50 protein-coding genes, 2 tRNA genes and 1 pseudogene are annotated in these 54,255 nt (G+C 42.8%); 10 read left to right on the top strand and 43 right to left on the bottom strand.

The features are described 5' to 3' along the window. Positions 1 to 368: 368 nt before the first annotated feature. Entirely contained in the window at positions 369 to 2,189 is a 1,821-nt protein-coding gene (gene typA / locus KQI32_RS07020) for a translational GTPase TypA (protein ID WP_374197061.1), read from the bottom strand. Positions 2,190 to 2,620: 431 nt separating this feature from the next. Between typA and KQI32_RS07015 the strand changes: the two genes are divergently transcribed. From KQI32_RS07015 to KQI32_RS07005, 3 genes are all read left to right on the top strand, one after another. Next, entirely contained in the window at positions 2,621 to 3,037 is a 417-nt protein-coding gene (locus KQI32_RS07015; protein ID WP_216424462.1) for an Hsp20/alpha crystallin family protein, read from the top strand. Positions 3,038 to 3,163: 126 nt separating this feature from the next. Then, positions 3,164 to 3,832, top strand: coding sequence for a manganese catalase family protein (locus KQI32_RS07010; RefSeq protein ID WP_216424461.1), 669 nt, complete (start codon positions 3,164 to 3,166; stop codon positions 3,830 to 3,832). Between the two features lie 10 nt (positions 3,833 to 3,842). Continuing rightward, positions 3,843 to 4,040 carry a hypothetical protein gene (locus KQI32_RS07005; protein ID WP_177691526.1) on the top strand — a complete coding sequence of 66 codons (198 nt, stop codon included), beginning with the start codon at positions 3,843 to 3,845 and terminating at the stop codon, positions 4,038 to 4,040. Between the two features lie 146 nt (positions 4,041 to 4,186). Here the strand turns inward: KQI32_RS07005 and KQI32_RS07000 are convergent, their stop codons facing one another. The 14 genes from KQI32_RS07000 to KQI32_RS06935 all read right to left on the bottom strand — a co-directional run bounded on the left by KQI32_RS07000 (position 4,187) and on the right by KQI32_RS06935 (position 17,312). Next, on the bottom strand, positions 4,187 to 5,428 hold the full coding sequence (locus tag KQI32_RS07000) for a S1C family serine protease (protein ID WP_216424460.1): 1,242 nt from the start codon (positions 5,426 to 5,428) through the stop codon (positions 4,187 to 4,189). Positions 5,429 to 5,532: 104 nt separating this feature from the next. Next, a complete protein-coding gene (locus KQI32_RS06995) occupies positions 5,533 to 6,969 on the bottom strand; it encodes a cell wall metabolism sensor histidine kinase WalK (protein WP_177691528.1) in 1,437 nt (478 codons plus the stop codon). Next, positions 6,962 to 7,663, bottom strand: coding sequence for a response regulator transcription factor (locus KQI32_RS06990; RefSeq protein WP_177691529.1), 702 nt, complete (start codon positions 7,661 to 7,663; stop codon positions 6,962 to 6,964). The genes KQI32_RS06995 and KQI32_RS06990 overlap by 8 nt, the downstream gene beginning before the upstream one ends. 401 nt (positions 7,664 to 8,064) lie before the next feature. Beyond that, complete coding sequence (locus KQI32_RS06985; RefSeq protein ID WP_216424459.1) at positions 8,065 to 9,144, bottom strand: hypothetical protein; 1,080 nt, start codon at positions 9,142 to 9,144, stop codon at positions 8,065 to 8,067. Between the two features lie 12 nt (positions 9,145 to 9,156). After that, positions 9,157 to 10,896, bottom strand: coding sequence for an NADH-dependent [FeFe] hydrogenase, group A6 (locus KQI32_RS06980; protein ID WP_216424458.1), 1,740 nt, complete (start codon positions 10,894 to 10,896; stop codon positions 9,157 to 9,159). A 17-nt stretch (positions 10,897 to 10,913) separates the two neighbouring features. Then, on the bottom strand, positions 10,914 to 12,704 hold the full coding sequence (gene nuoF / locus KQI32_RS06975) for an NADH-quinone oxidoreductase subunit NuoF (protein WP_374197062.1): 1,791 nt from the start codon (positions 12,702 to 12,704) through the stop codon (positions 10,914 to 10,916). 22 nt (positions 12,705 to 12,726) lie between these two features. After that, positions 12,727 to 13,098, bottom strand: coding sequence for a ferredoxin (locus KQI32_RS06970; RefSeq protein ID WP_177691533.1), 372 nt, complete (start codon positions 13,096 to 13,098; stop codon positions 12,727 to 12,729). A 28-nt stretch (positions 13,099 to 13,126) separates the two neighbouring features. Beyond that, positions 13,127 to 13,672, bottom strand: coding sequence for an ATP-binding protein (locus KQI32_RS06965; protein ID WP_216424457.1), 546 nt, complete (start codon positions 13,670 to 13,672; stop codon positions 13,127 to 13,129). Then, on the bottom strand, positions 13,669 to 14,373 hold the full coding sequence (locus tag KQI32_RS06960; protein WP_216424466.1) for a PHP domain-containing protein: 705 nt from the start codon (positions 14,371 to 14,373) through the stop codon (positions 13,669 to 13,671). Before KQI32_RS06960 ends, KQI32_RS06965 begins: the two co-directional genes overlap by 4 nt. 1 nt (position 14,374) lies before the next feature. Next, a complete protein-coding gene (locus tag KQI32_RS06955) occupies positions 14,375 to 14,710 on the bottom strand; it encodes a DRTGG domain-containing protein (RefSeq protein WP_177691535.1) in 336 nt (111 codons plus the stop codon). 15 nt (positions 14,711 to 14,725) lie between these two features. Beyond that, positions 14,726 to 16,030, bottom strand: a complete 1,305-nt coding sequence (locus KQI32_RS06950) for a [Fe-Fe] hydrogenase large subunit C-terminal domain-containing protein (RefSeq protein WP_177691536.1) — start codon at positions 16,028 to 16,030, stop codon at positions 14,726 to 14,728. A gap of 9 nt (positions 16,031 to 16,039) precedes the next feature. Then, positions 16,040 to 16,450: an ATP-binding protein gene (locus KQI32_RS06945; RefSeq protein ID WP_374197060.1), complete on the bottom strand. Its 411-nt coding sequence runs from the start codon at positions 16,448 to 16,450 to the stop codon at positions 16,040 to 16,042. Next, positions 16,419 to 16,802, bottom strand: coding sequence for a hypothetical protein (locus KQI32_RS06940; protein ID WP_177691538.1), 384 nt, complete (start codon positions 16,800 to 16,802; stop codon positions 16,419 to 16,421). Before KQI32_RS06940 ends, KQI32_RS06945 begins: the two co-directional genes overlap by 32 nt. Before the next feature lie 18 nt (positions 16,803 to 16,820). Beyond that, the gene (locus tag KQI32_RS06935; RefSeq protein WP_177691539.1) at positions 16,821 to 17,312 is read right to left on the bottom strand and encodes an NAD(P)H-dependent oxidoreductase subunit E; all 492 of its coding nucleotides are present in this window, start codon (positions 17,310 to 17,312) and stop codon (positions 16,821 to 16,823) included. Positions 17,313 to 17,703: 391 nt separating this feature from the next. Here KQI32_RS06935 and KQI32_RS06930 point away from each other — a divergent pair, with 391 nt between their 5' ends. After that, positions 17,704 to 18,834 carry an FAD-binding oxidoreductase gene (locus KQI32_RS06930; protein WP_216424456.1) on the top strand — a complete coding sequence of 377 codons (1,131 nt, stop codon included), beginning with the start codon at positions 17,704 to 17,706 and terminating at the stop codon, positions 18,832 to 18,834. Positions 18,835 to 18,858: 24 nt separating this feature from the next. Beyond that, the gene (gene uvsE, locus KQI32_RS06925; protein ID WP_177691541.1) at positions 18,859 to 19,800 is read left to right on the top strand and encodes a UV DNA damage repair endonuclease UvsE; all 942 of its coding nucleotides are present in this window, start codon (positions 18,859 to 18,861) and stop codon (positions 19,798 to 19,800) included. A gap of 57 nt (positions 19,801 to 19,857) precedes the next feature. On the opposite strand, the gene KQI32_RS06920 is transcribed toward uvsE, so the two are convergent. From KQI32_RS06920 to ruvC, 9 genes are all read right to left on the bottom strand, one after another. Then, entirely contained in the window at positions 19,858 to 20,526 is a 669-nt protein-coding gene (locus KQI32_RS06920) for a RadC family protein (protein WP_216424455.1), read from the bottom strand. A 9-nt stretch (positions 20,527 to 20,535) separates the two neighbouring features. Continuing rightward, positions 20,536 to 21,087 carry a Fe-S-containing hydro-lyase gene (locus KQI32_RS06915; RefSeq protein WP_216424453.1) on the bottom strand — a complete coding sequence of 184 codons (552 nt, stop codon included), beginning with the start codon at positions 21,085 to 21,087 and terminating at the stop codon, positions 20,536 to 20,538. Positions 21,088 to 21,103: 16 nt separating this feature from the next. Continuing rightward, positions 21,104 to 22,144: an HAD family hydrolase gene (locus tag KQI32_RS06910; RefSeq protein WP_216424452.1), complete on the bottom strand. Its 1,041-nt coding sequence runs from the start codon at positions 22,142 to 22,144 to the stop codon at positions 21,104 to 21,106. Positions 22,145 to 22,245: 101 nt separating this feature from the next. Beyond that, a complete protein-coding gene (locus tag KQI32_RS06905; RefSeq protein ID WP_216424450.1) occupies positions 22,246 to 22,878 on the bottom strand; it encodes an imidazoleglycerol-phosphate dehydratase in 633 nt (210 codons plus the stop codon). Positions 22,879 to 22,890: 12 nt separating this feature from the next. Beyond that, the gene (gene hisD / locus KQI32_RS06900; protein ID WP_216424449.1) at positions 22,891 to 24,186 is read right to left on the bottom strand and encodes a histidinol dehydrogenase; all 1,296 of its coding nucleotides are present in this window, start codon (positions 24,184 to 24,186) and stop codon (positions 22,891 to 22,893) included. Positions 24,187 to 24,204: 18 nt separating this feature from the next. Then, on the bottom strand, positions 24,205 to 24,786 hold the full coding sequence (gene pyrE, locus KQI32_RS06895; RefSeq protein WP_216424447.1) for an orotate phosphoribosyltransferase: 582 nt from the start codon (positions 24,784 to 24,786) through the stop codon (positions 24,205 to 24,207). Positions 24,787 to 25,096: 310 nt separating this feature from the next. Continuing rightward, positions 25,097 to 26,119, bottom strand: coding sequence for a Holliday junction branch migration DNA helicase RuvB (gene ruvB / locus KQI32_RS06890; protein WP_177691186.1), 1,023 nt, complete (start codon positions 26,117 to 26,119; stop codon positions 25,097 to 25,099). A gap of 73 nt (positions 26,120 to 26,192) precedes the next feature. Beyond that, positions 26,193 to 26,789, bottom strand: coding sequence for a Holliday junction branch migration protein RuvA (gene ruvA / locus KQI32_RS06885; RefSeq protein WP_177691185.1), 597 nt, complete (start codon positions 26,787 to 26,789; stop codon positions 26,193 to 26,195). A gap of 14 nt (positions 26,790 to 26,803) precedes the next feature. Then, entirely contained in the window at positions 26,804 to 27,298 is a 495-nt protein-coding gene (gene ruvC, locus KQI32_RS06880; protein WP_216424445.1) for a crossover junction endodeoxyribonuclease RuvC, read from the bottom strand. A 190-nt stretch (positions 27,299 to 27,488) separates the two neighbouring features. Here ruvC and KQI32_RS06875 point away from each other — a divergent pair, with 190 nt between their 5' ends. After that, entirely contained in the window at positions 27,489 to 28,703 is a 1,215-nt protein-coding gene (locus KQI32_RS06875) for an argininosuccinate synthase (RefSeq protein ID WP_177691183.1), read from the top strand. A gap of 58 nt (positions 28,704 to 28,761) precedes the next feature. Continuing rightward, the gene (gene argH / locus KQI32_RS06870; RefSeq protein ID WP_216424444.1) at positions 28,762 to 30,150 is read left to right on the top strand and encodes an argininosuccinate lyase; all 1,389 of its coding nucleotides are present in this window, start codon (positions 28,762 to 28,764) and stop codon (positions 30,148 to 30,150) included. Positions 30,151 to 30,255: 105 nt separating this feature from the next. Here argH and KQI32_RS06865 read toward each other — a convergent pair whose 3' ends face one another. The 3 genes from KQI32_RS06865 to htpG form a co-directional block, all read right to left on the bottom strand. Next, positions 30,256 to 30,711 carry an 8-oxo-dGTP diphosphatase gene (locus KQI32_RS06865; RefSeq protein WP_177691181.1) on the bottom strand — a complete coding sequence of 152 codons (456 nt, stop codon included), beginning with the start codon at positions 30,709 to 30,711 and terminating at the stop codon, positions 30,256 to 30,258. Between the two features lie 172 nt (positions 30,712 to 30,883). Next, positions 30,884 to 30,959: transfer RNA gene (locus tag KQI32_RS06860), tRNA-Thr, on the bottom strand. A gap of 111 nt (positions 30,960 to 31,070) precedes the next feature. Next, the gene (gene htpG / locus KQI32_RS06855) at positions 31,071 to 32,963 is read right to left on the bottom strand and encodes a molecular chaperone HtpG (RefSeq protein WP_216424442.1); all 1,893 of its coding nucleotides are present in this window, start codon (positions 32,961 to 32,963) and stop codon (positions 31,071 to 31,073) included. 498 nt (positions 32,964 to 33,461) lie between these two features. Here htpG and KQI32_RS06850 point away from each other — a divergent pair, with 498 nt between their 5' ends. Then, positions 33,462 to 33,986, top strand: a complete 525-nt coding sequence (locus KQI32_RS06850) for a GNAT family N-acetyltransferase (RefSeq protein WP_216424440.1) — start codon at positions 33,462 to 33,464, stop codon at positions 33,984 to 33,986. A 132-nt stretch (positions 33,987 to 34,118) separates the two neighbouring features. On the opposite strand, the gene KQI32_RS06845 is transcribed toward KQI32_RS06850, so the two are convergent. Both KQI32_RS06845 and cysK read right to left on the bottom strand, forming a co-directional pair. After that, the gene (locus KQI32_RS06845; protein WP_216424438.1) at positions 34,119 to 35,084 is read right to left on the bottom strand and encodes a hypothetical protein; all 966 of its coding nucleotides are present in this window, start codon (positions 35,082 to 35,084) and stop codon (positions 34,119 to 34,121) included. A 515-nt stretch (positions 35,085 to 35,599) separates the two neighbouring features. Further along, entirely contained in the window at positions 35,600 to 36,532 is a 933-nt protein-coding gene (gene cysK / locus KQI32_RS06840) for a cysteine synthase A (protein ID WP_216424437.1), read from the bottom strand. Positions 36,533 to 36,874: 342 nt separating this feature from the next. Between cysK and KQI32_RS06835 the strand changes: the two genes are divergently transcribed. Beyond that, positions 36,875 to 37,321 carry an Rrf2 family transcriptional regulator gene (locus KQI32_RS06835; protein WP_177691826.1) on the top strand — a complete coding sequence of 149 codons (447 nt, stop codon included), beginning with the start codon at positions 36,875 to 36,877 and terminating at the stop codon, positions 37,319 to 37,321. Positions 37,322 to 37,389: 68 nt separating this feature from the next. Here KQI32_RS06835 and KQI32_RS06830 read toward each other — a convergent pair whose 3' ends face one another. The 6 genes from KQI32_RS06830 to KQI32_RS13635 all read right to left on the bottom strand — a co-directional run bounded on the left by KQI32_RS06830 (position 37,390) and on the right by KQI32_RS13635 (position 45,066). Beyond that, entirely contained in the window at positions 37,390 to 37,743 is a 354-nt protein-coding gene (locus KQI32_RS06830) for a helix-turn-helix transcriptional regulator (protein ID WP_177691827.1), read from the bottom strand. Beyond that, positions 37,740 to 38,006, bottom strand: coding sequence for a cytidylate kinase family protein (locus KQI32_RS13405; protein ID WP_308167044.1), 267 nt, complete (start codon positions 38,004 to 38,006; stop codon positions 37,740 to 37,742). Before KQI32_RS13405 ends, KQI32_RS06830 begins: the two co-directional genes overlap by 4 nt. A 35-nt stretch (positions 38,007 to 38,041) precedes the next feature. Beyond that, the gene (locus tag KQI32_RS13400) at positions 38,042 to 38,353 is read right to left on the bottom strand and encodes a cytidylate kinase-like family protein (RefSeq protein ID WP_253291098.1); all 312 of its coding nucleotides are present in this window, start codon (positions 38,351 to 38,353) and stop codon (positions 38,042 to 38,044) included. A gap of 14 nt (positions 38,354 to 38,367) precedes the next feature. Then, positions 38,368 to 41,868, bottom strand: a complete 3,501-nt coding sequence (locus KQI32_RS06820) for a hypothetical protein (protein ID WP_216424434.1) — start codon at positions 41,866 to 41,868, stop codon at positions 38,368 to 38,370. A gap of 1 nt (position 41,869) precedes the next feature. After that, entirely contained in the window at positions 41,870 to 44,335 is a 2,466-nt protein-coding gene (locus tag KQI32_RS06815; protein ID WP_177691830.1) for an RND family transporter, read from the bottom strand. 479 nt (positions 44,336 to 44,814) lie between these two features. Beyond that, the gene (locus KQI32_RS13635) at positions 44,815 to 45,066 is read right to left on the bottom strand and encodes a Lar family restriction alleviation protein (protein ID WP_216424432.1); all 252 of its coding nucleotides are present in this window, start codon (positions 45,064 to 45,066) and stop codon (positions 44,815 to 44,817) included. A gap of 312 nt (positions 45,067 to 45,378) precedes the next feature. On the opposite strand from KQI32_RS13635, the gene KQI32_RS06805 reads away from it, so the two are divergent. Next, positions 45,379 to 45,750 (top strand): helix-turn-helix domain-containing protein, encoded by a 372-nt coding sequence (locus tag KQI32_RS06805; RefSeq protein WP_216424430.1) that lies wholly within the window; start codon positions 45,379 to 45,381, stop codon positions 45,748 to 45,750. 1 nt (position 45,751) lies between these two features. Here KQI32_RS06805 and KQI32_RS13395 read toward each other — a convergent pair whose 3' ends face one another. The 8 genes and pseudogenes from KQI32_RS13395 to KQI32_RS06770 all read right to left on the bottom strand — a co-directional run bounded on the left by KQI32_RS13395 (position 45,752) and on the right by KQI32_RS06770 (position 54,024). After that, positions 45,752 to 45,913, bottom strand: coding sequence for a hypothetical protein (locus KQI32_RS13395; RefSeq protein ID WP_253291097.1), 162 nt, complete (start codon positions 45,911 to 45,913; stop codon positions 45,752 to 45,754). A gap of 24 nt (positions 45,914 to 45,937) precedes the next feature. Continuing rightward, a pseudogene (locus KQI32_RS13630) lies at positions 45,938 to 46,126 on the bottom strand (helix-turn-helix domain-containing protein); the annotation flags it as partial. A gap of 977 nt (positions 46,127 to 47,103) precedes the next feature. Further along, positions 47,104 to 47,179: transfer RNA gene (locus tag KQI32_RS06795), tRNA-Ala, on the bottom strand. 36 nt (positions 47,180 to 47,215) lie between these two features. Then, positions 47,216 to 47,611 (bottom strand): DUF2752 domain-containing protein, encoded by a 396-nt coding sequence (locus KQI32_RS13625; protein ID WP_177691834.1) that lies wholly within the window; start codon positions 47,609 to 47,611, stop codon positions 47,216 to 47,218. Continuing rightward, positions 47,608 to 47,952 (bottom strand): DUF4234 domain-containing protein, encoded by a 345-nt coding sequence (locus KQI32_RS06785; RefSeq protein WP_177691835.1) that lies wholly within the window; start codon positions 47,950 to 47,952, stop codon positions 47,608 to 47,610. Before KQI32_RS06785 ends, KQI32_RS13625 begins: the two co-directional genes overlap by 4 nt. Positions 47,953 to 48,279: 327 nt before the next feature. Next, on the bottom strand, positions 48,280 to 50,967 hold the full coding sequence (locus KQI32_RS06780; RefSeq protein ID WP_216424427.1) for a trehalase family glycosidase: 2,688 nt from the start codon (positions 50,965 to 50,967) through the stop codon (positions 48,280 to 48,282). Positions 50,968 to 51,194: 227 nt separating this feature from the next. Next, complete coding sequence (locus tag KQI32_RS06775) at positions 51,195 to 53,819, bottom strand: valine--tRNA ligase (RefSeq protein ID WP_216424426.1); 2,625 nt, start codon at positions 53,817 to 53,819, stop codon at positions 51,195 to 51,197. A 19-nt stretch (positions 53,820 to 53,838) separates the two neighbouring features. Further along, positions 53,839 to 54,024, bottom strand: a complete 186-nt coding sequence (locus KQI32_RS06770) for a hypothetical protein (protein WP_216424420.1) — start codon at positions 54,022 to 54,024, stop codon at positions 53,839 to 53,841. Positions 54,025 to 54,255 lie beyond the last annotated feature (231 nt).

Genomic DNA, 54,255 nt, shown 5'->3' with positions numbered 1-54,255 from the left:
CCCCTTTAAACAAACTTTGTTTGTCGTTTCCTTTTTACTCGTTTCTACTTGAGTTGTACTTGTTTTTAAACTCTAAGTTATTGCTAGGACCGTCATGTTGTTCAATTTTCAAGGACCGGTTGGCATGTTAAGTTAGTATAAAGAAATTGTTATATTTTGTCGTCTCACTTAACAGTGCCTGATTATTATATCAAGATAGAAAACAAATGTCAATACTTTTTTCATTATTTTTTAATATTTTTTGAAACATACAATTGCGCGTAATTCCGTGCAATTTCCTATATTATAAAAAAGAAAGACATTTTCTTTCAACGATGTTTATAATACTATATCCTAAAGAAAATGTCAATACTTTTTATATATATTTTTTATTTATTTCTAGCTTTTGCTCTCAAATCTTTATTGAGTATTTTTTTGCGAAGCCGAATATTTTTAGGAGTAATCTCCACCAATTCATCGTCTTCAATAAATTCGAGACATTGCTCTAAACTCAGCTGTGCAGGAGGTGTCAGCCGAAGCGCATCATCCGAGCCAGATGCTCGTGTGTTTGTAATATGCTTTTTCTTACAAACATTGATCGTTAAATCCTCATTCTTTGCGTTTTCCCCAACAATCATGCCTTCATAAACGGGAACACCGGCACCGATGAACAAGCGTCCGCGCCCCTGAGCGTTATACAGTCCATAAGTAACAGAGTCGCCTGTTTCCCACGCTACCATCGCACCTCTTTGCCGACCCTGGATTTCTCCTTTATACTCTTCAAATCCGTCCAGCATGGAGTTCATGATTCCGTTTCCTTTGGTATCGGTTAAAAATTCACTTCTATATCCAATTAATCCACGGGATGGTATACGGAATTCTATTCTGGTATAGCTCCCATTGTTGATAGGTTGCATATTCACCATTTCTGCTTTCCGGTTTCCAAGCTTTTCAATGACATTTCCAACATATTCTTCCGGCACATCAATGACCAAAAGTTCAACCGGTTCCATTCTCTTTCCATCGACTTCTTTCATGATAACCTGAGGCTTGGAAACTTGAAATTCATAGCCTTCTCTTCTCATTGTTTCAATTAGTATAGAAAGATGCAACTCTCCCCGCCCTGACACCTTAAAGCAATCAGCACTATCTGTCTCCTCCACCTTCAGGCTAACATTGGTTTCAATTTCTTTGAACAAACGATCTCTCAAATGCCTTGAGGTCACATAGGTCCCTTCTTTGCCAGCAAACGGGCTGTTATTAACAAGAAAATTCATAGAAAGTGTTGGTTCATCTACCTCTATTACAGGGAGGGGTTCAATACGATCTGTTGCACAAAGAGTTTCCCCAATATTGATATCCCCCAAACCAGAGATACAGACGATATCTCCTACGCTCACTTTCTGAGTCTCAGTGCGCTTCAATCCTTCATATATATAAATTTTCCCCACTTTGCTGTTGACGGTTGTACCATCTTTTTTACAGACAGCAACCGTCTGACCGTATTCCAGTGTGCCCCGATTAATTTTCCCGACAGCGATCCTTCCCACATACTCATCATAGTCGATATTGGAGATAAGCATCTGCAGACCATCTTCCGGATCACCTTCAGGTGCAGGAACTTCACTGATAATTGTCTTAAACAGCTTTTCCAAATTCTCTGCAGTGTCATCAATCTCCAGCATAGCATAACCCTCTTTTGAGGAAGCATATACTACCGGAAATTCCAACTGTTCTTCCGTTGCATCCAGATCAATAAACAGATCAATTGTCTCATCCACTACCTCCAGCGGTCTTGCCTCCGGACGATCGATTTTATTTACTACAACAATAGGTTTTAAATCTAATTCCAATGCCTTTTTCAAGACAAAACGTGTCTGTGGCATTGCCCCTTCAAAGGCATCGACCAACAGAAGTACTCCTTCTACCATGCCGAGCACCCGTTCTACCTCGCCGCCAAAATCCGCATGTCCTGGCGTATCAACAATATTAATCCGGACCCCGTCATGCATGACAGCTGTATTTTTAGAAAGGATTGTAATACCTCTTTCTCTCTCCAGATCATTAGAATCCATGACTCTTTCTTCAACCTGTTCATTTGAGCGAAACACTTTGCTCTGCCGCAGCATTGCATCGACAAGCGTTGTCTTACCATGATCAACATGGGCAATAATCGCAATATTGCGAATATTTTCAATCTTTTTCTTCACAAAGATTTCTCCTTTTATCCATAATATCATTATTTTATTGCTTTTTATTTTCTATGTCAATTTGAAAAATAGACACAAATATATTTTTTCTGCCTTTACAACTGGGTAAATACAACAAAATAACATATTAAATTTTGTTTTACTCTTCATTATATCAGATTATTTAGCAAATATCCAGTATTTTTGAAATTTTAGCACTCTCAATAACAGAGTGCTAAAATTAACATTTTGTTCATAGGAAACCGCATCTTTTTTAACAAAATAAGGGTACACTGTAAGTGTAAATAAAAAAGAGAAAAGAAGGCGTCTGCAATGTTTCAAAAAGAATGAAAGTTCTGTCTTACGACAGATAACAAAACACAAAATCTTTCCGGCAGACATTTCACCGGAACACGAATAAAATAAGAAAGCTTATGACTGGAGGTTTTTATATGTTCGACTTAATACCCTTTGACAGAAGAGAAAGAAATATGATGAGAATGTTTGATGACATGGAAAAAAACTTTTTTGATGGTTTCACAACATCCTGCAAAACCGACATTGCAGACAAAGGAGATCATTATCTTTTGGAAGCTGAGATGCCAGGCTTTGACAAAGAAAATATTCATATCGACATTGATGGAAATTATTTGACCATTCATGCACAGCAGGATGTGCGAAAAGAAAAAAAGGATCGCAAATTCATACGCCAGGAACGTAGTTACAATTCCATATCCAGAAGTTTCAATATTTCGGATGTCGATACAGAACAGATTAAAGCAAAATATAAAAATGGTGTATTGGAACTGACCATGCCAAAACTTCACACATCAGAAACAGAAAAAATCAAAAAAATTAATATTGAATAAAATATTTCCAGCCTGCGAATCGCAGGCCTTTTTTCTGCCCGGAAATACATAGAAACATATTTCTTTTGCTGTGAACAATAATATGAATGAAATCTCTTAAAATTATTTCATCAAAAGGAGAAAAAAATGTTTAAACACGAAAAACAATTATTAGAAAATGTAAAAGTTGAGAAGGCAAATCCCCAGTATGCCGCTCTATTGCAGGAACAGCTCGGCGGAGGGAATGGAGAACTAAAAGCGGCCATGCAGTACATCTCCCAAAGCTTTCGCATAAAAGATCCTGCAATCAAAGATCTTTTCATGGATATCGGAGCGGAAGAACTCTCCCATATGGAAATGGTTGCAACGACTATAAATCTTTTGAACGGACATGATGTAGATGCCAGCCAGATTCAGGCCGGAGAAATACAAAGCCATGTCATTATGGGGCTAAATCCGGGGCTGATTAATGCGTCGGGTTATTCCTGGACATCGGACTATGTTACCGTAACCGGAGATCTTTGCGCAGATTTGCTGTCTAACATTGCATCTGAACAAAGGGCAAAAGTCGTCTATGAATACCTTTACCGGCAGATAGAAGACAGCTATGTACGTCAAACGATTGATTTTCTTTTGAACCGTGAGGAAGCGCATAACGCCCTCTTCCGTGAAGCGTTCAACAAAGTGCAGGATACTGGTTCAAACCATGACTTTGGCGTGACCGAGGATTCAAAGCTATACTTCAACTTATCAACACCATCGCCTTCCAATCATTTCGATGCTCCCAGAACAACTCCCCCTAGTTTTACACATTAAGGAGGTAACTATGCACTCAAATTTAAAATCAGAAATCATACAGGAAATTGATCACAGAATTGAAATTCTCAGAGAACATCAAGATGAGGAAATCATCATCACAGGGAATCAATATGAGGAATTGAACCAGGCATTGTCTAAAGTCATCGGTACTCCTCTAATCGGCGAATTGGAAAGTTTAAAAAGTTATATTGAAAAACTGTCATAAATTCTATCGATTCGCTTGCCTTTCTATCCCTCTTCACCAGGAATACAATCCCCCCTCTTATGAAACAAAAATGCACAGCTGCCTATCCCAGACAGCTGTGCATTTTTCTTTATCTAAAACTACAATATATAATATTTCAGAACTGCTTATTCTTTTGTTTCTTCGGAAAGCTGTAATTCCAGCTTTATAATCTCTCCCGAACGATCGAGCTCAATGGAAACCGTGTCGCCGGCTTTCAATTTATTTTTCTTTGCATTCAATTCTTCCATGCTCTTTATCCGCTCGTTATTGAAATGGGTGATAATATCGCCTCTGCGAATACCAGCTTTTTGTGCTGCCCCACCTTCTGTGACAGCTTCCACAAAAATCCCCTCTGGATAACCATAGTATTTCGCTGCCTCGCTGGTAATATTTCTTCCTGTCAGTCCTATCACGGGTCTGCCTTTTACATATCCATAGTTCGCCAGATCATTGATAATGGGCTTTGCTTCATCCATCGGAATGGCAAAGCTTAATCCTTCGACGCCTGTAGCCGCCATCTTCAACGTATTGATACCAATGATTTCTCCCTGCAGGTTTACCAAGGGCCCGCCTGAGTTTCCTTCATTGATAGCCGCGTCCGTCTGAATCAGATTCATTGTTTTATTACCCGTTGTAACGGTACGGTTCAGTGCACTGACATACCCCACCGTCACACTGCCTGCAAATTCTTGCCCCAGCGGATTTCCAATGGCCACAACTCTGTCGCCCACCCGAAGGTCTCCGGAACTTCCAAGGGAAGAAGAATAATATTTTCCGCTTTCCATTTTGATAACAGCCAGATCGGAGGTGGCATCCGCTCCTACAACAGTTGCTTTTTTGGATTCACCGTTGCTTAGCATAACAGTGATATCTTTCGCGCCTTCAATCACATGGTTGTTGGTTGCGATCAAGCCATCTTCGCTAATGATAAAACCAGATCCGCTTGCTGTTGCATAATTAGTGCCAAAGATAGAACTCTGGGGAACTTTAGATACTATGCCGACAACTGCTGGTCCAACCTTAGCCGCGACATCCGCAACCGACATGCTATCCGTGTTTCCCTTCGTCGTAGGAGTGAAATTTTCATTTCCGTTTAAATTGTCATATTGTCCTGACTTGGCAATCTGCTTATCCACATAATAAGGAATGGCAAAGGAAAATCCAATCGCAGTTACCCCAGAACCGATAACCGCAGAAAGCACAATGATCGCAATTGCACGCATATGTTTTTTAAAGAAACCTTTTTTCTTTTTCTTAGGCATTGGATACTGCTCGGTATAAGAAAAATATTTTTCTTCTTTCTGCTTTTCGCGATTCATTTCAAAATCATCTTTATTCCATTGATTGAAATTTTGATTGTCATCCATGTGAGTTACCTCTTTCTGTTTTTATATTTGATAATGATACTTTATCATATAAATATGAATATTCTATAAACACAAATTAAATAAAATATTTTTCAGAATCAGCTTTAAGCGCCGCTCTTTGACGAAACCGCTTTTTGCAAGGTAAATGTAAATTCGGCATACTCGTTTTCCACGCTGTCCACCGAAATGATTTCCCCATGTTTCTTTATGATGCTTTTCACCAGATACAGGCCCAGACCGACACCCGACTTGTTTACGCTTCTGGATTTGTCCTGTTTAAAGAAACGTTCAAAAATCGATTTTCGGTTTTCCTCACTGATGCCAACTCCCGTATTTCGAACCGAGACAGAAACCTTATTGCCCGTAACCTTTGTACTGATATCAATCTGACCTTTTTCATAGCTAAATTTAATGGCGTTGTCAAGCAAATTGGTCACTACCCTCTTGATGCTGTCCTTTTCTGCCGTAACCATTTCGTTTTCGTGTTCAAAGAAGGCATTTACTTCCAATTTCTTTTCATTAAATCTGCTTTCAAAGCCGATCACGGAAAGCCGTATCAATTCATTGATATCAAAATGAGAGAGTTCAAGCGGCTTCTGGTCAGAAGAAATTCTTGAAATATCCAACAGATCATTGACAAGCTTTGAGAGCCTCTTGGATTCATCCAGAACGATTTTTAGATAAAACTTCTGTTTTTCAGGAGGAATTGTTTCATCCAAAACCCCCTCCACAAAGCCTGTGATGGTCGTCATTGGCGTTCTCAGTTCATGAGATACATCCGAAATGAAATTTCTGCGCATATCCTCGAGCTTTTCCAGCGAATCCGCCATCTCATTAAATGTATCCGCCAGCTGCCCGATTTCATCCTCAGAAATTAGCCTCACCCGCTCAGTAAAATCACCGGAAGCCAATTTTTTAGCCGCCTTGCTGATTTCCTTAATGGGATCCGTAATCCGTTTTGACAATAGAAGAATAATCATAAAAGACGCGAAAAACGCCAGCATAACCGAAATTAAATAAATCCGCAGCACATCTTTTCTAAGCTTCGAAAGTTCCGGAATATCGGCTATCAGATAAACACCGGCTATCACGGTATCCTCTATTTTAATCGGAGTACCTACAACAAGAACATCCACCTCAAAAACACCGTCAAAATCATTTATGCTCTTTGATATTTTATTTTCGTTCACAGTTTTTAAAATATCCTTTGGAACGGAAAATCGTTTGTTATACAGTCTCGTATCTGACGATGAGGACTTGATGCTGCCGCTGGTATCCGCCAAAAGGATGGTAACATCCAGATTCTTACTCATAATATCCAGAGTAGCGTCATAAAAATCCTCTAATTGTTCGGAATTGCTTTTGAGGATAGAAGCAGTCATATCACTTAGTTTTTTCCCAGCCAATACAAGATTATACTGTTTCTCCTCCACTGCATAATTTCCAAGGAAAGAATACAGCATAAGCCCTAGAAGGGAAAAAGAAATCAAAGTTACAACAAGATAATTGACAAAAAACTTTGAAAAAATACTCTTATTCATTCTCCCGAACCTCGAACTTATAGCCTACACCCCAGACAGTCTTTAAGCTCCAGATCGTTCCTTTATCCTCTATTTTTTCGCGGATCCGCTTAATATGGACATCGACGGTTCGGGAGTCGCCGAAATAGTCATACCCCCATACGCTGGAGAGAAGCTGATCACGCGTGAATACTTTATTGGGATTAGACGCCAGAAAAAACAAAAGCTCCAATTCTTTCGGGGGAATTTCATATACCTGTCCGTCTATGATCAACTGATAGTTTGACAGATTGATGGTAATATTATCATAGGTTACTTCATCTGTCTTCTCCGGTTCCTTTTCCGATTCAAAGCGCCGCAGAACAGCTTTTATTCTTGCAATCAGTTCCTTTACATCGAAGGGTTTTACCATATAATCATCCGCTCCGAGTTCCAAGCCCAGCACCTTATCAAACACTTCCCCTTTTGCAGTCAGAAAGATAATCGGAACCTGGGAATCCTTTCGGATTTCTTTGCATACCTGGTATCCATCATAATAAGGCATCATGATATCTAGAATGACCAGGTTTGGTTTTTCACGGGAAAAAGCGTGCAGCGCCTGTTTTCCATCATTGACCAGAACAACCTGAAATCCCTCTTTTTCCAAATAAAGCCTTGCCAGTTCACAGATATTCGTGTCATCGTCGGCAAACAAAATTTTTATCTTACTGTTCATTGTCAAACACCCCTTTTATCATACGGTTTCCAAAATCCGAAACAGCTCCATCCGCTTTGCCCCCCTGCTAAGCAGCCAGCGGAGGACGATCTGCTTTTATTATACTTGATTATAAAAGTATTATATCAGAGAAATATGACGAATGTCAAAATTATTTATGAATAAAGCTTGAACAAATTGTAATATTTTTCCTAGTATATGCAAAAAAAATCGACAAAGAATTATAACGGAATTCTTGTCGATTATCTATAATAAAATAAAAGGAGGGAAGGAAAAAAATCGTGTGGTTCGTTTATTATAATACCAAATCTCTCAGAAAAAATCTATTCTCTGATTACACGAAGAATGCATTTTTTCCTCTCTTTTTTTGTGCGATATATACAAATCAACACATCATTTTTCTACACTGAAAGAAAAAACTCCATTTCATTACATATGATGGATTTATAATCCACCTCTTTTTCCTTCTCCGAAAATCTGTTTTTATCCATCAGAGGGAACCGGATCATATATCGCATTCCGATTCCCTTGTTCTTTGAAAGATGAATGCTTCCATTGTTTTTCTCGATCAATGAATTGAGCATTTGCAGGCTGAGCACTTCCCTGTCAGACGGTATAGAAAGCGGAAAGGTATCCGCATAAGCAAGCTTCTCAAGAATGCTGGACGGCTCTTTTGCATTGTCTTCTATAATCACTTTTCCAAAATTTTGTTCTGCATAGGCTTTGACATTAATGCGGCCCTTTTCCTCATGGTCCGTTAAATAGCGGACAGAACCGGCAATCAAACCGGTTACCGCCTTGATAACCTGCTGTTTATCCGCAAGAATCAGACAAGCTGGATCCCGGCTTGAAAAACGAAGGTTTACAGGCAGTTTTTCCAGGATAAGATACTCCTCTATCCGCCGGCAAGATTTCCCAACAGCCTCCTTTAAATCAAAGCAGGACACCAAGGGTTCCTGATTCAGGCTGAGCGTCTCATATTCCTCCAGCATTTTCTTTGTTTTACGGTAGACATCCCCTGCATTTTTTGATATTTCCTGCAGTTCTTCCCGCATTTTCAGCTGAATATGCTCTTCACGCAAAAGATGATCGGCTGATTCTATAATATTCTGAATGGAATCGGTGATACTTTGTGCCATTACCGCCGCTTTTCCAATCATAAGCGGATCATACATCGCTTTCGGTGTCGTAAGACGTATCTCCCCTTCTTGCTCATTTTCAGCAGTCTGATGAATCAAAAGAAATTCCATTCCATCCTGCACAAAACGTTTGCACTCGCAGGTTAAACTGCCGCCGCTGCACAGAGAAAGTGTTTCTGTGCCTTCCGACAAACTGTTCTGAAAGAAGAATGCAATTGGTTTCCCCTCAATCGTATGAAAATAACAATGAAAAAAGTGTAAGGCAGACTCATTTGCAAAAATGAGCCTGCCATTTTGAAAAATTAAGGTAATCTCCTTCACATGATTGTAAAATTCAAACATGGAATAAACCTCTTAGATTTTTTCTCTCTTATGATAATGAGTGTGCAGCAATTCATGGGATTTGTGACTGCACGGTTTTTCAAAATATTCATCGTAAAGCATTGTGATAACAGGGTTTTCGTGGGATTTGCGCATCGACGCATTTGCATCTTCCTGATACAAAGCCTTTGCACGCAGTGCGCGCACATCGTGATCCATATGGAATTTTGCGCTGCGGATCGGCTGACCGCCGCCGTTGACACATCCGCCGGGACATGCCATGATCTCGATAAAGTCATAGTGTGCTTTGCCGCTCTTCACGCTCTCCAGTACTTTTCTTGCATTCTTCAGGCCGTGGGCAACAGCTACCTTCACCTCTTTGCCGGCAATGGTCAACGCCGCTTCCTTCACGCCTTCTACCCCTCTGACAGCCTCGAAATCCAGTTTTTCCAGCGGTTTGTTTTCCAGCACTTCACTGACCGTGCGCAGTGCCGCTTCCATAACGCCGCCGGTTGCGCCGAAGATAACGCCGGCGCCTGTCGCTTCGCCAAAGGGCTGGTCAAACGCTTCCTCCTCCAGATTCTTAAAATCAATGCCGCAGGATTTGATCATTCTCGCCAGTTCCCTGGTGGTGATGGATACATCAATATCTTTTCCGCCGGTGGTATTCATCTCTTCTCTGGCGGCCTCGAACTTCTTGGAGGTGCACGGCATCACTGCAACAACATACACATCCTCCGGTTTGAGCCCCATCTTCTTCGCATAGAAATTTTTCAGAACCGCCCCAAACATCTCCATAGGAGATTTTGCGGTGGAAAGATTGTCTAAAAACTCGGGATAATTATGTTCACAGAATTTTACCCATCCGGGGCTGCAGGAAGTAATCAGAGGAAGATTCTCCCCTTTAGTGAACCGCTCAATAAACTCGGTTCCTTCCTCCATGATTGTCAGGTCAGCACCTGTATCCGTGTCGAATACGCGATCCGCGCCCAGAATTCGGATTGCACTTACCATTTTACCAGTTACCGGTGTGCCGATTTCTATGCCGAACTCTTCTCCCAATGCCGCTCTGACTGCCGGGGCAGTCTGAAATACAACATGTTTTTCAGGATCTTTGATGGCATTCCAAACTTTTTTGGTGTCGTCCCGCTCGGTAAGCGCACCGGTAGGACAGGAAACGATACACTGTCCGCAAAAGATGCAGTCAACATCGCTGATCGGTTTGTCAAAGGCTGCTCCGATATTGGTGTTAAACCCTCTCTCCTTGGCTGTAATGACATCTACCGTCTGGTTGCGGCAGGCTGCAATACAACGACGGCATAGAATACATTTATTGTTGTCTCTGACCAGTGAAGTGGAGGTATTGTCAATCGGAAGAACCGGATTTTCCCCTTCAAAGCGCAGTTCCGTGATTCCCAGTTCCTCAGAAAGCTTCTGCAGTTCGCAATTCTGATTCCGGATACAGGTCAGACATTTCTTTTCATGGTTGGATAAAATCAATTCCAGATTTCCGCGGCGGGCTTCCATCACTTTCGGGCTGTTCGTGATAACCTCCATTCCCTCAGATACTGGATAAACACAGGAGGCCTGCAAGTTTCTTACTCCCTTGACCTCCACCAGGCACATCCGACAGGCGCCGATTTCATTTAAATCCTTCAGATAACAAAGGGTTGGAATATCGATATTCGCTTTTCTGGCAGCTTCCAGAACCGTATAGTCAGAAGGCACTTGGACTTCTTTATTGTTAATTTTGATATTTACGAATTCAGACATGGTCATTCTCCTCCTCACTATTTCTTTTCTATCGCCTTAAAGGGACATTTTTCTGCACAGACACCGCACTTGATACATTTTGTCTTATCGATGTGGTAAGGCGTCTGCTTATCACCGGAAATTGCAGAAACAGGACATTGCTTTGCACAGATACTGCAGCGCCTGCACTTATCTGGATCAATCTCAAAAGCAGTCAGCGCTTTGCAAACGCCGGCAGGACATTTTTTGTCTACCACATGAGCAATATATTCATCCCGGAAATAGTGAAGTGTACTCAAAACTGGATTCGGAGCTGTCTGTCCCAGACCGCACAGCGCCGAATTTTTGATGGTAGTCGCCAATTCCTGCAGTTTGTCCAGATCTTCCATTGTCCCCTGTCCATGGGTGATTTTTTCCAGAATTTCAAGCATCCGTTTCGTACCAATACGGCATGGCGCACATTTTCCGCAGGATTCGTCCACGGTAAATTCCAAAAAGAACTTTGCGATATCCACCATACAGGTATCCTCATCCATAACAATCAAACCGCCGGATCCCATCATGGATCCGATTTGTATCAAAGAATCATAATCGATGGGAGTATCAATCAGTGAAGCGGGAATACAGCCGCCGGAGGGTCCTCCGGTCTGTGCCGCTTTGAATTTTTTGCCGTTTGGAATGCCTCCTCCGATCTCCTCCACAATCTCACGCAGGGTAGTCCCCATAGGGATTTCCACCAAACCGGTATTATTGATCTTTCCGCCCAATGCAAATACTTTGGTCCCCTTACTCTTCTCCGTTCCGATTTTTCCGAACCATTCCGCACCGTTGCGGATGATCAGGGGAATGTTTGCATAGGTTTCCACATTATTCAGCAAAGTCGGCTTTCCGAAAAGTCCCTTTACAGCCGGGAACGGAGGACGGGGACGCGGCTCGCCGCGCATTCCTTCAATAGAGTTCATCAAAGCAGTTTCCTCACCGCACACAAACGCACCGGCTCCCAAACGGATCTCTAAGTCAAAAGAAAAATCACTGTCAAAAATATGATCGCCGAGCAGACCATATTCCTTCGCCTGATCGATTGCTATCTGAAGACGTTTTACCGCTATAGGGTATTCCGCGCGGATGTATACGAAACCTTTGTCAGCCCCCACAGCATAAGCCGCGATTGCCATTGCTTCAATCACAGCATGGGGATCGCCCTCCAAAATAGACCTGTCCATGAATGCACCGGGATCGCCTTCGTCCGCATTACAGCAGACATACTTCTGATCGCCCTGGGCCTGAGCTGTAAACTGCCATTTCAGGCCTGTAGGGAAACCCGCGCCGCCTCTTCCGCGGAGCCCGCTGTCCTTCACGACCGCAATGACTTCCTCCGGCTTCATCTCAGTCACCGCTTTGCCAAGAGCCTGATACCCGTCCAGCGCTATGTATTCTTCAATATTTTCCGGATTGATCACACCGCAGTTCCGAAGTGCAAGCCGCATCTGTTTTTTATAGAAATCCACTTCATTCAAAGACTTAATCTCGTCATCCTGATGTATGGTTTCCTCATACAGCAAACGCTGTACAATTCTTCCCTTCAGAAGATGCTCTTCCACAATCTCCGCTACGTCTTCCGGTTTCACCATGCTATAGAAAGCCCCCTCCGGATAGACAATGACAATCGGTCCCAGCGCACAAAGACCGAAACAGCCTGTCTGTACTACCTTCACCTCATTTTCGAGACCTTTCTTCTGAATCTCCTTTGTAAATTCCTCCTGGATTTTCGCAGAACCCGAAGAAGTACAGCCAGTTCCGCCGCATACCAATACATGTGCTCTGTACATGTTCATCTGTTTATACCCCCACTTAATCTTTTACTGCGCCGATGGTATATTCCACAACCGGCTGTTTGTTGACAATATGTTCCGCAACCACTCTGGCAACCTTGTCTTCTGTCATTTTTACATAGGTTACCTTTTCCTCGCCCGGCATATAGATCTCAACAATCGGTTCCAGACGGCACATACCAATACATCCGGTTTGGGTCACCATCACATCTTTTAATTCCCTTTTGCCGATCTCGCTTAAAAAGGCGTTCAAAACCGGCCTTGCCCCGGCCGCGATTCCACAGGTCGCCATTCCGACAACAACGCGGATGCCATCCTCACGCTCCTTGCGCAAGTTCACCTGTCCCAGAACTTTGTTCCGGATTTCCTGCAATTCTGCTAAACTCTTCATACTTTCCTCCTAAAATATATCATAGAAATCATTTTACCTGAATTTCCGCAAGTCCTTCCCGGACTGCCTCCTCAATCCATCCGATAATCTCCGGCGTATCAAGAGGAACCCCCTGAAGGACCCGCCTTAAATCCTCTGTTTGAAACACAAAAGATTGACCGTTTTTGATATGTGTATATAAAAAGTCGATTTCCGGACTGCCGGAAATAACCGTTACCATCGTCTGAGCCATGTCTCCTAAAGGAGCGCGGTCAATATGGGAGTTCTGAAAAACGGCCGTTACAGCAGTCCCTTTTCCAGGCTCTGATACAATATCCAGTCTGCCGCCGCACTGAACCGCAGCAGCTTCCAGAAGCGGAATTCCAAGTCCGGTCTTTCTCGTTGTCCGGGTTGTTGTAAAAGGATCCTTTACCTTCCTCAAAAAATCCGCGCTCATTCCGCAGCCATTGTCCTTGACGGAAAATCGGAAAATATCTTCTTTTTCTTCTTCCTCTATCTCAATTTCAATGATGCTTGCCCCGGCGTTCACGGAATTCTGAATAATATCCAAAATGTGAAGTGACAGCTCTTTCATCTCTTCCTCCGGAAATCAAAGATATCTTCCACACTGCTCGAAAGGGAGGCCTCCCGCTCCGAAATATCCATCAGATAATGCGCGTCCGAATTTCTAAGAACGCGATACCCCCGAAGTTCGGGCCTGCTGTTGAAATACGCATCCAAATCCGTCACCCGTTTGGATATCTCAATCCATGCAATCGGCAAGTCATCGGGTATAAATCCCAAGTTGGTCAGGACACTGTAAGAATGCCGATCCACATGCGCTGGGATAAAAAGTCCGCCGCTTTCCTTTACCAAATCAAAAAGCATGTTAACAGAAAGTGAGGTGGACGAAATCAAAAGCTTCTCTTCCCTCCCGATGACCTCATCATTTTCATCCATCAAAAGCTGCTCCCCGAAGATATCAGAACGGTTTTTTATTTCAGGCAGATGTTTATACACCTCATTGCCCGCATATTCAGCGCTTTCCAGGCTGGGATAAAGCGTCAAGACATGTATCTCTTCCGCTGTTTCTACTTCCATTGCCGGAATCACGGTGACTCCTGCCTTTTCTCCCGCTTTCACTACCGCTCCTACATTTCCGACTGTATTGTGATCGGAAACAGCTATGGCGTCAAGGCCGATCAAAGCCGCCATATTGACAATATTATTGGGCGTCATATCAATGTCTCCGCAAGGGGAAAGCGCGGAATGAATATGAAAATCGTAGTATACCATACTACTTTTCAACAGCCTGAAACACTTCCGCCGCAAGTATGTAGCTTGGTTTGGAAGAGCGAAGGATAACCACATCCTGTTCATCGGCCTTTTCAATGATTTCCCTCTCCAGGTTCATATTTTCCGAAAGCAGGATACACGCTGCATCTGTCAGCGAAGCAACTGCAACAATATTGACATTGCTCATTATGGTGATCCAGACATTTCCGGGTTTTGCTTTGCCCATCACCCAGCTTAATAAGTCGCCGCAATATCCGCCGGTGATTTCTCTGTCTTCGAAATCAGATTTTGTCAAAAGTTTCAAATCCAAACGTTTTATCAATTCTGATAATTTCAAAACAGCGCTTCCTTTCTATCTATCATTCTCATTCCCGTAACTGCCGTAGGGATGGGCTTCCAGGTCAAACAGTTCCTTAGCCAGTTCCCTGACCCGTTCCCTCATTTTGAAAATGCAGTCATTTTCATTGCCGAATCCACGGACAATATCCTCCGCCAATGCTCTGCAGGATGGTGCTCCGCAGGAACCGCAGTCCAAATCCGGCATGCTTTGATAGATGCGTTCCATCTCTTCCATCTTGCGGATTGCCTCATTGAAGTCATCATCCAGCTTCATAACCTGGGCAGCTTCCACTCTTCTCTTCCAGGATATTTCCGGAATATTTATTTTCGCCACTGGAGTGGATTCCGGTTTGTCCACCGCCATATTTTTGATTCTTGTTGAGGATACAAATGAATTCTCCACATTCAGCGCACCACCGACACACCCTCCGGTACAAGCAGACAATTCAATGAATTCAATATCCTCCAGTTTGTCATCCTCTATCTCTTCCAGAATTTTCATCACATGGTTAATGCCGTCAACCGCTATGTATTTCAAAGACTTTGTGCCTTCGCTCTCCCCTCCGCTCCGCGCCCAGGAGATCCCTTCAAAGCCGGAACATGAAAGCGTTTCCGGTTTCTGCATGTTTTTGATGACCGGAAGCAGCTTCACATAAATGTCATTGACGGAAAGTGCTCCGCTGACATAGGATTTTTCAATTGCAAGCGGCGCTTTGATGCTGGTGACTTTTGCCGGACAGGGTGTGATAAAAAACACACCGATTTTGTCAGCCTCCAAGCCTGTGCGCAATCGTGCCTCTTCCCGCGCCTGCTTTGCAGCCACTTCCATAGGGGAAAGCAATTGAATTACATTGCCGAGAAGATCAGGAAAACGGACGCGTATCAGCCGCACCACAGCGGGGCAAGCCGATGAAATCACCGGAAGCTGCAGATTTCCCTGTTCCATCAGTTCCCTTGTCGCGGCACTGACATATTCAGCGCCTCTTGCCACCTCAAAAACATGATCGAATCCAATCTTTAACAGTCCGGTTAACACTTTATTAATATTGGCATTATGCTTAAATTGCCCATACAGCGAAGGCGCCGGCAAAGCAATGTTATACTCATACTCCTCCAGCATCTCCAGCGGATCCGTCACCGCTAATTTTGCATGATACGGACAAACCCGGATGCATTCCCCGCAGTCAATACAACGCTCTTTGATAATTTTTGCTTTTCCGCCTCTCACACGAATTGCTTCGGTTGGGCAGCGCTTGATACAGTTCGTACACCCATGACATTTTTCCCTGTCAAGCGTAACAGAATGAAAATACGACATAGCCTCACCTCACAAATTCACAGTCAGAACCAATGTAGTACCCTTTCCTATCTCTGTATCTATCTGTAAATCATCCGCATATTTCTGAATGTTAGGAAGACCCATTCCAGCTCCGAATCCCAATTCCCGGATTTTTTCAGAAGCAGTGGAATACCCCGCCTGCATGGCAAGATTTACATCCTGAATTCCCGGTCCATGGTCACAGAAGGTTATCCGGATCCGGTCTCCGTTCACTTCCGCTTTGCATTCACCGCCGCCGCCATGTATGACCGTATTGATTTCAGCCTCATACATCGCAATCGCTACTCTGCGGATCGTCTGAGACGGAAGTCCCAGCTTTTTCAGCACTGTTTTAAAATTGCTGGAAGCCTCGCCTGCTGATGAGAAATCATTGCCGGGAATCTGATACTGAAGAACCACCGGAACGACCTCCCAACCCCTTTTCATACAGCATGCCGCACGCCGCATATAAAGGATATTCGGTAGCCAGCAAAACGATGTTCTTTTCTCTTGCCAGCCCAATCACATCCGCAGGCGGAACCTTTCCGCGCACGAAACAAACCGCCGCAATGTCCATCATCTCAGCCGTCCGGATTACCTGGGAGTTGATAAGGCCGGTTAATAGCAACGTCTGATCCTTGACGAAGGCCAGAACATCACTCATCAGGTCACATCCGCAGGCCGTATGAATTTCAGTTTCACAAAGTTCCTTTTCGCTTTCGCCGGTCAAAACCTGAGCTGTCAAAGTGGACTTAATATCGGATAACAGCATATTGTTTGCCCCTCTATTTTATTTATATTTACTTAAAATTTCATCAACCTGATCCTCTGTCAATTTGCCATAAACATCTTCATTTATGGTGATAACGGGAGCTAAACCGCAAGCGCCTATACAGCGCGTGGCATCAATCGAAAATCTGCCATCCTCACTGCAGGTGCCGACCTCCATATTTAAATTCCGCTTAATTTTCTCCAGAATCTCGCCGGAGCCTTTTACATAGCACGCTGTCCCCAAACACACGCCTATTTTATATTCTCCCTTCGGATACAGGGAAAACTGGGTGTAGAAAGTAACAACTCCATAGATTTCCGCCATAGAAATGTTTAATTCCTCGGAAATAATTTTCTGTACCTCCAGCGGAAGATATCCATATATTTCCTGCGCCTCATGCAGAATCGGAATCAAAGCCCCATTGGTATCACGATATTTGTCGATCACCGTTTTTAACTCCGCTTCCTGCTCCTTTGTCCCCTTAAAGGGGGCAACCTTCACCTCATTCATGTATGATTCCCTCCATGCTTATAATGATTGTTAAATTTTTGCCAAATAAACATATATATTATATCAAATTTTGTGAAAAAGATCTAGAGCTTTTCATAAAATATTGTACAATTTTCTTTTATTTTTCAGTAAATTTTAAGGGCTTATCTCCCATTTTCACTATTTTCCGGGAAACAATTTAGGAAACTGGCACAAAGAGTTTGGATTATTTTTCAAAGTTGTTCCATATATTTTGTTTCCTGAGTTGTATTTTGCACCTTCCTTTGATAAAATAAAAATAGATTTATCAATAGCAAACTGTTTTAAAGCAATCAAATTGACACATCTTTACGGCATTTGGACTGTTATTAAAAAGAAATCAGGGTATGATATGAATAAAGGAGTGCTTCAAATGAATTCTCAAACAACAAAGACATTTCCCTATTTAAATGAAGATATAAAAACAGATGTTCTGATTGTCGGGGGCGGACTGACCGGTGCATGCCTTGCCTACTTTTTCACCGAGGCGGGAATCGACACGGTTTTAATCGAAGCCGAAAAACTGGGCTATCAAGGAACCTCATCGGATACCGGAATCCTACAGTTGGTTCCCGAAAACACTGTGAACCGCAGAAAAACGCTGTCAGAATTCCCAAATTTTCCATACTCTTTTTATCGTGATATGCTGCAGAATTTCAAAGAACTTCCAGATGTTCTGGTGAATCGCTGCGGTTATAACGAGAAGGATTATCTGCTCTATTCCGATACCATAACCGGAACAAATGAGCTAACCCTGGAATACATTTGCCGGAAAGAAAAAAACATCCCCTGCAGTCTGCTTAATTCATTCCCGGGTTTACCGATGAAAACGGGAATTTTTCAGGAAAATGCGGCAGGAACCATTCATCCGTTTTCATTCATGCATTATTTGATTGACTGTGCAGTGGAAAACGGTTTGAAAGTATTTGAAAATACCAAAGCGGTTCAGTTTCAGAATACCGCAGAGCGCTATCTTTGCAAAACCAATTATCACAACATCATAACAAGCAAAATTATCATTTGCGCTGCTGGATCGGAAACAGACCTTTTCACAGAACGGAAATTTGGCCAGAAGTCCTGCCGATGCCAGCTTCTTTCCGAACCATTGGAAAACCTTGACTCGCAATGGAAAAATACCATTTTTCAAAACATACGGACAAATACCCGCTTTTATGTTACAGAAGAACAGCAAATTTTATTGGAAACCATCGGAAATAGCCGTAATATTCTGTCGAAGTCGAACCAGTTAGAACACTTTTTGTATGAACTGACAGGCAAACGGCAAAAAATTATCCGTCGAACCGTTTCAAAAACAATTGAAACGAGAGATTTTCTTCCAATTGTAGGTGCAGAGCCAGTTAATCCTTCTCTGCTGTATGCTCTGCCCTATGGAACAAGCAGCGTATTATCCTCTATCTATGCTGGAAAAGCGCTTTGCTCCCTCTATCTTGGGAATTATCCGAAGGATTTTTCTTTTATAAGTCCGGGCAGAAGCAGTCTGTAAAAAACAGAGAAAAGAGAGAAAAATATGCCGCGTATACGCCTTGGATATGTCGCAATGAGTTTGAATCTGCATGACGCCTCCCCCTCCGGAACCGTCACTTTAAAAACGTTGAGCAAGCTGGATACAAAGCAGGCAAAAGCGAGAAAACTGAAAAACACTGTCGTCAAAAACCTAGTGAATACCAAGCGCATTTTGACCCATAATATTGCCCACCATATTGATGTCTACCGCTTTTCCTCAAAATTGGTTCCGCTCGCAACCTATTTTGAGGAGCCGCCTTTTTCCTACTCCCAATGCAGAACACAGTTTCAGGAAATTGGGAATTTGGTATTACAGCATCACCTGCGCGTTTCTTTTCATCCCGATCACTTTACGGTTCTTTCAACCCCCAGCGATGAAATTCTGGAAAAAACCATAAAAGATTTGAATCATCATCACAACATGTTGAACCTGATGGGGCTTACGGACAAAAAATATGCACTGGTATTGCATCTGGGCGGCAAGTATGACAGCAAGGAAAAAGCAAAGCAGCGGTTCTGCGATCATTTTAAACGTCTGCCTCCTGCTGTCTCCGAACGCATTATCCTGGAAAACGATGATAAAGTTTATCATGCGGAAGATGTCCTTGAAGTATGCCGACATCTACAAGTTCCTTTTGTATTCGATGCCCATCATCATTTCTGCAATGGATGCAGCATATCCTTTCCCAAATTGCTTGACGATATCTTTCAGACTTGGGACAAGACAGGCTTTCCTCCAAAAATTCATTTTTCTACTCCGAAGGATGGAAAAAACCTGAGAGCTCACAGCAATTATATTCATACGCAATCTTTTCTCGATTTTCTCGATATTCTAAAGGAACTTGGACAAGATGCTGATATCATGCTGGAGGCAAAGGCAAAGGACAGTGCTTTGTTCCGGCTATTGGAAAACATAGGACAGAAAAAACCATCCTTTGACATCTGAAAACAAACGCTTCCCTTATAGCACAAAAAGGCGCTGCATGTACAGAATGCAGCGCCTTTAATTTAACAGCTTCATTTCCCGGAAACTCAAGCAATTTTCATTTGTCACAATGATATGATCTTTCAAACCGATATCAATTGTTTTAAGCGCTTTTGCAATATGGCGTGTGGCCTCCACATCTACCTTGGAAGGCATGACTGAACCACCAGGGTGATTGTGTGCAATAATTACCGAGTAGGCCTTGTGCCGCAGTGCGGCCTCTACCACCAATCTTGGATAAACAGCAATCTCATCGATTGTCCCTTCCATAATGATTTCAGAATGGAGGGCACGGTTCTGCGCATCCAAAGAGATCAGAAAAAACGTTTCATAAAGCCGGCCGTGATATAAAGACCGTACATATGCGAAGATGTCCTCCAAATGATTAAGCACTGTCTTTTTTTTCATTTTGTCTTGGGAATACACACGAAAAACACCCGCAAACAGGGAAAGCAGGCATGCTGCATTTTCCCCAACATCCGGAATCTGCATCAGATCTTTCGGCTCCGCCTCCAGCACTCTGGAGAATGTTCCAAACTTTTCCAGAAGCCGGTGTGCAATTTCATTGGTATCCTTCCTCGGAATTGCATAAAAAAGAATCAATTCCAGAATCTGATGCTGCTCAAAGGAATCAATTCCTTCTTTTATAAAACGTTTGCGAACTCGTTCACGATGTCCTTCATGCATAACAATCCCTCATTTTACCGCATATTTTTCAATTGCTTGGCGATAAAGATTATTCCCTTTGGAATCAATCACGACAACCGCCGGCAAATCTTTCACCTCGAGACGCCGGACAGCTTCACAGCCCAAATCCTCGAAGGCGATAATATCTACACGCTTGACGCATTTTGATATCAAGGCTCCCAGACCGCCGATTGCCGCAAAGTAAACACATTTATTTTTGATCATGCTTTCCACGACCTCAGAGGAACGCTCACCTTTCCCTATCATTCCCCGCAGGCCGCATTCCAGCATTACCGGTGTATACCGGTCTACCCGTCCTGCGGTCGTAGGCCCGCAGGAACCAATAATCTGCCCCGGTTTGCTGGGAGTCGGTCCGGCATAGTAAATCATTGCATCTTTCACGTTCATCGGAAGCGGCGTACCAGCTTTCAATCCATCCGTCATTCGTTTATGAGCGGCATCTCTTGCCGTGTATATCACACCGGAAATCAAAACATTGTCACCGGCTTTCAGTTTCACTGCCTGCTCTTTGTCAAAAGGCACTGTAACACGTATTGCCATAACCGCAGTCTCCCTTCTACAAAACTTTATCTAATTCCAGAACGTCGTCCAGTATATAATCCGCATCTAGTTCTTTAAAATAGTCATAGGAATCCTTTCCAGCGACACCGGTCAGCACTGCCGCAAAATCCATTCCAGCTGCCTTAGCCGCAAGGATATCCGCACCTGCATCTCCAACAACCAATATCGTTTTCCGTAACGATGCTTCATACTCTCCGCTGACAATCTTCTGATCGGGATAGTCGCAACCCAAAGCGCCTTTTAAAAATACATAGGGATGCGGCTTTGCCAACTGAAGGCCGACACAGTTTTTCTGAGCCCGTTCCACGGTATCATAGGTTACAACGGATTTTTCATCGAACAGCTCCCGAATGCCCCACATTTCCAAAGGTTCTCTGATTTCCAGAGTACTTCTGCCCGTTCCGATTCCAAGACAATACCCTTTTTTCCTCAAATTCTTCAACAACTGTTTTATCTCCGCAACAGGGAACAGCGGCTGTTCCCCGCTGATAAGCCCCTTTTTTCCCCGCTGTGGATGCCGTCCGTAAACGCATTCATAGAATTCATCACCCATATACCACTGCTGAAATACATCCTGAACATTGTGCCATAGCTTGCCCATACGTTTCACCGTGTCAAACTCAAAATTATAGAGTTCGCAGACAGATTCTGCTGCAAAATCATACAACTCCGGTGCATTTATCCCATTGTCATAGAAAAATTCAGTTACCGATTCCCAAATCGATTCATCCGGTTCGCCCTCTGCCTTTTTCACGCTGGCGGCAAGAAGCGTCAGATATGCCAAATCCCAATTGGTATTGACACCCAATGCTTTTAAGACTTTGATGGTCTCATCATTGTTAAAAATACGGTGAGATACTGCAGCTGCATTTTCTTCACACCAAGCAATGTTCAATTCCTCATCTTCATAATAAAGTTCAAATACAGTGAGTGCTGCCGTTGTCCAATATTGTCGTTCTGAGGTGATAACGCCGTCCATGTCAAAAAGAATTTTTTGATACTTTTTTTGCTCCCATCGTCGCGAATGCTCGTCCATAGATTGCTGTTACTCCAATCTGCCGCTTTCCTGCGGCGTTTCTTTCATATTCAACGTATTACACACGAAAAGCCTGGCCGAAACACAGGCTTCTCTCCGTTTTATTCTTCTGCTTCAATTTTATAATGAATGGGACCGCAAACGCCGGATGTCAAACCGCGCCTGCTTTCTTCCGGTGTCAGTGCCCTGCGGAGGGCTACGCCGAACGCACGGTAAGCCGCCTCCCAGATGTGGTGACCATTTTTTCCTTTATTGATATCCAAATGCAAAGAACACATTGCTCCCTGTACAAAGCCTTCAAAAAAGGTTTCCAAATCTTCGCTCAAGGTTCCTTCCGTCTGGGCAGGAACTTCAATCTGTTCTGACAAATAAAAAGATGCGCGGTTTTCAAAGCTCAGCGCACAGGATGCATGCGCCTCATCAATGATCCCAATTGCGTCTGAAAAACCAGGAATTCCCTCATCTCTATTCTCCTCGAGGTATGTTTTGACTGCCTTGCCCAATGCCATACCAATATCCTCAAAAACAATATGGGTGAGATCAAATCGATCCATCTCAAAGATTACGGAGAGGTTCATTCCGGAACGGTACGCAATATGCTCCAACATATGGTTAAAAAAAGGAATTGGTGTCTTAATGTCCTCCTTATAATCTTCATGCAATCCATTGAAATCCAGTGCGACTTCAATGAAGGATTCCTTTGTTCTTCGTTTTACCGAAATTTGTTTTTTCATAGCAATTGCTCCTTATTCTCGATCCAAAACGGCAAGTGCATGGGTTTCAAATCCCTCTGTTTTCGCGATAACCGCTGCGTTATGCTTCACCTTACGGAATCCTTCATGCGTTACATAACCAATTGAGGATCTCTTTAAGAAATCATTGACCGAAACGCTGGAATAGGTTTTGGCAAATTGTCCGGTCGGAAGGATGGCATTGGGACCCATCAAGAAATTGCAAAGGGTGATGGGGGTCCATTCTCCAAGCAAAATTTCCCCTGCGTTTTCGATTTTGGGCAGGATATCAAATGGTTTCTCTGTCAGGATTTCCATGTGCTCCGGCGCATATTCATTGACAAAATCAATGGATTCCTCCAATGAATCTGTCAGGATGATACCTCCGTAAGTCGAAAAATTGGTATTGATAAATTCTCTTCTCTTATCAGAAAGCTTGGTAAGCTGTTTTTCCACAATCGGCAAAACCTGTTCCGCCAATTCTTTGGAATGGGTGACAAGCAACGCTGCGCTGTCGGGTCCATGCTCCGCCTCAATCATCCAGTCCAAGGCCGCCTTGTGTGGAGCGGTATGCTCATCGCACAGGATGATAGACTCGGAAGGTCCGGCCGGAAGCCCCGCGTCAATATAGCTGGCCAGCACCCGCTTTGCCGCAGTGGCATAGGCATTTCCAGGTCCGATGATCTTATGGCATTTTGGAATCGTCTCCGTTCCAAATGCGACAGACGCTACTGCCTGAATTCCGCCGACCTTATAGATTTCTGTGATTCCAATCAATTTCGCGGCAACCAGAATGGCATCGTCCACTTCCCCTTTTTCGTTCGGGGGCGTTACCACGACAATCTTTTTTACTCCCGCTACTGCCGCCGGCACACCCAGCATCAACAATACGGACGGGAAACTGCCTTTTCCCCGCGGGACATAGAGACACACGTCCACGATTGGCGTAACCTTTTCACCCGCCATAATGCCTTCGTCCACATCGGTAAACCACATCTTTTCCGGCATCTGCTCGCTGTGAAACTTTTTGATGTTGCCGTAGGCATAAGTGATTGCATCCAAAGTCTCTTTGGGCAATCGCTGATACGCTGCCTCAACTTCCTCTGGTGTTACTTTCATCCGGTCTTTTGTCAGTTTGATGCGGTCAAATTTTTCTGTGTACTTGAGAACTGCGTTATCACCGTTCTCTTTAACATCGAAAGCGACTTCCGTCGCAGTTTTCATATATTCGGTGATATCAATTTCCGCTCGTTTTAACACAAAGCTTTTCTTTTCGTCGGAAAGTTCATTCCATTTAAGTATATTAACCAAAGCAAAGATTCCTTTCTACTAAGATTTCAACGCACGGCTGCCGGGTTTCACGACCGGTTCACCGTTTTTGCACATGGGACATTCATCCTTTTCATAAGCTGTCACTTTCATAGAGATAACCGACGCATAGGGAACACCGAAATCAATTTTGCCCCCGGTTCTGTCCACGATAGAACCGACGCCGACCACTTCGCCGCCGGCATTCCTCACCACGTCAATAACCTCCCGCACGGAACCGCCGGTGGTCACAACATCCTCCACGATCAGGACTTTCTGTCCCTTTTCAATCTGAAAGCCTCTTCTCAGGGTCATTTCCCCGTTTTCCCGTTCTGTGAAGAAATTGGGCACGTTCAAATGGCGTGAAACCTCATACGCCATGATGACCGCTCCCATAGCTGGTCCAACAACCACATCAATTTCCTTATCCGCATATTTTTCCGCCAGAGCCCCGCAAAGCTCTTCGCTGTATTTCGCGTTCTTGAAAATTTTTGCACACTGCAGATATTTGTTGCTGTGTTTGCCGGATGTCAGCTGAAAATGACCTTGCAGCAACACACCCGCTTCTTTCAGTATCTCAATAATTCTCTCTTCAGACAACATAAAAAGTTCCTCCATCTTGTCTCTCAATTTATTTTGCAATATTATATCACAATTTGTGGACCATTTCCACAAGTTTCTTGCTGTTTTTTGATTTTATAAAAAAGTTTTTCATTCTGAAAAACGCAGTCGCGCTCCGCACACTGTTTTTTGAAACATGCAATTGCGGACGATTCCCCGCAATTTCCTATGTTATAAAAAAGTTTTTCATTCCGAAAAGCAACAAGCCCGCTTCGCATACTATTTTTTGAAACACATAATTGCACACGATTCCGCTCAATGTCCTATATGTTCCAAAAATGTTCCGAACGCTCTAAGAAAATGTTTGCTGCTGCTCATCCTTCAGGAACTGCATTCCGAAATGTTCATAGGCCAGCTTTGTCGCCATTCTTCCCCTGGGGGTACGGTTCAAAAAACCGATTTGCAGCAGATAAGGTTCATAGACATCCTCAATGGTTCCCGCTTCCTCCCCGATCGTTGCAGCCAGCGTTTCCAAGCCTACGGGGCCGCCGTTAAAGGCGTTGATGATAGAGAGAATCATGCGCTTGTCTACCTTGTCCAAGCCGATCTTATCCACCTCCAGCATTTTCAAAGACTGATCGGCCATCTCTTTTGTGATGACGCCGTTCCCTTTTACCTGCGCATAGTCCCTCACCCGTTTCAGGAGCCGATTGGCAATACGCGGGGTTCCACGGGAACGGGAGGCAATCTCCAGGGCACCCGCTTCGTCAATCTCCACATTGAGAATTCCCGCGGAACGCTTAACAATCCTTTTCAGCTCCTCATGGGTATATAATTCCAGACGAAGCATAACGCCAAACCGATCCCGCAGAGGCGATGTCAGACTTCCCGCCTTTGTAGTAGCGCCAATCAACGTAAATTTGGGTAAATCCAGACGGATGCTTCTGGCAGACGGTCCTTTCCCGATAATAATATCCAGCGCATAGTCTTCCATAGCGGGATAAAGAATCTCCTCCACGCTCTTGGACAGGCGATGAATCTCATCAATAAAAAGAACTTCATTTTCCGTCAGATTGGTTAAAATCGCCGCCAAATCTCCTGGCTTTTCGATAGCTGGACCGGATGTGATGCGGATATTAACCCCCAATTCATTGGCAATGATATTGGAAAGTGTGGTTTTTCCCAATCCGGGCGGGCCGTACAGCAAAACATGGTCAAGCGCTTCCCCTCTCTGCTTTGCCGCCTCAATATAGATAGCAAGATTTTCCTTCGCCTTTTCCTGCCCTACATAATCACCAAAATTTTTCGGCCGCAGTGTCACATCGGGATCATCGCTTACGAATTCACTTGTGATAATACGTTCCTCTGCTTCCATAGAAACTCCTTTTTTCCATTTTTGAATTTTTCGATAAGGGATATTGAAATATTCCCATTACAACACCTGATTGTTATTTCATCAGCTGTTTTAAAGACGCTTTGATAATCTCTTCCACATTCGTGCAGGATTTATCGACATTGGAAACAGCGCCTTTGGATTCCAACGCGGAATATCCAAGCACCATCAAAGCGTTTACCGCTTCTTCAAAGACGGAGGATTGACCGGCCCCCTGATATGCCATTTCACTGCTTCCGGAATCCTTTAGATCCTTGTTGATTTTGTCCTTCAATTCCAATATAATGCGCTCTGCAATCTTTTTGCCGATGCCGGGGGCTCCGGTGATCTTTTTGACATCGCCTTTGATCACAGCCAGGGCAAAATCCTGTGACGGCATAAAGGAAAGAATGGCCAGCGCCGCCTTGGGACCTACTCCGGACACGGAGATCAGCATCTGGAAGGTATGGAGTTCTTCCTCCTTTGAAAAACCATAGATATCAAAGATATCCTCCCGGATATGCGTATAGGTATATACCTTTAATTCTTTTTCCGGTTCCGCTTGAGAAAGAGTATTCATAGAAGTATAAATTTTATATCCGACTCCTCCCACATCGATTACCAGAAAATTCAGTTCTTTATGTGTTACTCTCCCTTTAATATAATAAAACATGAATTTTCCTCCATTCAGCGTATATTCAATCGGTTGTTCACATGATGGGAATGCGCGTGGCAGACAGCTACCGCCAGGGCATCCGCAACATCGTCCGGCTTTGGGATTCTCTCCAAATTCAAAAGAACCTTTACCATCTGCTGAACCTGCTCCTTCTGCGCCCTTCCATATCCGACCACCGCCTGTTTCACCTGCAGGGGCGTATATTCATACAATGGCTTGCCGCTTTGGGAGGACGCCAGCAGAACGACTCCCCTCGCCTGTGCCACTGCGATTGCCGTTGTGACATTATTGTTGAAAAACAATTCTTCCACCGCAACCATTTCTGGTTTATGTATGCTAATGACTCCGCAAACACCTTCATAAATTTTCTGCAAACGTTCTGCAAGCGTATATTTTGGCGTTGTTGTAATCTTACCGTAGTCTATTGTTTTAAATCGGTTTCCCTCGTATTCAATGACTCCGTATCCCACAATGGCATATCCGGGGTCAATCCCCAATATTCTCATAAAAACTCCTTAAACAGCGTATGATTATTCGTTATTATGCATAATTATTAATTGAAATGAATTTTTATTCTTAAAACCTCTTGAATTTTTTAACCAGTTAGAGTATAATAGCAACAATGACAATTGTCTGCCGCCTTTGCGGCTGCACATAACGTGTATAGTATATCATAGATTTTGGAGGATTTCAAACATGAAAGAAAAAGTTATTCTCGCCTATTCCGGCGGACTGGACACGTCCATCATTATTCCGTGGCTGAAAGAAAATTTTGATTATGAGGTCATTGCGGTCTGCGGTGATGTGGGCCAGGGAAAAGAAACCGAAGGGCTGGAGGAAAAAGCTTTAAAAACCGGCGCTTCCAAATTATATATTGAAGACTTAAGAGAAGACTATGTAGAAAACTACATATTCCCCACCGTGAAAGCAGGCGCTGTCTATGAAGGAAAATATCTGCTGGGTACCTCCCACGCACGTCCCTGCATTGCAAAACGGCTGGTTGAAATTGCGAAAAAAGAAGGAGCTGTTGCGATCTGCCACGGCGCTACCGGCAAAGGAAACGATCAGGTTCGTTTTGAATTGACCATCAAGGCTCTGGCTCCTGAACTGAAAATCATCGCCCCCTGGAGAATGTGGGATATCAAGTCCCGGGAAGAAGAAATCGAATATGCCAAAGCAAGAAATATTCCGGTTCCCGTCACCAAGGAAGAAAATTACAGCATGGATCGGAACATCTGGCACTTAAGCCATGAGGGAATGGATCTGGAGGATCCCTGGAATGAACCCCAGTATGATAAATTGCTGCAATTAATGGTAACACCGGAAAAGGCTCCAAATGATGCGGAATATGTTACGATTGATTTTGAAAAAGGCAATGCAATTGCTGTCAACGGTGAAAAGCTGTCCCCGCTCAAAATTGTGGAAAAGCTCAATGAGCTGGGCGGCAAGCACGGTGTCGGCATCGACGATATCGTTGAAAACCGTCTGGTCGGCATGAAATCCCGCGGCGTGTATGAAACACCGGGTGGAACGATCCTGTACGCGGCACACAAGGAACTGGAATATCTCTGTCTAGATCGTCAAACTATGCATTATAAAGAACAGATCGCAAACAAATTTGCGGAACTGGTTTATGACGGTTGCTGGTTTACCCCTCTGCGGGAAGCGCTTTCCGCTTTTGTGGACGAAACGCAGAAAACCGTCACAGGAACCGTAAAACTGAAACTCTACAAGGGAAAAGCAACCCCTGCCGGTGCAAAATCCCCTTACTCCCTGTACAGTGAAGACTTTGCTACCTTTGAAGAGGACGAGGTTTACAACCATAAGGATGCGGAGGGCTTCATCAACCTGTTCGGCCTGCCGCTGAAAATGCGCGCTTTGATGCTGGAAAAAAACAAGGAAAATAAATAAACATCAAATATGGCATCTATCGTCCGGTAGATGCCATAAGCATAGAAAGGGATAAACCATGGCAAAAGAAAACTCGAAACTGTGGGGCGGCCGTTTTTCCAAAGAAATCGACCAGGCTGCCAACGATTACAATTCCTCTATTCGTTTTGATAAAAGGCTATACCGAGAGGATATCACCGGAAGCATTGCCCATGCTTCCATGCTGGGAAAACAGAATATCATTCCGCCGGAAAACGCTGTATTGATTGTGAAAGAACTCAAGCAAATTCTTACGGATATTGAGAACGGAAAAATCAATTTTTCCGAAGATGCGGAAGATATTCATATGAATATTGAAACCATTCTAACACAGCGTATCGGTGCGGTAGGCAAACAGCTTCACACCGGAAGAAGCCGGAATGATCAGGTTGCACTGGACTTTAAAATGTATGTCAAAAAAGAAATTCAAACCGTGATGCAATATGTGAAAGAATTGCTTCAAACGATTTATGACATTTCTGCTGACAATATAGATACCATTATGCCGGGATATACTCATTTGCAAAAAGCGCAGCCAATCACTCTGGCGCATCATCTGATGGCTTATTTTCAAATGTTTCGGAGAGATTATTCCAGACTCCAGGACTGTTATGACCGCATGGACACCTGCCCCCTCGGTTCCGGCGCGCTTGCCTCCACCACCTATGAGCTGGATCGCTTCTTCACCGCAAAGGAACTCGGTTTTGCAGAAGCGACAGAAAACAGCATTGACGGTGTCTCCGATCGGGATTTCGCAGTGGAATTCACCTTCTGTGCTTCTATGATTATGATGCATCTTTCCCGCTTTTGCGAAGAGATCATCCTCTGGTGCTCCAACGAATTTTCATTCGTAGAATTAGATGACGCTTTTTCTACAGGATCCAGCATTATGCCGCAGAAAAAAAATCCGGATATTGCCGAGCTGACTCGAGGCAAGACAGGACGTGTTTATGGTTCACTTATGACAATGCTCACCGTAATGAAAGGACTTCCTCTCGCTTATAACAAGGATATGCAGGAGGATAAAGAAGCCGTTTTCGATGCTGCGGATACGCTGAACATGTGTCTGCCCGTGTTTACAAAAATGCTGGCAACCGCAAAATTCAGAAAAGAAATTATGAAGGAAGGCGCCAAAAAAGGATTTACCAACGCTACAGACGCTGCGGACTATCTTGTAAAAAACGGTATTCCCTTCCGGGACGCGCATGAAATCATCGGCAAAATGGTTGCCTACTCCATTCAGAACAATATATCTCTGGAAGAAATCCCATTGGAAAAGCTGAAAGAGTTCTTTGGAAACATAAAGGAGGATTTTTACGAGGCAATTTCTCTGGAGACTTGTGTCAATGAGAGAAAGGTTTACGGCGGCCCCGCAAAAGAAGCTATGAAAATATGCCTGAAAAATGCAAAAGCATTTTTAGAAAATTAATTCATTTGTTATCAGACTGTAAAAGCAAACAATGGGCATGGAATTTTGATGATTCCATGCCCATTGTTCTAGGATAAACGTACTTTTTTGGAGTAAGCAATACCGCTATTTTAATATTTCAAGCCACTCTCCGTCTTTTTTATAAACAAATTGTTCGCTAAGCTTTTCGTCAAGAAATATTTTCAGGGTGCTCTCCATGCCGCTCGCTAATTCCATCTTGGATAAATCTTTCCTGTTCACCCAAAACACCTCCCCTTCATGGGATGGAGTAAGGATGCCGTGAAATTGATTCGTTTTGTACAGATGGACAACATATCTGGTGCCGTCTTCTCGAAACCAATCCTTCACTCCACATAGTTGGGGTATTGATATGGTAAGACCAGTCTCTTCAAATACTTCCCGAATAACAGCATCCGTAAACGGCTCATCCTTTTCCACATGACCACCCGGAAAAGCAATGCCGGACCAATCTGATTTGACGCGTTTCTGAACCAATACTCTTCCATTGTTATCATAAACCATACACATATTTGCAAAGATTGTTTTTTCCGCTGTATGCATACAGAATCCCCGTTTCCTTGAAATAAATTTTTATAAAATTTATAAAAAAGTTTTTCATTCCGAAAAACGCAGCCGCGCTTCGCACGCTGTTTTTTGAAACATGCAATTGCGCACGATCCCGCGCAATTTCCTATGTTATAAAAAAGACCTGTCAAAATGACAAGCCTTTTTCTGGAGCTGTCTAGCGGACTTGAACCGCCGACCTCTTCCTTACCAAGGAAGTGCTCTACCTACTGAGCTAAGACAGCATACTGTGTTAACAACTGTATATAATTATATACTATATTTCTTTTGTTGTCAATAAAAAATTGAAATTTTTTAAAGAAAAAATGCCGCCTTTACAGACGGCATTTTTCCGGTTAAATCAAATCGCAGACATGGTTAGAAAACGCTACGGGGTCTTCAATTGGAAGTCCTTCAATTAGCAGAGCACTGTCATAGAGAACCCCGGTATACTTTTTCAATTTTTCTTTATCGGTCTGATAAAGCGTTTTTATCGTTTCAAAAACAGGATGACTGATGTTGATTTCCAAGGCTCGATCCGCATGGATTTTTTGATTGTTCGGCATTGCGTTCAAGACCTTTTCCATTTCAAGAGATACCTCCCCAACGCTGGAGATGCAGACCGGATGAGATTTTAAGCGGGTGGAAGCCTTCACTTCTTTTACCTTATCCCCCAGGGCCTCTTTCATGAAATCAAATAAGTCTTTGTTCTCTTCCTTTGTTTCCTTTTCCGCCTTAGCTTCCTCTTCGCTTTTCAAACCTAAATCGCTTGCGGAAACAGATTTAAATTCTTTCTCCTCATAACTGCCGAGAATTTTTATCACAAATTCATCCACATCTTCCGTCAGATAGAGAATTTCATATCCTTTTTCCTTGACCAGTTCTGTCTGAGGCAGTTTATCTATTTTGGCAGTATCCTCACCGCAGGCATAGTAAATATATTTCTGCTCCTCTTTCATGCGTTTCGCATACTCATCCAGAGAAACCAACTTCTTTTCGGAAGAAGAATAAAACAAAATCAAATCCTTCAGAAAATCTTTTTCCATTCCAAAGTTGTCATACACGCCGAATTTCAAAGGACGCCCAAAGCTTTCATACAATTTTTCATAATTCGCTCTGTCGTTGTTTAACATGTTTAAAAGCTCATTTTTGATTTTCTTTTTGATGTGAGCGGCGATCGTTTTCAGCTGGCGGTCATGCTGCAGCATCTCCCTTGAAATATTTAAAGACAAATCTGCCGAATCCACCAGTCCTTTCACAAAACCGAAATAGTCCGGCAGCAAATCCGCACACTTATCCATGATCAGCACTCCGTTGGAATAAAGCTGCAAGCCCCGCTGAAATTCCTTGGTATAGTAATCATAGGGTGCTCTCGCCGGCAGAAACAGCAAAGCGGTATAGCTCACTGCTCCGTCCGCACTTGTGTGAATCGTTTTCAGCGGCTTTTCAAAATCATGGAATTTATCCTGATAGAATTGATCATAATCTTCCTGTTTCAGTTCATTTTTATTTTTGCGCCAGATGGGAATCATGCTATTTAAGGTTTCATCCTCGTAGTAAGTCTCGTATTCCGGCGTTTTACCCTCTTCCGCTGTGCCTTCCTTCGGGCGGCTCTTTTCCGTCAGCATCTTGATAGGATACTTGATATAATCGGAATATTTCTTTACCAATTCGGAAAGACGATAGGTTTCCAAGAATTCGCTGTAATGCTCATCTTCGGTATCGGCTTTCAGGTAAAGAATGATTTCCGTTCCGGTTTCCGCCTTGTCACAGGTGTCAATTTCATAGCCGTCAGCACCCTTGGAAGTCCAGACGTAAGCTTCTTCACTACCGTAAGCTTTCGATTTCACGGTGACACAATCCGCCACCATGAAAGCGGAATAAAAACCGACACCAAACTGGCCGATAATGTCCACATCCTGTTCCATGTCGTTTTCCTTTTTAAATGCAAAGGAACCGCTTTTTGCAATCGTTCCCAGGTTATCCTCCAGCTCCTCCCTACTCATGCCGATTCCGGTATCTGTGATGGTCAGGGTTCTTGCCTCTTTGTCCGGCGTCAGACGGATATAAAAATTATCCCTGTTGAATGTGATATTCTCATCCTTCAGGGATAAGTAATACAGCTTGTCTATCGCGTCATTCGCATTGGAAATGAGCTCTCTTAAAAAAATCTCTTTGTGGGTATAGATGGAATTGATCATCAAGTCCAGCAACCGCTTTGATTCTGATTTGAATTTTTTCTTTGCCACAATATCATCCTCCGATTTTTCTTTTGTTAGCACTCTCTTCCATCGAGTGCTAACATTTATTTTAGCACACTTTTTTAAGATGTCAAGAGGTTGGATGCCGATTTTTGGAAAGTTCATAATTTTGTTACAATATATATCAGACATTACCCTTTTTATTGTACCGCAAAAGCAATATAATCCATATGTCTGATTGGTTAAGAGAGTCCAATCCACAGGAAGTTCAAACGCCGATTTGTACTGCCAGCATTATCGAAATTTTAACTGTCAACTGCAGCAACTGACAATAATGGATGATATGCAGGCAGATGGCGGAATGGAAGGATGATTCATTCGTGGCTGACTGTCTGACGAGTTAAGGCTTGATTTGCCATAAAAACTATGATATAGTAACAAAAAATAGTTGACAAACCATCTTACCATATCATTCCTTTTCCCCTTGCCTGGTCTTTCTACAGAATCAGGGACAGCTCCGGATTATTTTATTTAGGAGAATACACCATGAATATAGAAACAAACAGATTATTATTGAGCCCCGTATATGAGGAGCATACAAAATACATATTCAAATATTTTAATGAGAAAGTCATTACCTATATGTTTCCGGGCGTACCAAAGGATATCAGTGAAACTCGTGAGATTGTACAAAAATTTATCGAACAGAGGAAAAACAATACCGATTACGTTTATGCAATCACACTGAAAACAAGCCAAGAATTTATTGGATTGGTCGGATTGCATCATTTGAGGGATAAAATACCTGAACTCGGCATTTGGTCAAAGATCGAGGCTCACGGAAATCATTACGGCAGAGAAGCTATCGGAGGTATTCTAAAATACGCCGAACATTTAGGAATAAAAAAATTGTGCTACCCCGTTGACAGAAGAAATATTCCAAGCAAAAAAATTGCTCTTTTCTATGGAGGAAAATTGGTAACGGCTTACAAAGAAGTTAAAACGCCGGATAATAGAATTCTTGAAGAAGAAATTTATGAAATTGAAGTCCCGGAATCAAAAACGCCTTAAAAATCTTTTTTCGTTTATACCACAACAGCAGAGACGGCGAAATGTGTTTCGCCGCGGTATTGTGATTCAATCATTCTCCAGAACTCTTGGTACCTTCAATGCCTCAAAGGTTTATAAGGTTTTTATTTGCTTTTATTGACCATAAACAATTTTAACTTGCTGTTTTTCGAGCACGTAGTAAACTGCATAAGGCCTGCTGCAATTCTTCCTCTTCATATCTTTCACAGCAGGTATCTGCGGTAATCGAAGCTCTGTTTTAAAGACAGGATTGATATCTGTAAGGATAGAAAAACAATTCTTTTTTTGCAGTTCCGGCTGACTGTCGTCAGGGGAATAAACCAGGCCATATTCTATAAGCCGATATCCCGCTGGGGTATAGCGATCCATCTGCCGGTACAAAGCGATCCTTTCTCCCTTCTGAACTGCTGGATAGTCAAGCGGCCGCCCATCATTCTTCGCCCGGAAGCTAAAGGCTACAACCGTATCGCTCTGGATCGGCGGAGTGGTGTACTGGCTTGAAATGTTGACGGTTAAACTGCCGTTTAGAGAAACGCCGTCCGTAACATATCCCCGGTCAGGAATGATTTCAAAGCTGACAATACTGCCCGCAGGAAGCGATAGAACCGTTCCGTCGGCAATATCGTCACCTGCTGTGCGAATTTTTCCATTCTGCCCAATCCTCACCGTGAGACTTTTCATTTCATTTTCTATCACTTTCGAGGCTTTTACTGCATTACTACCGGAAATCACATAAATACAATTCTCTAAATCTACCATTGTTTTAGGCATTTCTATGGGAATAGAAAATATTTTTTCGCCGGTCACCTGCGCCTGTTCCATATAATAGATATATCCTTCTACCATTTTGCCGGCATGTGCAAAAGAAAATTTTTGGCTTTCGCCGTTATCTGAATCTCCTATTACAAGAAGGGTAACATCAGATGTTCCCTGCGAAACGGCAACGCTTACCGATGCAAACTGACTTCCATCCTCCAGGATAACACTGGACAAAATTTTAGCAGAAATATTTGAAGCACTAAAAATGCGCACGGGGATGCACATAGATAATACCAGCAAGATAACCATCAGCTTTCTCAAAGCATTCTCTCCTTCCTAGTTCCATAAAAAGCAATTCAATAAAAAGCGCTGTAACCTATCAATTCAAAATCAAAATATTTTAACAGTTTTATTATAATACAAAATGCTTGTGATGTCGAATATAAAATGAAAAAGTTTTTTCGTTTCGAAAAATACAAGCTCGTTATTTTTTGAAATATGCATTCACATAATTCTGTGAAGAACAAGGTAAAACACTTTATAGAATAATGAAAAAAGAAATTTTTTGATTATTGCATCCGAATATGGAAAAAGCGTGCTATAAGCCTGATACAGACGGCACGCTTTTTCATTATATAGTTAACACTTGGCAGAGTAAGACTTCACATAAATAAATCTATATATAGCCCAACTCTTGTAATCACTTCTATTTCCTGATGTGGTTCTTTGAGCAGACTGGAAACATTTATAAGCCTCTAGCAGAATATAGTGTACTAAAATAATAGGAGCCAGCACTTATGTTTTTGAGAATACTTCTTCAGAACCCCCTCTCCCTTTTACCCTTCAAACAAAGGTGTAGAAAGATATCTCTCTCCGGTATCTGGAAGCAAAACTACAATGGTTTTGCCAACATTTTCATGGCGTTTCGCAATGTCTGTGGCGACCCAAAGCGCAGCTCCTGAAGAAATCCCGACCAAAAGCCCTTCCCGTTTGGCAAGTTCTTTCGCCGTTAAAAATGCATTTTCATTTTCAACAGTCACGATTTCATCATAGACGGAAGTGTTTAAAGTGTCCGGCACAAAACCTGCTCCAATTCCCTGAATTTTGTGCGGCCCTGCTTTTCCCTCTGTCAATACCGGTGAACTTGCTGGTTCCACACCGACAATTTTAACTTCCGGCTTACGGGATTTTAAATATTCTCCGGTGCCAGAGATGGTACCGCCTGTGCCGATTCCAGCCACAAAAATATCCACTTCCCCATCTGTGTCTTCCCAGATTTCAGGCCCTGTTGTCTGCTTATGGATCTGCGGGTTTGCAGGATTTACAAACTGGCCGGGAATAAATGCATTGGGAATCTCTCTGGCCAATTCTTCTGCCTTTTCAATGGCTCCCTTCATCCCTTTCGATCCATCGGTCAAAACAATTTCGGCACCATAGCCTTTAATCAGTTTTCTGCGCTCAATGCTCATTGTTTCAGGCATCGTTATAATGATACGGTATCCTCTCGCCGCGGCCACCGAAGCCAGCCCAATTCCCGTATTTCCACTGGTCGGCTCAATAATGACAGAATCTTTCTTTAATACACCCTTTGCCTCAGCATCTTCAATCATCGCCTTTGCGACACGGTCCTTTACACTTCCCGCCGGATTAAAATATTCCAGTTTGGCAATAATCTTACCGGAAAGGTCCTGACTCTTGCTATAATTTTTCAGTTCTAACAAAGGTGTCTTTCCAATTAAATCGGTTAAACTTCCATAAATTTTTGCCATATCTAGCACCTCCAAATTCATTTTATATAAAACATATATGATTAATATGTTATTATTATACTCATTGCATTTCTTTTTGTCAACACTTTTTTCATAATTCATGGAATATCTTTTCAGCAAGGGTATGCTCCAAAAGAAAGCGAACCAGAGGCAGAGTGTGCCCCTGCAAAAAAAGAATTTCCAATGATCTGAAAAAGTCGACAAGTTCCTATTTCACAGCATATGGAAAGAAGATATCCCTGCGCTTGGCAAGGCTGAAACGCTTTTACGTTGGCTTTTGCCTTGCAAAAACATTTTTATCTTGTTATAATAATAAAAGTCAAATTAAGAGGAGGAAAAACGATGCGAATATCGTCAAAGGGCAGATATGGACTGGCCTCCATGATTCTTTTAGGACAGAAAGAAAAGGAAGCGGAACCAACCGCAATCCTTGCCGTTTCAGAGAAATGCGGTATTTCCAAAATATATCTTGAGCAAGTATTTACCTTATTAAAAAAAGCAGAACTAGTACACTCCGTAAAAGGAGCTGGCGGAGGATACCGGCTTGCAAAGCCATCAGAAGACATCACTGCATATGATATTTTATATGCCATTGAATCCACCCTTTTCGAAAAGACAGATACCTCTCTCCCAGGCGATGAAAGCCATCTTGGGGAAATTATGCAAAAATTTGTGTTTCATCCTTTGGACGAAATGGTTTCCCAGACATTAAAAAACATATCCCTGGCGCAATTGATCCAGGAAGTAAGACAGCGTAATGGTCAGGACGGATTTATGTTTTTTATCTAAACATTGAAACGGTATCATTTCGATTGCCGGATGTCATACTGAATCATACAAAGGGATGAAGATGAGCTTCATCCCTTTGGTTTTTTGTTCTGAAACTCAGTATATAAACTGGAGATATCATTCAGAAGCAAGTTTAATTTTTTTATTTCATTTTCCTTCGGCTTCAGGGAATAAAAATTCATTGTTCCCTCCCGCCGCAGACTGATAACGCCCGCATCTAAAAGAATCTTCAGATGATGCGACACCGCAGGTCGGGAAAGATGAGTGCGGGAAGTAATCTCTCCGACCCGCATGCCGTTCCATTCTCCTTCCAAAAGCGTGATGATGATTGCCTGGCGAGTTTCATCGCCAATGGCGCAGATAACCTTTTGGCAGTCAAGAAATCTTTTTTTGAGCTGTAACAGATTTGTTTTGGTTTTCATCTTTTCCACTCCTCACGGCACAACATTTTGCCTAATAAATCTATGGTCGTCTCAATTCCTCTTGCTGCACTGTTGATGCAAAAGTCATAGGTTTCAGGGTTTCCCCAATTTTCTCCGGTATAATAATTATAGTAAGCTTTCCTGTATTTGTCCTCTTTCCTCACCAGATCGTAAGCTGCTTTTTCTTTGATGCCCTCCTGCTTCATTTTTCTCCGCACGCGATCTTCAAAGGGAGCGCAGATAAACAGACTGATGCACGGAATCTGATTTTGCCGCAGCAGATATCCTCCACATCTGCCTACAATAACACAATCTTTTTTTTGGCCGCTTCCAGAATAAGCTGACTTTGCAGTTGAAAAAGAGCATCGCTTGCGGGAAGTCCCCGTCCAAATGTCTGATTTTCCTCATGCAGACTCTCATATAGCCATGGATTGGTGCGCCTTTCATCGGCTTTTTCCAGTGTTTCCGGGTGAATTCCGCTCCTTTCTGCAGCCAATACAACTAAATTTTTGTCATAAAAAGAAACATGCAATTGTTCTGCTAATTTTTCACCGATTTCATGCCCCCCGCTCCCAAACTGGCGGCTGATACAAATCACATGGTAAGCCATTCTTTTTTCCTCCCCTATTTCACCTTTGTTTTCGAATGATATTTTCTGCGGAAGAGCCCTTTTCTCTTCAAGAAAATAAAGGTAGCCAGCAAAATAAAAAGTGTTGCAATGCTAATTACAATTAGTATTATATTTCCTTTTGATGATGTAATACAGAATGTATTTTCATTTCCATACATATAAGTCATCAGATAACTCCCGTTTTTGGTATAGGAAACTTCTTTCCACTCATCACCTGACAGACACCATACTTTTATCTGTTTCGTGCCTGCTGGACAAAGCAACCGGACTGGCACTTCCTGATCCGCCGTTATATCCGCTCCCTCAATCTTCAGTTTCCACATCACAGGAGAATCTTCGCCGCTTTCGGACGGCGGAGATTCTGTACTGTCTGTTACAGACAGTATAGCGGTGTCACGGAAATTTCCCTCCGCCAGCGCCAATGCTTTTCCACTTTTTTCATTTGTCTCACTACTGGTAAGCACAGTGACCCATGGTGTGTAAACTGCATCTAAAACTGCGCTGAAAGTGATATTTGAAAAATCAAATTCCGGCCACGCGCTATAGTACCCCTCTTTTTCAGGGATTTGCGGCATTCTGGATGCAGGCAGCGATTCGCCGAATTTCAGTACTTCTTCCCCAAGCACATTGCCATCCGCACGGAAGGTTAAAACAAACTGCAGAAATTTATCCGGCAGCTGACTCTGTTTGGAGAGCGCTTCATAGGAGATGGGCTCGGCGATTCCGGCATAGCTGATATTATCAATTCCCGCCCATCCGGTATCCAGAAAATAGTTGCTGCTGATTCCGCTTTCCTTTTTGCTTCTTGTCCCCGCAACTGCACCCACAAGACCGGTTCCCTTTTCTATATTAACAATGGAATAGCATTCTGTCATCTTTTTTGCTTGTCCGGCAATACCGCCAACGCTGCTTCTCCCAGCCAGGGTACATTTGGCGTAACTTCTGCGGATTGCCGCATCTGACAGGCCAACAATTCCACCGACATAATCACCGCTTGTACTTTCCACCCTGCCATATCCTTCACATTCCTGTATGGTTCCCAAATTCATCCTTCCCACTAAGCCGCCTGCATAATTTTTTTTTGCGGTTACACTGCCCTCATTCACACAGCCAAGGAGAACCGCTTTTGCTTCATAGCGGAAGTTCAGCGATTTTTTCCCCATAGAAGAGATATCATCCTCTGGATCCAGGTCGTATTCAATCGCCATTGATCCAACCGCCCCGCCGACATTCAAATCCGCTTCTACAGCACCATAATTTATGCATCTACTCACCTTTCCGTCAGTAGCAGAGGAAATGTCCTGCTCCGAGATATCCTCCGTCAAATCGGATAAATCAGTATCTCTTGCAGAAACAGCATCAATCAATAACTGCATTACCACATGGAACTGATCGCTGATCGCCTGCAAATCAGAAGTGAACTGTTTTCCAGCTGAGTGAAGTTCGGTGTTCAGATTGTTCAGCTGAACCGAAACTCCGGAGAGAGAGGAATATAAGCGGTCTGTATCCAAATGGAAATCACTGTCCAGTGCCGGAAAAGTGATAGGCTCCCGTTCTGACAGATCTTTTAGAATATCTCTGCTCTTCCCCACTGCCGCCGTGATACTGTCTGTCGCCGCCTGCATGGTATTCAGAGAGGTTCTTACTCCCTGAACCATTTGTCCCGCTGCATCCGAAGCATCCTGAAGGGAGTCCATTGCCGTCTTTATTTTTTTGAAGGAACTCCGCGCTGCGTTTCCCGCTGCCACGAAATTATCCATTGCCCTGTCCAAAACACTTAAAGCACCCAGCAGTCTCTCCCAATCTACTGGGTGGCTCTTGAGTACGTCTATGGCCTCCTGCATGTCGGCTATCGCATTGCCCGCTGCTTTCAAAGCGCTTTCCAACGCATTCACCGCGTTTGCAATCTCCTGCTTTTGTTGTTCCAAATTTCCCCAATCAATTGGTAACAACGCATCCTTTAAATCGCGGAATGCGGTTCCTATATCTTGAAATGCTGTTTTTAAACCTCCCATGCCTTCGGCAAGCTGTGTTAAGGCCTGTGTTACCTTATCAGGATTTCCTCCTGTCACCGCATCCAGCAGCCTATCTGCGGCTGTCTGTATCTTGCTGATTCCAATCTGAAGATTGCCGACGGCAGCATCCAGATCGTTTAAAGCCTCCTTCATGGCTTGCAGCGCATCCTTGCCGCTCTGCGTTATTTGATCTATTTCCTCCAGTGCGTTGCTGAGCTGGCCAACCGCATCTGACAATGTATCGGAAGCCATTCTGATATCCTCCATTACAGGAACGGTTTTATCCAGCGTCTCCGTCACGATCGCACTGATGTCATTTACTGTTTCCATGCTTTGATTTACAAAATCAGAAACCTGCCCGGCATAATCAGAAGTTTGATCCAGCAAATTTTTAGAGCTGTCTTTGGCTTCAGAGGCATATCCGGATATCATATTGATTCGATTTGATACGGTATCTGACGTGATGTTCACATTGGCCAATGCCTGGTTTACCAGAGTGTGAAGCCTGTTCATTTCACTGTTCAGCTGCTGCAGTTCATCCTCCGAATACTGCAGGAACACATAGGGTTCCATCTGACCTGCAATGCCACCCACATCCTTGCGGCCAAGCACTTGTCCATAATTATAACATCCGTTCATATATCCGGCCTGCCGGCCGGCAATTCCCCCGATATTATAGCCCATATGCGGATACCCAACAACACCATAATTATAACAGCTTTGAAGAATGCCGCTCGAGTATCCGGCAATTCCTCCAGAATCGGTATGCCCGCTGATAGGAACTGTATTTTCATCCAGCTGATCCAACTGTTCCAATTGGATATCCTCTAATTTTAACGCTGCCTCCTCCGAGGTAGTATTGATTTTACTTTGATTGGTACATTTGAGAAGAATACCGAAGTTTTCCCCCACGATACCGCCGGTATACTTCTGGCTGCTTAAAATCCCCTGGGAGACACAATTGCCGATTCTTCCCTCCGACTCATTGATTCCGACAATTCCTCCCACAATACTTTTTCCGCTGATATTTCCGGAAAAGCGGCAATTTTGGATATTGCCGCGGTTATTTCCCGCAATCCCACCAAATGTATCTTTTCCCTCTCCTGACGAAATAGAAACACTTACATTCAGATTTTGAACGAGGCCGCTTTTCTGAATATAACGGAATACCCCCTGCACCGGACTGCCCGCAGGCAAAACGATGCCGCTTATCGTATGACCTCCGCCGTCAAAGGTGCCGCCAAAGGTAGGAATGGGAATAAATTCATTTCCCGTAAAATCCAGATCGTTCATCAAAAGAATCTGCTTTCCCTGTGACCAGGTATCCAGAGAGCATTTTTTGGACAACACCCGGAAATCCTCCACGGTGGAAAGAAAAATAGTATCTTCCTGCGCAAATACTGAAATAAAATCAGCCGGCATGAAAGAAAAGAAAAGGAGAAAAACCAGCCATAGAGATATCATTCTATTCTTGTTCATTTCACACTTCCTCCTTATTTTGCTCTGTATTTTCCGTATGCTCTGTTATCATTTTTTCTTCCTCGATATTTCCTGCTTCTACCATCGCATTTATGGTACCATGAACGGTACCCTGCAAATCAGCGTCCACCATACCGGATATATAACCGCGCACATGACCGCTTATCCGCATATTCCCCGTATGGTTTCGGACGATATCCGGTTTTTTCAGAGAAAATGCTGTCTTCTCAACAATAACATCCCCCAGCAATAAGATTTGGGGCAGTGTAAACATAACCAGGATAATGGAAATAATCGTTCCGCGTCCCAGGCAAACACCAATGGAAGCAATAATTGGATTGGAGGAAAGCTGTCCAATCAAAATACCTGCGGATGCAAGCATCAGGCCGGAGGTCATAATAGTGGGAAATGCTTGGTTTAAGGCCGTTATCATAGCCTGTTTGATCGGCATTTCCTTTTTCAGTGTGGTGTAACGGTTGGTTATAACAATGGCATAATCAATGTTTGCCCCCATTTGAATGGAACTGACCACCAGATAGCTCATAAAGAAAAGGTTGCTGTGTGTCAGTGTTGGAAAGGAAAAATTCATCCATATGCTTCCCTGTATTACTAAAATCAGTAAAATCGGAAGTCCTGCGGATTTGAAGGTAAACAGCAGCACCAGAATAACAAATACCGCTGACAGAATGCTGATAAGAATATTGTCATTTCCAAAGGAACTGGATAAATCGTAATCGTTTGTAGAATTACCTACCAGATAAACCGGATCATTATAGTATTTTTCCGCGATCTGATGAATTTGATCCAAAAACGCAAAGGTTTCCGCACTTTCCTCAGGCAAATTCAGATACAGCAACATACGGCTATAATGCTCTCCCTGCAGCTGCAGCTGTGCATCCTTCAGCTGGCTGTGCATATCCTCAAGTTTTTCATTAAGTTCCTCATCCAAATTGACATATCCCTGCTGTTTTTGATCATAAAGAAACATAAACATATCAATGAGAGGAACTCCATAGCTATCAATTCCGCTGACAATCTGTCCGTAAGTTTTTTCATTGGCAGCATAAGCGGTATACAGCAGCCGTGCTACCTCAATATCCAAATCGGTTAGCTCCGCGAATTGACGGCTTGTAAGCGTATCCGTCAATACATATCCATCCATCGCCTCAATATTAGAGAGCCCCATCGTGGAATCGATTTCGGTGCAGCTGTTCAGCTCGGAAAGAAGTTTGGCTTCTGTTTTATAGTCACCCGCCGGCACCAATAATGCCATCATATTCTGACTGCCGAAAGTTTCCTCAATCCTCTGCTGCTGAATCTGGCTTTCATTTTGTTTTGCAGTATGTAAAGTACTGGTTCCATACACATAGGGACATTGATTTGACAACAAAAAAGCAAACACCAAGAGACAAACAAAAACAGGAGGAATGATAAAACGAGACTTTACCGCCAATTTTCCAACTGCCGTAATCCGCGGAACAAAACTGCGATGGTGTGTCTTGTCAATCCATTTCGAGAACAGCATTAGCAGCCCCGGCATTAAAGTAAAAACACACAAAAGGCTGAAAAATATTGCTTTGATCAACACAATTCCCATATCAAAGCCAATTCGAAACTGCATAAAAGTCATCGCCACAAGCCCTGAAATGGTGGTAAGGCAACTTCCGGATATCTCCGGAATCGCCTTGGACAAAGCAGTAATAACTGCCTCGCGCGCTTCGAGATGCACTCGTTCCTCGGTATAACGGTGACATAGGATAATTGCATAATCCAGCGCAAGCGCCAACTGCAATACAACCGCAATGGATTTCGATACGAAAGAAATTTCTCCGAATATAAAATTGGTTCCCATATTCAAAATTGCCGCAGTTCCAAAGGTGATCAATAAAACAGGGATTTCCATGTAGGTATGGGATGTAAAAAGCAAAACGGCAATGATAATAACAACTGCAATCACCATTACCACATTCATCTCGGATGCAATAGTTTCAGAATCCGAATTTCCAACTTCTGTGAAGATTGAAACATCCCAGCCAGACAGGGCGTCCCTCACGCTTTTCATAGCGTCCAGGCTGATTTGATCATCTGTTTCACCGTCAAATGTAATATCAAAAAGAGCCGCTGCAGAGCGGAAGTGATCCTGCGTGTCATCAAATGTGACAGACTTGACTCCCTCCAGCTCCTTAAGCTGCTCTGCAACCTGTTTCGCTTTTGCATAAGAAATATTATCCACCATCACCCGTGCGGAAGCAAAGGTTGTAAATTCATCCTCCATAATCGTCAGGCCTTGCCGCGTCTCTGTTTCCTCCGGAAGATACGAGGTTAGATCTTCATTGATAGAAACCCACGTGCTGGCGAAGACACTGAAAATAGCCATTCCGATAAATACCAGAAAAAAACCTTTCCGCTTGTCTACAATAAAAGCCGCCAGCCGCTCAATTGCACTTTTCTTTTCTTCTTTCTTCATAAAGCTGTCCTCTTTCCCGACCCGAAAGAGAAGTTTCTTTCCGGCCGTATCTGTCTATCGATTTTTATCGGTTTAACGGTTCGTTTGTTTAAACCATTATACTACATTATAAAAGGTTCGTCTATATTGAGAAAGAAAATCGAGATCATAGGTATAACACAATGTTTTCTTTTGAGATTATGTATACTTCTCTAGTTTAAGGCCTTTCTTCTCTGTGCACAATCGAGTAGCCCCTGTACCTCCAAATATTTATTGAAGAATGGATCAGACTCAAGGTCCGTCTCCACCAAATAGTGACTTTCTATACAATGGTTCTTCCCAATTGATACACTAATGAGCTGAAAAACAAAATTTTTCTTCTATACACCAGAAATCAATTTTTATGAGTTATGAAAATGCGGGGACGATTCTGTCATATTCATGAATATTTCGACGCAGAATTGCAAAAAATTGTTTTGTAAAAACCAACTTTGTAATGCTTAAACATTGCTTTTGACCCTTCTGTTCCATAATTCTGCCGCTTGTCTCCTTCCTCTCTCAACCGTATCATTCGTAATAGGAGTAGAGATAGTGTTTCCTGATATTACCACATCATTTATACCTGCCAGTCTGCCCCGAGCACCGCAGTTTTTGCATACAACAGAAACACCAACTGTTCCATAATATTTAGGGTTATACACTTTTATCTCAGCATGACCGCCGCAAAACGGGCATGGTTTTAGTCCATTCATCAGAAATTCGACATCCTTTCTAATCTTATCTTTGCATAGCATCACGCTATTTTTTCGCCTTATTAATTTCCGGTATTTGTATTCTAGATATAGACAGATTGCCACTATTTTATATATATTATCGTTTGTAAAAAAGTAGTTTTACATCTTATAAAATCGCATTTATGCAACTCTGTGGATTAATCGTATCATCACTTGAGTCATTTGTCAATATGAAAATCGCATTTTTGCGAAAAATAAGTTGCGCTTTCTCCTCTTATGTGATATATTATAATAGGAAAAGAGGTGTTTTTATTGAATACTGGAGAATTGATGAAAAAAAGAAGAAAAGAACTGCGAATGAATGCGGACTATATTGCGGATAAATTGGGAGTTTCAAGATCCACGATATTCAGATATGAAAATGGGGAGATTGAAAAAATGCCTATTTCCGTTTTAAAGCCGCTGTCTGAAATCCTGGGCACTACACCAGCTTATCTAATGGGATGGGAAGATGAGACAAATTTCCATAACCCTAAAAATACTTTCTTTCTCACGGAAGAAGAAAAAGAGCTCATCACACAAATAAGAGATTTTGATGAGCCCATACGGGATGATTTATTAAGTTATATCGCTGATTTGCATCAGGACAGAGACAAAATTCCGAAATCGGAACAGCATATTTGCAAAAGAAAAGCGAACTAATTTATTCTTCTTTTGATTCCGACCTTTTTTCGGTTAGATGAATGATCATTCTGGTTACCATATATTTTTGAGAATCATCCAGGTAATCAGAATATGCATTCGCCGCTTCCTTGTCAGTAAAAAATTTTTTGCTTTTCTTATAGCCCTCAAAATCGATAACCACACTGTGTTCCTCCCCCTCAAATGTAAATAGTTGATCATATGTGACATCCAGCGCAAGCACAATTTTTCGGCAAAGGGGAAATGAAGGATTTTCGATGTTGTTGTTTTCCAATTTGTTCAAATACGATTTGGACACATGACACAAATTCGACAGTTTCCGTAAACTCAAATTGCGCTCTGTCCTCAGTTTATACAAATTACAAATCAATATCATTCCCCCGCAATTTCAAAATGATTCTATTATTATCCTTGCCGGAATTGTCACTTGATTTTTATCGTAATCTGCTTTTTTCATTATTATAGCACAAACAATGTCCTATATCAGAAACTTTTTTCATTTATTTCCTATTTTTACAATAAAAGTGTCGAAAAATGACGATTTTAAAGCTTAATTGTTCACATTATTAATATCAACTCTTTATTTTTCTTCTTTTGTGTCGAAAAATATCGTAATTAAAATGTATATAGAAAAATTAAAAGATGATATGTCTCAGTGCATCATAGCAATCCTTCTTAGAACGTAGACTTAAAATTCTGCTCACCATCCTATCTATGAAAAGTTTCATTTAAAGATACGGTTATAATACTAATAAAATACAAGAGGAAGCAGGCAGCGGAACCGATAATACAAGCTGTAATAAGTGCAGTATTATTTACTCTGGAAGCAAAATAAAAACTCCGTTTTTCCCCAGCACTCACTGGAGATAAACGAAGTTTTATGTGAAGAGATTTCAAAAATAGCTGGCATGCTCTCACTTGTCTCTTTACGATATATATCATTTTTTCCCATTCGATTTTTACATGTACGCTTGTTGAATAGCAAAGTAGCATTTTCTAGTATTATGTCTTTTTTGATTTAGAAAGCATTGTAAAATACGACAATCTCAAATGTGCCGCAGATACACCAATTCTATTATTTTCAAGATAAAAACTACTTTCTGACGTACGAAGGCAACGGTAAAATGAAGTGTACAAAAAGAAAAAAGCAGTAAAAAGCAGCTTTCTTTGTACAACTAATGATTTTAACATCATTTTTAGCATATCCTTTGATGCTAGACAAGATCATTAGCCAAACATTCAGCATCTAAAGTACAAAAGATGTTAAAAACCATGATAAAATAAAAGTGCGGTATTTCAAAAAATAAGAAAGCCTACAACCTCAATGCTTATAGAGGTTATAGGCTTTCTTAATGGTGGAGCATAGGGGGTTCGAACCCCTGACCTCTTGACTGCCAGTCAAACGCGCTCCCAACTGCGCTAATGCCCCGTAATAAGCAGGATATCCCCTGCTGTTTTTCAAATATTAGACAGGCGGACGCAAAAGCGGAAACTGCGGAAAATTTCTTATTACTCCGAACAGCACCAATATTACGGCCATACTCCAAACAACAATCCTCTGTCCCTTTGTAAGCTGTTTCCTTCCTGTTTTCACATAGCGCACTGTCAACTGTACCATCAACAAAAATATCACCGGTAACAAAAACAATACTATGCTATTATAACGTAAAGCAGATAAAAAATCAAGTCTTAAAATAGAAATGCACATTCTTGACACTCCACACCCTGGACAATAAAGCCCGGTAAGCCTATGAAATGGGCATGGAATCTGTATGCCAAGCAGATAAAGCACAGTGTAAACAAATCCTGCGGAAGCAAAAAAAACTGCTGTCCGCAGAACTTTTCTCCATCTTGTTCTCATTCCTGAGCCATTTTATTCAAGCCATCCTGTGCCAACGCATAAACGACAATTCCAAGCCCAAAAATCATCAAAATTAGATAAAGGATTCCTGTGCTGGAATCTACAGACATTCCGCGCATCTGGCGTGCCTGATTTAGTTTTCCGCCCATCTTATAAGCCCAATAAATCCCATAAATTCCACAGGTGATCAGTGTAAAAACAAATGCCAGCCCACCGGATGTATCTTCCTCTCCAGCTGCCTCATTCATCTCATTCGTTAGACAGATGAACCAATAAATCCCATAAATTCCGCATGTAATAATAGTAAATACAATGCTGAGTGCAACATCTCTTTGTCTCATAACTCCCCCTCATTTCTTTGCTTCTTTTTATAACCTTATAATAAGAACGAAATGCTTTTGCTTCGCAAAAGTCACCATAAAAGCAACGCTCTTGATGATACAATTTTCATGAACTTCGGTTATACGGATTTGTTCCAGACAAGCGAAACTTAGACATTCATTATAATATACCTCGTGTATATTATACCACAACAACGAAGGCGGCGGAATGTCGCCGCAGTATTGTGATTCAATCGTTCTCCAAACCTCTTAACATTTTCAATATTCTAGAGGTTTGTGAGGTTATTATACCATAAATTCGTTCCATTGTCTATTCTCTTTGTATCGTTAGGCTGTCTTTTCTGCGATAAATTTTCCTTGTGTCCTGGCGGGAAGCACAATTTCATAGACGCCATCAAATACAGCCTTTGCTTTCACTTTCTTTCCCTGGTAAGTAAAACGATAGTCATTCCCCTCCTGCAGTGTCAGCAATACAGCAACTTCATCTTGCCCCTCAATGGTTAAATCCGCATAGAATTCTGAAAAATTATCTTTAAAGCGCCTGTTTTCCACAAAAACTTCAAAACCGCAGGTAAAATTTCCGATGACGAAATAGGAAAAGAACCAGTTAACAACCGGTCCGGACAAGGCAGAAAAATCATGCCACCCTGCTCCCCGTCCGCTCTGTACCAGAAAATGCTCATAGCAGTGATAGGTTAGGTCAGTCTCTTTCTTCCACAGCTGCAGTGCCGTCAAAGCAATTTTTCTTGCAAAATCTGTCTCATTTAAATCCAACATCGTTTTAAAGAGAAACCATTGATGTGCCATCCATACCGCACCATTCCAATAACCACAGGGATTAAAATAAGGAGCGCTTTGATCGACTGTAGATATTCCAATTGGAGTCCACAGCTCCCGTTCTGATTTCAGATGGCTCAGCAATGCTTTTTTCTGAACGGGAGTAACAATACCAGCCACTAAGGGGTATAGCCCATCCAATCCCATATCGAAGTTCGTTCCGTCTTTATCGCGTAAAATATCCTTTGGCTTTCCATTTTCATCGTGAACGACATAGCCGAAATAACCGGACTTCTCATCCCACGCATTTACCTGAAGAGCCTTTTCAAACCGTTTGCTATCTCTGCGATATGCCTCAGCCTCTTTCTCTTTTCCCAATTTCTGCGCAAAAACCGTCATCATTTTCCCAATTCGGATCACGTGACAATTGGTAACAACCGGAGAAATGCAGCCGGTCAGGCCATTTTCATGCACGTACACTTGCGGGGGATAATCATCCCATCCTCCCGAGTTATAGAAATAATCCCAGGTTTTGAGCACATCAGATCTCAGCTGGTTCGTCGTAGAGCCCCCGCTTTTTCCGGCAAGAAACTCGTAATATTGCTTCAACCTCGGATAAAAATATTCTAAATGTTCCTCTGTACCATAACGGTTCATAAGCTCCAAAAACAGATAGAACTGAACAGGTACCGGTGAGCCGAAGTGGACAAATGCCGCGTGCGGAAAACCAGGTTCCGTCATATACGCATTCAAAATGTCCATCGCCCTTTCTTCTGACATCATCGAAAGCGCCAGCCCAATAAATCCGGAGTCCCACGTATAAAGGCAATCCCACCCTTTTCCCGGCGTATTGTGGCGGATATAGTCGCCATGTACATAGATGGGAAATACAATATTGTTCTGGATGGTAGCGGCCATCAGGGAAATTCCCTGTTTGTATTGCTGTCCAGCTGTATTGCTGCGGAACTGTATTCTTCCGGCTCTTCTTTCCCGATAAAGTGCTTCTAAAATTTCCGGCTCGACAGAGAGTCCTTCTATTCTTGATTCTACCTGTTCTTTGGTTCCACAGGTCACAAAAGCGTAAACTGTTTCGGTACTGTGAGGCTTTAAATGAAACGGAAAAAGCACCGGCACCGTATAATGCCCCTCACCGCCATCGTCATAGCATTTCTCAAAAAAACAATTGGAAGTCGCCCGAAGAGAATGCTCAATGCAGTCTGTCAGGTATTCTTTTACAATCGAACCGCCCTCCTGCCATTTGAGACCATAGACAACAGGAGTATCCGGATAATCCAGTATCAAACTGTTTCCTTTTTTCTTTATTTCCGGTTTTCTGTTCCAATGCTCTATTTCAAAGGACACTTCCCTCGTTTTTTCCGCTTCACAAACAACAAAGCCATCTATCGCAAGCCCGCCTGCTCCATGGGCTGTCAGAGTGATTTCATGACTGCCCTCTTTCAAACGTCCAATCGGAAATTGACAGACTGTCATTTGGTTGGATTTCGGCAGGATAATCTGCTCGCGAAAGCTTCCATCTATTTCAAATACATTTGCATGTTCCGCACAATACCGTACCATCAAAACTGCATTTTTCATCTGTTTTTCTGTCTGAAAATGATAGGTTACGCGGTCTCCCCTCTCATCTCCGAATCCGGCAGCCAGAGCACTGCCGTTTACAAAGCCACTCCTGCGTTTTTCTCCGCGGAACAGTCCTTCAAAAACCAGATGATCCGTAGGACGGGGCGTGTGATAGGTAAGATCCGTATAGGATAGGGCATCAATATAAACCGCTCCCTTTGGCAGTTTGCAGTAAGCATATTCCATTACTCTGCGATCATTCAGGGATACCAAAGGCGTCTCCATGGAAGCCATCAGGCTCATAGAAGTATTCTGATTTTCATCCGTATTATTTACAAAATGACATCGGATCACCCGCGTATTTTTATCATAGGTATAATAGGACACATCCGCATAGACCTTATCCTTCCATTCCATCTCATAACGGTAAGAATAATAGCTCAAATCAACGGTCGTCTCCCAGGGATGGATTCCGCAGTCCCTCAAAGCATCGGGGAACATATATTTTGCCCTGTAATAGGATGGAATCACACTCAAATCAAAACGCAGCCCCTTTTTTCGATCTGCAATATGGGACAATCCATAATATAACTTTGAAAACGGTCCCCATTCTGGTACATGCAGATCATGGGTATTGCGGTATTTTTCTTCCAGACTCATTTTTGTTTTCTCCTTTTAAGCAATTCCTTGAAAGTACAGATTTTGAATCCCTTTTTCATCACATCTTTTCGTTCTCATAACGTTTCACGTTTTTATTGTATCACATCCTGTACAAGGAAAAAAGTGTTTTTTCTCCTTTTGGCCATATATGATAAAAAGTGGCTAGAGAATGAAAAAGGCTGCATCACAAAAATCGTGATACAGCCATTGAAAAGAATAAGCACTTCTTACTTCCGATAGCTCTCCAATCTGGATTCAATCTGCTGAAGCATCTGGGTATATTTTTCTTTTTTCGCTTTCTCATTCTCCACCAGTTTCGCAGGGGCTTTCTCAAGGAATCCGTGATTGGAAAGTTTTTTCTCCACTCGATCGATTTCTCCTAAAACATTGTTTTTCTCTTTTTCCAGACGCTCAATCTCCTTTTCAAAATCAACCAAATCACCTAAGGGAATCAGGATCTCAGCATCTTCGGAAACGACAGATACGCTGTCCTCCACCGATAAATTCATGTCATCGGTCACCGTAATACCGCTGGCACCCGCCAGCTTCAGAAAAATTGCCTCGGATTTTTCAAAAGCGTCCTTTTCTTTGGTTTTTATAAACATCTGTGCTTTTTTCGACATGGGTACATTCATCTCTGCACGGATATTGCGTACCCCGGTGATAGCGGAAATCAGCATACCGGCAGCCTTTTCTTCGGCTTCAAAGCAAAGTTTTTCATCAAACTCCGGCCATTTGGAAACCATAATACTCTCCTCATCTACAGGAAGGGACTGGAAGATTTCTTCTGTAATAAATGGCATAAAGGGATGAATCATCTTTAAGAATCCGCTCAGAACATAAGCAAGAACATTCTGCGCTGTTTTTGCGTTTTCCCCTTTTTCGTACAGCCGTGGTTTCACCATTTCAATGTACCAGTCACAGAATAGATCCCAAGAGAAATCATACAGCTTCGCCAAAGCAACACCCAGCTCAAACCGATCCAGGTTTTCCGTCACCTCTTTGACCAGTGTATTATATTTGGAAAGGATCCACTTATCCTCCATCTCCAGCTGAGCCGGCAATTCGATTTTATCAATTTCCAGGTTCATCAGCACAAAACGGGAAGCATTCCAAATCTTATTGGCATAGTTTCTCGCCGCCTCCACCCGCTCAATATAAAAACGCATGTCATTTCCGGGAGAATTCCCGTTTGCCAAAGTGAAGCGCAATGTGTCCGCACCATACTTATCTATAATTTCCAAAGGATCGATACCGTTGCCGAGCGATTTGCTCATTTTGCGTCCCTGGGAATCCCGTACCAGTCCATGGATAAACACGTGACGGAACGGAATTTTGCCGGTATGTTCCAATGAAGAAAAGATCATTCTGGCAACCCAGAAGAAGATGATGTCATAGCCTGTCACCAAAACGGATGTCGGGAAGAAATAATCCATTTCCTTCGTCTTTTCGGGCCATCCCAAGGTAGAAAACGGCCAGAGAGCAGAACTAAACCATGTATCCAGTACGTCTTCCTCCTGACGCATTTTTCCACCGCATTTCGGACAGGTATGAACCTTCTCTTTGCTGACTACCATCTCGCCGCAGGCATCACAGTAATATGCCGGGATTTGATGCCCCCACCATAGTTGACGGGAAATACACCAGTCATGTACATTTTCCATCCAGTTCATATAAATCTTAGAAAAGCGATCCGGCACGAATTCCAGTTCCCGTTTTTCTACCACTTCAATCGCTTTTTTCGCCAAAGGTTCCATTTTAACAAACCATTGACGGGAGGTGATCGGTTCAACCGTCGTACCACAGCGATAGCAGATCCCGACATTGTGGGAATGGGGCTCCGTCTTTAACAACAAGCCTTCCGCTTCCAAATCAGCTACAACGGCTTTACGAGCTTCATAGCGATCCATTCCTTCATATTTTCCCGCATACTGATTCAGAGTAGCATCATCATTCATTACACGAATCTGTTCCAGATTATGACGCAAGCCGACCTCAAAGTCATTTGGGTCATGGGAAGGCGTAATCTTCACACAGCCCGTCCCAAATTCCTTGTCAACATAGTCATCTGCAATGACCGGAATTTCTCGATTTACCAAAGGAAGAATCAATGTTTTTCCCACCAGATGAGTATATCTTTCATCATCCGGATGAACTGCTACCGCGGTATCTCCAAACATCGTTTCTGGCCGCGTCGTTGCAACTATCACAAACTCATCGCTGTCCTTCACCGGATATTTGATATGCCAGAACGCACCGGCCTGGTCCTCATGCTCTACCTCTGCGTCGGACAGGGCTGTAATGCAGTGCGGGCACCAATTGATAATCTTGTTTCCGCGGTAAATCAAGCCCTTTTCGTACAGATTGACAAAAACCTCTTTTACAGCTTTGGAACAGCCCTCATCCATTGTGAAACGCTCTCTGCTGAAGTCGCAGGAACTGCCTAGTTTTTTGATCTGATCCATGATATAGTTCCCATGTTTTTCCTTAAAGTCCCAGACTCGTTCCAAAAACTTTTCACGACCTAGATCATGGCGGGTAAGCCCTTCTTCCTTGCGAAGAACCTCCTCCACCTTGATCTGGGTTGCAATTCCCGCATGATCGGTACCCGGAACCCACAGAGCACAAAAGCCCTGCATCCTTTTATAGCGCATCAGGATATCCTGCAGGGTTTCATCCAGCGCATGTCCCATATGCAGATGTCCTGTGACATTCGGCGGCGGAATCACAATGGTAAAAGGTTCTTTCTTTTTATCCATTTGCGGCGTAAAATAGCCGTTTTTCAGCCAGGTATCATAAATCTTTTCCTCCACGTCCTTCGGATCGTAATTTTTTGCAAGTTCTTTTCTCATTCCGTTAACTCCTCTCAGTTCAGCCCTTTATGAATAAAATCAATGCGCCGAAGGCCGCAACAAAAAAGCCTACCGCTTTTACATATACCACGTATTTATCAAAATCCGCCCCATCTGCCTGGACCTTCAGCACCTTCAATATCTTTTTGGATAGAAAGCAGATGAGGCCGCCGACGGCGACAAGGATCAGGCATAGAATTTTCATAGCTTTTCTCCTTATATTCCAATCTTACTGCATTGTTTATTATTTTATCATTGAAGAGAAAAAAAATCAAGAAATTATATAGATTAATGTACATTAATCTATACAGCCTGTCGAAAAACGCATGGATTCCATCAAGCGAATCCACGCGTTTTTGTGTCTATTGGGAATAAAAACATGAGTATCCGATGCAGCGTGCCATGGTTCCCATCCCGCCACTTCCACATGGCCAGC

Source organism: Acetivibrio sp. MSJd-27, assembly GCF_018918095.1.
Taxonomy (GTDB): domain Bacteria; phylum Bacillota; class Clostridia; order UMGS1840; family HGM11507; genus HGM11507.
The sequence above is the reverse complement of the archived record's forward strand: the minus strand, read 5'-3'. Positions and strand labels throughout refer to the sequence as shown.

Bases quoted from the DNA above. Each gene is read 5' to 3' on its own strand.
- KQI32_RS06820 (WP_216424434.1), bottom strand. From the start codon at position 41,868: ATGAACAAGAATAGAATGATATCTCTATGGCTGGTTTTTCTCCTTTTC.
- KQI32_RS06905 (WP_216424450.1), bottom strand. From the start codon at position 22,878: ATGAAAAAACAAATTTCGGTAAAACGAAGAACAAAGGAATCCTTCATT.
- argH (WP_216424444.1), top strand. From the start codon at position 28,762: ATGGCAAAAGAAAACTCGAAACTGTGGGGCGGCCGTTTTTCCAAAGAA.
- KQI32_RS06910 (WP_216424452.1), bottom strand. From the start codon at position 22,144: ATGGACGAGCATTCGCGACGATGGGAGCAAAAAAAGTATCAAAAAATT.
- KQI32_RS06835 (WP_177691826.1), top strand. From the start codon at position 36,875: ATGCGAATATCGTCAAAGGGCAGATATGGACTGGCCTCCATGATTCTT.
- KQI32_RS06775 (WP_216424426.1), bottom strand. From the start codon at position 53,819: ATGAGAAAAGAACTTGCAAAAAATTACGATCCGAAGGACGTGGAGGAA.
- KQI32_RS06970 (WP_177691533.1), bottom strand. From the start codon at position 13,098: ATGAAGAGTTTAGCAGAATTGCAGGAAATCCGGAACAAAGTTCTGGGA.
- KQI32_RS06935 (WP_177691539.1), bottom strand. From the start codon at position 17,312: ATGAATGAGGTGAAGGTTGCCCCCTTTAAGGGGACAAAGGAGCAGGAA.
- KQI32_RS13625 (WP_177691834.1), bottom strand. From the start codon at position 47,611: ATGAGAACAAGATGGAGAAAAGTTCTGCGGACAGCAGTTTTTTTTGCT.
- KQI32_RS06990 (WP_177691529.1), bottom strand. From the start codon at position 7,663: ATGAACAGTAAGATAAAAATTTTGTTTGCCGACGATGACACGAATATC.
- KQI32_RS07000 (WP_216424460.1), bottom strand. From the start codon at position 5,428: ATGGATGACAATCAAAATTTCAATCAATGGAATAAAGATGATTTTGAA.
- KQI32_RS06960 (WP_216424466.1), bottom strand. From the start codon at position 14,373: ATGGTATACTACGATTTTCATATTCATTCCGCGCTTTCCCCTTGCGGA.
- KQI32_RS06785 (WP_177691835.1), bottom strand. From the start codon at position 47,952: ATGAGACAAAGAGATGTTGCACTCAGCATTGTATTTACTATTATTACA.
- KQI32_RS06965 (WP_216424457.1), bottom strand. From the start codon at position 13,672: ATGAAAGAGCTGTCACTTCACATTTTGGATATTATTCAGAATTCCGTG.
- KQI32_RS06770 (WP_216424420.1), bottom strand. From the start codon at position 54,024: ATGAAAATTCTATGCCTGATCCTTGTCGCCGTCGGCGGCCTCATCTGC.
- nuoF (WP_374197062.1), bottom strand. From the start codon at position 12,704: ATGTACAGAGCACATGTATTGGTATGCGGCGGAACTGGCTGTACTTCT.
- KQI32_RS06950 (WP_177691536.1), bottom strand. From the start codon at position 16,030: ATGTCGTATTTTCATTCTGTTACGCTTGACAGGGAAAAATGTCATGGG.
- KQI32_RS06865 (WP_177691181.1), bottom strand. From the start codon at position 30,711: ATGCATACAGCGGAAAAAACAATCTTTGCAAATATGTGTATGGTTTAT.
- KQI32_RS06995 (WP_177691528.1), bottom strand. From the start codon at position 6,969: ATGAATAAGAGTATTTTTTCAAAGTTTTTTGTCAATTATCTTGTTGTA.
- uvsE (WP_177691541.1), top strand. From the start codon at position 18,859: ATGCCGCGTATACGCCTTGGATATGTCGCAATGAGTTTGAATCTGCAT.
- ruvC (WP_216424445.1), bottom strand. From the start codon at position 27,298: ATGAGAATATTGGGGATTGACCCCGGATATGCCATTGTGGGATACGGA.
- KQI32_RS06940 (WP_177691538.1), bottom strand. From the start codon at position 16,802: ATGCTGTTATCCGATATTAAGTCCACTTTGACAGCTCAGGTTTTGACC.
- KQI32_RS06805 (WP_216424430.1), top strand. From the start codon at position 45,379: ATGAAAAAAAGAAGAAAAGAACTGCGAATGAATGCGGACTATATTGCG.
- KQI32_RS06780 (WP_216424427.1), bottom strand. From the start codon at position 50,967: ATGAGTCTGGAAGAAAAATACCGCAATACCCATGATCTGCATGTACCA.
- cysK (WP_216424437.1), bottom strand. From the start codon at position 36,532: ATGGCAAAAATTTATGGAAGTTTAACCGATTTAATTGGAAAGACACCT.
- KQI32_RS13400 (WP_253291098.1), bottom strand. From the start codon at position 38,353: ATGGCTTACCATGTGATTTGTATCAGCCGCCAGTTTGGGAGCGGGGGG.
- KQI32_RS06850 (WP_216424440.1), top strand. From the start codon at position 33,462: ATGAATATAGAAACAAACAGATTATTATTGAGCCCCGTATATGAGGAG.
- KQI32_RS07010 (WP_216424461.1), top strand. From the start codon at position 3,164: ATGTTTAAACACGAAAAACAATTATTAGAAAATGTAAAAGTTGAGAAG.
- KQI32_RS07015 (WP_216424462.1), top strand. From the start codon at position 2,621: ATGTTCGACTTAATACCCTTTGACAGAAGAGAAAGAAATATGATGAGA.
- KQI32_RS06915 (WP_216424453.1), bottom strand. From the start codon at position 21,087: ATGGCAATACGTGTTACAGTGCCTTTTGACAAAGAGCAGGCAGTGAAA.
- KQI32_RS06980 (WP_216424458.1), bottom strand. From the start codon at position 10,896: ATGTCTGAATTCGTAAATATCAAAATTAACAATAAAGAAGTCCAAGTG.
- ruvA (WP_177691185.1), bottom strand. From the start codon at position 26,789: ATGTTTTATTATATTAAAGGGAGAGTAACACATAAAGAACTGAATTTT.
- ruvB (WP_177691186.1), bottom strand. From the start codon at position 26,119: ATGGAAGCAGAGGAACGTATTATCACAAGTGAATTCGTAAGCGATGAT.
- KQI32_RS06815 (WP_177691830.1), bottom strand. From the start codon at position 44,335: ATGAAGAAAGAAGAAAAGAAAAGTGCAATTGAGCGGCTGGCGGCTTTT.
- pyrE (WP_216424447.1), bottom strand. From the start codon at position 24,786: ATGTTGTCTGAAGAGAGAATTATTGAGATACTGAAAGAAGCGGGTGTG.
- KQI32_RS06930 (WP_216424456.1), top strand. From the start codon at position 17,704: ATGAATTCTCAAACAACAAAGACATTTCCCTATTTAAATGAAGATATA.
- KQI32_RS07005 (WP_177691526.1), top strand. From the start codon at position 3,843: ATGCACTCAAATTTAAAATCAGAAATCATACAGGAAATTGATCACAGA.
- KQI32_RS13635 (WP_216424432.1), bottom strand. From the start codon at position 45,066: ATGAATGGACTAAAACCATGCCCGTTTTGCGGCGGTCATGCTGAGATA.
- KQI32_RS06830 (WP_177691827.1), bottom strand. From the start codon at position 37,743: ATGAAAACCAAAACAAATCTGTTACAGCTCAAAAAAAGATTTCTTGAC.
- KQI32_RS06985 (WP_216424459.1), bottom strand. From the start codon at position 9,144: ATGTTTGAATTTTACAATCATGTGAAGGAGATTACCTTAATTTTTCAA.
- KQI32_RS06875 (WP_177691183.1), top strand. From the start codon at position 27,489: ATGAAAGAAAAAGTTATTCTCGCCTATTCCGGCGGACTGGACACGTCC.
- KQI32_RS06920 (WP_216424455.1), bottom strand. From the start codon at position 20,526: ATGCATGAAGGACATCGTGAACGAGTTCGCAAACGTTTTATAAAAGAA.